Below are 56,435 nucleotides of genomic sequence, written 5' to 3' on the forward strand. Positions count from 1 at the left end.
AAATCACGGAGGCATTTCCTTGGGATGAGGCTCCGCACTACCTCATCCGCGATCGCGACCGGATCTATGGCAGCGTCATCACGCGCCGATTGCGCGCCATGGGCATCCGGGACAAGCCTACCGCACCAGCCTCGCCTTGGCAGAATGGGTTTGCCGAACGGCTGATCGGATCGATCCGGCGTGAGTGTTTGGACCACGTCATTGTTTTGCGCGAGGCGCATCTGCGTCGGGTTCTGCAATCCTACGCCGACTATTACAATAACGTCAGAACGCATCGATCCTTGGACAAGGACGCGCCGATTTCTCGCCCGGTTCAGCGAACCGGTGCGATCAGTTCACGCCCCATCCTGGGCGGACTTCATCACCACTACGCCCGAGCTCAAGTTTTCGGTACACACAGCGCCTGGCGACATTTGGTATTCCCATCCAACAGCGCCGTCTCTCCGAGATCCCGCGACATGTTCTGCGCGTTAATTGCCAGCGCTGCGAACGAGTGGTCGAGATTCAGAAAGCAGACGCGGTCCGGCTCTTCGGTCAACATTCCGTTTGGAAAGACGTCGGACAGAAGCTCCTCGATCAAACGTGCCAGAATCGCAGCGGTCGCCACGAAGAGGACGGCTGCTGGCCTTCATTCGCAACGAATTGATGCTTCGCCTGCAGTGGCATTTGAGAACCTGTGATGGCTCCCAAGCATCATCCCACGCCCTTGTCAGGAGGCGACCGCAAGGCGCTCGCCAAGGAATTGGGGAAAGCTCGCGCGATGACCACAATTCTCGCCGCGCAGTCGGAGGCGACCCGCCACAAAGGCAACGCACTTATCCGTCAAGCGGACAAACTACTCTGCGAGAGCTGGAACGAACGGATGTGGGCCGACGGTGAGCCCATCGACCCGTCGCCGACCATCGATCAAGCGGTCAACGGCGGCTTCACTTGGCTTGAAATTGAATGCTCTCGCTGCAAGACCCGACGCGACGTCGATCTCGCCGCCCTTCCCCACCCGCCGACCACCTTCGTGCACGACCTGGCTAGACGAGCTTGCCGTCTTCATGGCGGCCCACATACATCGAGGCGATCTTCCGCGGGCTGGCCCCGAGCTTCTCGACGAACGCGATGATGGGGAACGTCTCTGTTTTCTTACACTTCAGCTTAATCCAGCTTTCTTGCCGCCCGGAACGGTAAGGAGCATCGACACGCCTCGCAACGAGACCTTCGAGCCCCATTTTACAGCCGTTGCGGAATATCTCGTCGCCGTCGGCCTCAATATGCTCGACAAAAATGAACGTCTCGGGCGCTTCGCTCAGCAACTCCTGCAAAAGCCGTTTGCGATGGGAATAGGCTGCGTTCCGCAGGTCGTACCCGTCCAGATACAACAGATCAAACGCATGATAACGAATCCGTGCTCTTCTGCGGCCCAAGCTCTCGGCGCAGTTGTTGGAAATCGGGAAGCCTTGGTTTCCGCAGGCCCCGTCTGCTGCCCGGTTCGCTCCCTCATAAAAAAGCGGCCCGCCGGGATGACCGGGCGGGGCCGCTTCGCGATCGAGTCGTTGCTCGATCAGTGCATGTGAACCAACAAATATTCGGCGCCGCCGATCACGATGACGGCGGGAACGGCCCATAGCAGCAATACAGGCATCGTTCGTCCTCCTTTTTCCGACCGGCCCGAACGAGGGCCGCCGGATTCAATCACTGTTCGGTGCAGACCTTGGTGGTCTTCACGGCGGATTCGGCTTCCGTCTTGGTCTTGTAGACGCCGTCGCCCACGACCGTCGTGGTGGTCGTCGTCGGCTTGGTGTCGACCACGGTGCACTTCTTGGTCGTGGCATCGCGCACGATGTAGAACTCGGCGGCGCTCGCAGCCTGCGCACCGAGGACGAAAGCGGCGAGAGCGCCGCAGACGATCAGCCTATTCATCTCAGTCTCCTCCATTCTGGCCCCAATTACGAACGGAGGCGCCAAGACAAAGTTCCGGTTATTCCCGGCCTCCTGTCGTTGCAGAGCTACGGCTCGGTTCTCGCGCTGCCGCAAAATCACGGGGGTGGAAAAGCACCTTCCGCAGCTTTTCCCGGATCGAAGCGGAACAAGCTATGGCGCCCCCTCTTGAGTTTGCCGGTCGACCATGTCCCAATGCGACCGCCTTGCGGAGACCTCGGTATGCGGTTCGATTGAACATGGCCATTAAATGCCGGGCGCTGGCCATCCTCGTTGCAGGGCTCCTCGCAAGCGCTCACGCTTTCGCGCAGGAGGACAAGAAGACCGACGAAGACAAGCCCGCCGATCCGGACACCGGCGAGAGCACCGTCGAGGAAAAGACCCTTCAACTTCTGCCGAACCCGTTCCAAAAATATGGGATCAAGTTCGCCGCGACCTACATCGGCGAGACGCTCGGAAATGTCTCCGGCGGGCTGAAGCAGAGAGCGATCTACGAAGGCCGGCTGAACCTCGCGGTCGATGTCGACCTGCAGAAGCTCGCCGGCATCGACAAGCTGACCTTCCACGCCAACATGTTTCAGATTCACGGCGAGGGACTGTCGCGCAACTATCTCGACAATCTCTTCGTCATCAGCGGCATCGAAGCGTTGCCGTCGACGCGGCTTTACGAAGCCTATTTCGAGAAGCAGTGGGGCGACAAAAAGGTCTCTCTGAAGTTCGGGCAGCTCGCCGCCGACAGCGAGTTCTTCAACACGAAATACACCGATGTCTTCACCAACGCCTCCATGGGTTGGCCGGCGATCACATCGCTCGACCTGCCCAGCGGCGGTCCGTCGCCGCCGTTGGCAGCAATGGGCACCCGGCTGCTGGTCAACATCACGGATCGGCTATCCGTCCTTGGAGGCATCTTCGACGGCAACCAGGCAGGTCCGGGGCCGGGCGACCCACAAGAACGCAACCGATATGGCGTCAACTTCCGGATCAACGATCCGCCTCTGCTGCTCGGGCAAATCCAATACGCCTGGAACAACAAGAAGGGCGATCCCAATCTGACGGGCCAGATCAAGTTCGGCGGTTGGCGTCACTTCGGGCCATTCTCCGATCTTCAACTCGCCAGCAACGGCGTTTCGCTTGCGTCGTCGACCAGCAGCGGTACTCCCCTCGTGTTGGCAGGAGATATCGGAGGATGGGCAGTCTTCGAGCAGCAGATCTATCGCGTGCCCAAGAGCGATGACCGGGGAATTGGCGTGTTCGTTCGCGTCTCGGGTGCTCCCGCCGACCGCAATCTGATCGATCTCTATGCCGACGCCGGAATCGAATTCATCGGCCTTAGCGACAAACGGCCGGACGACAAGTTCGGCATCGCGGCTGGTTACGCGCACGTCTCGAAGCGGGCTCAGGCCCTCGACGCCGACTACCGCGCACTTTTCGGTCCGGCGTGGCCCGTGCGCAGCTTCGAAGGATTGTTGACGGCGGTGTATCAGTATCAGCTAAGGGACGGCTGGACTCTCCAGCCCAATTTCCAATACATCATTCATCCGGGCGGCGGAGCGACGGACCCAGCGGGCCCGATGCCGGGCCGAGCGCTCAAGAACGCGGCAGTCTTCGGCCTGCGCACGACGCTCAAATTCTAGGCGGATCCCGACCGTTTGAGCCGGAACACGGACGACATCGCCAGGCTGCTCGCGGCCTTAGCGCACGTTTCTGCCGACGACAGCCTCGCTCCGGAGCCGCTCGGAGCGTCCCAGATCAAGCCGTCCTGCCGGGACTACCGGGCAGCCGCGTCGCGGGACTCGCGTCCGCCGCCTCTGGGCTCGCTGGTTATCTCCGCCGCAACCATCTTCGCGCGCTCCTCGCAACGGGTACGCAACTCCTCAAGCTCGTCGGCCGAGAGATGAGGCGCTAAAGGCTTATTCATCCGTAGGCAACCAGTTCCAGTGAGGAACGTTCCTCAGGCTCTCTAGCAGGAGGTCGTCCCCGTCGGAGTTCAGCTTGCCAAGTCGGAACCTGCTGCGCCGTCATGAGCTACTTAGCTGGGCTGGGGAAAAAATCTTCTTCGCCCATTCCATATCTGGGGCCCAGCCGCGCGGGTTCGACCGCATGAGCGCCAGCGAGCTTGTCCGGCGCGATCAGTTAGATCGCCAAATCGCTTTGCTCAACGGGATCCCGGACCGGGTGAGCGCCGGCAGGTGCAGCCAGTCGATGTGCGCATGAACGCATCGAAGTCGCGGGCGCGACGCGAGACCACTTCGATCAAGTTCGATCAAGAGTATGCAGGCCGCGTTCGGGTCGACGCGCGGGCGCCCGAGGCGCGGGGCGCGCGGCCACAGCGCATGCAATTATCCGCGCGTCCTGGAATCGCCGCTCGCGAACAGGGTCACCTCATGCCTGAGATTGACCAGCTCGTCGACCAGCCAGGCCACGAGCCTTCCGTGCCGCCGTAAAGTTGGGCGATCCGCATCGGTCTCCGGCCTCAGCTCTCCGCGACGCTGCGCGAGGTGGTGCATACCAGCAGAAGGCCGGCGACAATCGCGATCAGGACCGTTCCGACCGATACTCGGCATGTCCCTACGCTCGCCCGCAACGCGCGAAAAACCGTTCTCATGTGGCCTCGCAACCGATCGCGACAACGGTGACGCGGCGGCTTCGTTCCTGTGCGCGACGTGCGTGTCGGACCGCCTCGCTAGGCGACCGGCACCCCATAGTAGTCGTCGACCGAGCGCCTCGTTTGCGCGTCCCAACCCCAACTGCTCTCGTCAGCGTATTTTGGGGCGCCGCGGAGCTGATCCTGGGTGACGCCGGTGACATATCCGCCGAGGTTCGTGTCGTACTTCAGCGTTTGCCACGGCAGCGGGTAGTGATCGTCCCCGATGCCGAACAGGCCGCCGAAGCTGAGCACCGCGTAGGACACCTTGCCACCGACCTTGTCGATCATGACGCGCTCGATGTGCCCGACTTTCTGCCCGTCGGACCCGTACACGTTCGTGCCTTCGACCTTATCGCTTCCGATGAGACTGACGGTCTCCCGATCTTCCATGGCCATGTCGACCTCCTGGAGGTTGCTGTCTTCGGAGTCAACGGAAGCGACAGCGCTCCGTTCCTGAAGCGCGACAAGGTGATCCCACGCCGCCATTGCACGGTTCGCACCGCGGGAGGACGGTGTTGTGCTGCGCTACTGTGATCTTTGTCTAAGCCCTTGAACGCTGGTTGTCCTCTGTGGCGCCAGAAACTCCCCTGGCGATGGCCTAACCCTGCCCCGGTCTGCGCAGCGGCAGTTCCTCTGCAACCTCCTCTGATGCATCGCGCGACCGACCGCGAGCGCTGACCGCATCTTAGAAGCAGCGTTTGCCTCCCGAGAGACTTCCGATGCTTAGACACCCCTTGCGAAAATCCGATTTCCTTTCGGAGAAGTCAGGGATTTGAATTGAGGTACAGGTGGCGCCCACGTGCCTACGCCCGCTCGCCCGCGACGGCCCCGTTGGCTGCCCGTTCGTTCGAATTCACCAAAAACTTGGCTCAAAGAGCTCGGCTGCGGAGCAACTCTCGGTTTGGCGAAAACCTGTTGGCGACTTTTAATGCGCTGGGCTCGTCCGTCTCCAAGGCAACCTTTTGGGCAAGAATGACATCCCCCGCCGGCAGGCGGCCAAGCGGCATGAAACACAAACCGGTCTTTAGACGGCCCGCATCGTCGATCTCATAAACGTTCGGCGGAATTGTACCATAATAGATGCGGTATCGTTTTCCGCTGTCGCAACCGACAACCTCGAAACAGCCTGAGTCATCGAATTGCTCTCGTTGGTCTGGCGATAGCCGGTCCCGCATAAGCCGCAAGCCCCGCGCTTCGCTCGTATCTTCGGCTAGAACTTTCCGGTACAGTTTGCGCAGAGACTTGATGCGCGACCAAGCCTCCACTGGAGGGGACACGTGAAACAGCCCGATCCTCTTTGCGTGCGACTGGTTGAACATCCGGATCGCCTCGGCTGTGGGCTTCAACAAGACCTCGCAGCTCTTCCGTTCGAAATAGGCTTCGGCCTCCGGTGATAGGTGGACGACGTTGCCCATCTGACCCGAGCCAATGACGACCTGGTCGCATCCTTTCTCAAAGAGAAATTTCGCCTCGACCTTTGAAAGTACGTGCGAGGTACCATAAAACTTCTTTGATAACTTCTTTTTCCGCTTCACAACCTTGCCGGAAAGGCGAATGACCACGTCGTGCTCATACGTCTTTCCATTAATCGTAATCGCGCCAAATCTGGTGCTCTCAATCCTCATCGCGACCTCCTTCTAATCGGCTCCTCCCCCAACGCGCAGCGGTGAGGCGCCATAAAGTCTTTCCTCGAACCAAGTTTATGAAGCTTCTGACTACGTCCGCAACGGCCCTTGGATCGCGGTAGGGATGCCCGTTGCTGGGCACACCCCGCACAGATCCGGACAAGCCCGATTCGCGCATCCGGCTCTTACCTCGAGTGTTTCATGGCGAAGCCGCTGGTCGGGCCAGGGATGAAGGATGCGCGGCGCGGGAAGCCAGCTGGCGACCAGCTTCGTCATCCGGTCCCAGGTAAAGCCGTCTTTCTGGCCGCGCCGCCGAAGCGTGCGGTGCCAGACGTCGGCCACGTAATGCCCGAACGCTGAGGGCGCCCGACTATTTGTGGGCACGGCATAATAGGCGAAGTGGCCTGTAACGACTTGCCTCAACCAGTGTCCCTGAGACGGGATAGACTGGTGCATTCTTTGCCGCAGCTCCGCCTTGATTTCCCGCAGCTTCGCCCGCATGCGGTCGCGCCGGGTCTTCCGCTGTAATTGGAAGGCGCCCCGTCGAGATTTGCCGCAGATGAAGGTGAAGCCCAAGAACGCGAAGGTCTCCGGTCTGCCGACGCCGCGCTTCTTGCGCTCGGCTGCCGCGTGGTGGCCGAACTCAATCAAGCGGGTCTTGCCCGATGGAGCGACAGCAAGAATGCCCCGATCCTCAAAATTGCGCTCCAGTCCTGCCAGGTCCCCCGTCGACTCCCGCGGCTGTGTCGGCTGGCCCAGCTCGACGTCGCGATATGCGCCCACGATCTGCATGCGGCGCATTGTCGACCGCGGCATGCGAATGCGGTGGGTGTTCTGGCGGACGAAGTTCGCGAGCCGCTGAACGTTTTCCACAAACAACGCCCGCCATTCGGCCGGGTCAATCGACAGGGTCGCTGGTTTGTCAGTCATGCTGCCTCCTCCTCACTGGAATTGATGCGTGGGCCGCCCTGCTTTAACGGCTATGCGAGTGTCCAGACGACGATCCGAAGGACGGAAGGAAGCCCCGTCCCACGTGGGCCAACCGAAGTACTCGTCCCCGAGTGGTGCGGTGTCGGAGTTAAGTCGACGGCCTTAGCATTTGGGGGCGATGAGCTCACGGCGCTGCACGGCACCCCTGCGGTAATTTGAGTGGCCCCGCTGAGCATCGCGCAAGGAGCGGGCTTCACCGTCCGGCTCAAGTAGGAACGAAAATGGTCGGCGATTGTCGACTATGGCTTCCGGTCGCAACCCCTCAGAGCCCGGCCGGAGGAAAACCTGCCCCAACCAGGTTGACGGCCCCAGTGGCGAACTGGGGCCGTTTGAGCCAGCACATTTGCCCGCTCGACCTGAATGCGACTCGTGGACGGCTCGGAATTTGGAATGGAAAAGCAGCTGCCTTTGTTAGCTGGACGAAGCAGTAATCTCGCAAGCGTAGGAACATCGTTGAAAAGAGGAGGTTACGGACCCAAGTTCTTTTTTAGAAGGCACTCCAAATGGCCTATTCCCCGGAAGTGGGTCGTCCAAGCGACCACCGAAATCCTCCCCAGGCGAGTGCAGTCGCTCCCGCCGACGAGGTCCGCACCATCATGCTGAATGAGATCTCTTGGGGCGCCGTCTTCGCCGGTGCCACGATTGCTCTTGTAGTGCAGATAATCCTGAACATGGTTGGCGTCGGCGTAGGCCTATCGACCATCGACGTCGCGGCCGGAGATACGCCGAGCGCCGGGTCACTTTCCATCGCGGCCGGTATCTGGTGGGTTCTATCCGGAATAATTGCGGCTGCAGTTGGAGGCTACATCGCTGGGCGGCTTTCAGGAAAGGCATCGCGATCGACAACTGCCTATCACGGGCTTATTGCATGGGCGGTTTCGACCCTCGTTGTCGTGTACCTGCTCTCATCGGCCGCCTCGGGTCTGATCGGCGGCGCCCTGAGCACGGCATCGTCGGCACTCGGAGGAGCTGGCAAAGCGGTCGGCGGGTCCGTTCAAACTGCGGTCCAGACCGCGGCGCCTTCCTTGAACAACGTGAGCGATCCCATGGCGACCATCGAGAACAAGGTTCGCAGCGCCTCGGGCGGCCAGGATCCCGCAGCGCTCCGAGAAGCCGCAGCAACAGCCGTTCGTGCGGCGCTGTCGGGAGACCCCGCACAACAGGCCGCTGCGACGGATAAGGCTGCTGATGCTCTGGCCAAGGCGCAGAATATTTCTCGCGATGAGGCGAAGGCTCAGGTTGCACAGTACCAACAGCAATACCGAGAAGCGATTGCCAAAGCCAAACTACAAGCAAAGCAGGCGGCGGATACAACAGCGAAGACGGTGTCGCGCGGTGCTCTGTTCGGTGCTTTGGCTCTTCTGCTTGGTGCTCTGGCCGCGTTTTTTGCAGGCCAAGTTAGTGCAGTAACGCCGACAGTGACGCGTGGATCAGCTCGGTCATTGACTTGAACTGGAATGTTTGCCGCTCCGCGCGTTAAAAGTCGGGAGCGGAGTATTTAGAAGGGATCGCTGCCTATGCGAGCAACTGTTTTGATCATAGTCGCCCTGGCAAGCGGCGCGGCGCTGCCTGCCTCGGCGCAACAGCAAACCGTGCCGAACCCCCAGATGCAGGAGGAGGCGGACAAGGGCGCTAAGACACGGCAATCGGGTGAGTCAGGTTACGTCGGCGAGCAGGAAAAGCCGGGAGGCTCTGCCCATGCTCCTGGACGATCTGGCGAAAGCAAAGCGCCTCCCACCACGAGCGGGGGAACGGGCGGCACTGCGAGCGAAAGACCCCCTAAGTAAAGGTGGGCAAAGACACCTGCGTTTGGTCAGACGTCGTAGAGCGCATTTGGCTCCGGCGGAGCTCCATCGCGTGGCCTTACTGCTCGGGACGACGACGAAGCTTCCTGATAATTTCCCGTAGATCGTCCGCGTACTCTTTGATGGCGCGCCTCATCCAAGCGCGACCGCTTGGGCTCCGGCGCTTCCTGATCCGGTCGAAGCTCTTCTGGAGGCTGCTTCATGGCCTGACGGTCGGAGAAATCAAGTTGCGCCTTTTGATCCAGATCAAGGTAGCCGGTGTCTGCCAGGCCAGGCATCGTACAGCGGCTTTTACTTCGAGCGATCCGCAGCGGCGGGCACTCTTCCGCGACGATATGTGACAGCTTCGTCCATCGTCTCTCATCTCCATCACTCGCGCGGCAAAGTCGTTGGAGCGAGGAACGTTTGCTTGCATTTGTGGTTGCGGGGCAAATGGGGCCTCCGCTTCGGAGTCTTGCGATGACCAATTTCGATGACGTCCTCGTCCAATGTCCGCGCTGTGGCGCCTGGCCAATGGTCGTGACCGGCTCGCAGGGGCCATGGACCAGTTCTGGCCTGACCTATAGATGCCCGCGTTGCCATGCTGAACGGAACTCGTCTCCAGACGACAGCCGGGTCCGGACCATAACTCCGCCGGAGTCGAAGCCCGTTCACCCGTGAGCCCGGTTGGACGTTCGCCGTCAATACGCATGTAATCTCGTGGCCGGTATAACGATGGCGCCACTTCCGAATACGTATCGGCCGAACTTCCGGCATCACCTGAAGGTTCACTCCTTTCGCATCTTCACGGTCATCGTCGCATGGCTGCTCATTGTCGCAGCCTTCTATGAGAAGCCAGAGTTGCTCACCAGCGCCCAGCGCTTCCTGCAACGTGGCATAGAAGCCATCGGCGACGCGATCCCGCCGCCGTGGGGACCACGGATTGAGTTCGTCTTCCGAGAGATCGGCGGTTTGATCTGGCTTCAGATCACGATGTTTGTGCTTGTACTTCGAGTGGTGCTGTCGATTATCGCTGCGATGTGGCGATTTGGATTACGCCGAGAGCGCGGCCTCTAATCTCGGGAAATGCAGTAGCTGTCGCAAGTGGAGCTCACGCGTTGGTCGCGACCATAGTCCTTCCCGCCGGGCGAGCGGGTCGCCTGTCCAGGAGATGGGGGACTGTTTCTTGCGGCGGCCGCGGCCCGCCCAACGTACCGCGCTTCGAGGAGGCGAAGTCCGCCCCTCCAACTCATATTCTGAAGTCGTCCATCCGCCGCGTGATTCCAACTGTTTGCCAGCCAACGCGGGCACTTGCCCCGACCGGCAGGGGTCCCAGCCGGATCATCGGGATTTCGATATTTGGGAGCGACTTGGGGATACGGTCGCCGCGGAAATAGGCCGTTTTGTTCCATTCAATCTGACGCACGATCCGTCGTCCAACATGCCTGTCGTGAGGCATCAGCCGAACCCACAATCTGGGGGACAGGCCTCCTACGCAGCCATTGGCCATTTTCTTCGAGATGGGCAGCCGGGCCCGAGCACCGCCCTCTCCTCGAGTTGATCGGCGCGTTGATCCAAATTAATCGCACGCCGCTGCCGGTCGACTGATGCACGACAATCAGACCGACCACTTCTCTTGTACGCGGCGGGCTTCGTCCTCATTGAGGCGCTCGGCCACGTCATCAGCGATAGGTGAATCTTCTCTACAAACGACCTAGCGAGGGCAGCCACGGGAATGCACCCTGCTGCTTCCCGGAACGAGTTTAGACCAGGCGTCATCAGTTCCCGCCCATATCAGCTTGGAGTATTTGCGCCGATGGCACGAAACGAGGAATCTCCACTAAATCGCCGATGATCGGCGGATTTATCTGGCGATCGCTCTCGCCCCAGACCGAAGCCAACCTCATCGCAAGTCGGGAGGCCACACAGCATATGGCCTCAGCTCCGAGCAGGAGCCGAGGCTAGACGCTAGGCCGGAACTACTTCTTCATGACTCCTCCTGGCGATGCGGCATCGCCCTTACGATCGGGAGCCCCGGCCGGGCCGGCCCCTTGGGTGCTTGGCTCTTTGGCGGATGGAGCCGAGCTTTGCGCGGCGGGTCCGGTCCCGCTGTTCTTCATGTTCGCGCCGCCACCGGTCGTCGAGCCACTCATGGATTCTCCCGTGGTGGTTTTGCTCGCAGCCGGCCCGCCAGCTTGCGAGCTACCACCGGCGCTGCTGCCGGATTGAGCCATCGCCACGGTGGACGACAATGCAAATATTGCGGCTAAGCTGATCGTCTTGATCTTCATCGTTTCCTCACAGAGCTGCTGCACCCGCTGCGCCAACCGACACCACGATGATCCGTTCCTCTCGCCAATTGCAGTTGGCACGAAAGATCGCACCTCCAATTGAACAGCCTTTCCTTGTGGAGCTATTGAGCAACGTTCCAGCGTAGAAAGCCGGCGGCGATCGGCGCCAAAGCGCCATGTTCGGGATTTATCGACCCGCAACTTGCAGTCCCGGTCGATCGAGTCCCTGCCGAAACACGCTGGATCCATTAGCTCAAATTCGACGGTTATCGCGTACAATTGCACCTCAGCCTTGACGACGCGTCCTTCCCACGTAGATCTTTCCATATCACTCATTGTCCGGCGCGATTGCGCCGCTCGTTGTCGGTGTCACTTGAAGGCGACGAGCGCTGCGCGCGACTGGAGCGACGGTTGGGCGTTTCACCCTCCAGCGTTCCGCCGCCGCTCAGGAATTCGACCATGATGATCGAAGGACGATCGTTAGTGCTGGCGCGGCCGGCTGAGCCTTTGCGTCGCTGCGGTCATGTTATTGCCGGTGACCAATGCCGTGACCGGCGGCGGCTGCACGGTCGGAAGGCCGGTCGCGGAGCCCTGCACGTGGCGATATTCGCGGCATTGATGAGATTGACGTTGCCAGACACGCGAATGCCGGCTTCGCCCGCATCAATGATCCCGGGCGGCGCGATCAGGTCGATATCGCCCGGCGGTGCCTCGGGAATCGCCTTCAGGGCGGTGATACCCGCGCCCGAGCTCGGCACGTTCGGCGACAGCGTCACGGCCGGAGATGGACCCAGCCGTGACAACACAAAAGCCCCAGCAGCAAAAGCTGGCGACGCGCTGCTTTAGTATACCAAACAGACCTTCAGAAGCTGACCCTGATCTGCGCTGATCCGCCGATGCGGTTGGCGCTGGCGGAAAGTTCTCCGTCGAGGTTGAGGCCGAGCGTGATGCATTCGCTGAGGCGGGCACTGGTGCCGGCGGCGATAAGCGCGCTGTTGCGATCGGCTGCCGCGCCCGTGGCCCTGAAGGCGGCGGAGGACAGCCCCACCAGGCTCGCCGTTAGGTCGCTCTCGCGCTGGAAGTGATGTGCCCAGGCCGCGCGGACATAGCCGGTGGCGGGAACGCCGCCGAAGAGGCCGTCGGCGTCGAGCTGTAGGCCGAACTCGCTGCGCGAGGTGGTCTCGCTACGCCTGCTCAAGGCGAGCGCCCCCGCGCTGGCACCCGCCCAGTTCGCCTCGACGACCGCCGGATTGCGGACGTGCGTCGCCTGCAGTGCGGCCAGGGGCGAGAGGCTGAGTCCGTTCCAGGTGACGGCGGCCGCGCTCGCCTGCAGGCGACCGCTCCAGGCCGTGGTCTCGTAGGATGAGGACAGGCTCGAGCCCAGCGCCGGGATGCTGCGGCTGACGTCGTTTTCGAGCCTTGCGTACCCCGCTGCGGCGCCGAGCTTGACCGGGCCGAGTTGGGTCGTGCCGTAGAGTCCGGCCTGGAAGACATCGGCATCGACCTTGCCGACGAGCCCGGACAGCGAGGCGCGGGCCTTGCCGCCGGCGACGGCGAGGCCGGCGATCGTGCCCGGCGTCAGTCGCATATCGATGCCGGTGGCGAGATGGGTATCGTCGATGGTGCGTCGGGCCGAACCGATCGCGGCGTCGCCGTCGGTGCGGCCATGCGAACCGAAGGCCGAGCCCCAGACCGAATAACCGGACGCATCGAGCTGCGACGCGACGCCCGTTTTCTCGTTGCCTTTGTGGACCAGCCCGGACAGGGTCGCAGATCCCGTGCCTGCTGCACTGGCACCAAGTCGCCCTGCCGCCATCGGATCGAGCATCGCGCGTAGGAATTGGTCGGCTGCTACCTTGGCCATAGCCGGGGCGGCGGTGTGTATCTCTCCGGAAAGCTGGTTGATCGCAGCTGGGATCACCGCAGCCGGCAGGTTGTAGATCGCGAACAGCAGGGAGGGATCGCCCCCAGCCGCGACGGCCGTGTCGATCGCCGTTGCCACCGAATAGGCATTGGCTGGCGCGACGGCCGCGGGATTGAGAGCACCAACGGTCGGCGCCAGCTGCTGGGGCGTGAGCGTCAGTTGGACGTCGGTCGGAGTATAGCCCATCGCCATCGCGACTCCGACGCCGAACGTGCCGGTCACATCGACGGGGCTGAACGTGCCGGTGCGGCCGCCAGCCGCCGAAAGCAGCGTATAGGGCGTGTTGAAAACATAGGGGCCGCCGAGCGGAATGATCTTGAGCGTGCCGGCGAGCGCGGCCGTGCCGGTGACGTTGATCCGATCCGAGACCGCGCCCTGTATCTCCGCCTCGTAAACTGAGCCTGCACCGAGCGTCAGATTGCCGTTCACGGTCAACGTTCCCGGCGAATTGCCTGGAGCCAGGATGCCGCCATTGACGACTGTCGTAGGGAGCGCGCCGGAGCCGCCAAGCCGTGCCCCCGCTGCCACCGTCACGCCTGACGACGACGCGATCGACCCGTTCACGACCAGCTTCCCCTCATTGACGAGGGTCGAGCCGGTATAGGCGCTATTGCCTTCCAATGTCAGGGTGCCCGAAGTCTCCTTGACCAGAGACAGACGGCCAACCCCATCCTCTAGATATCCCTTGAAAGAGCCGGACCCCACACTGAGCGTTGCGGAACCGGCTACATTGTTGCTGATACGGCCTGCGCTCCCCTGCAGATAAGGCAACCGCAAGTCGAACCCGCCGACATTCAGTGTTCCGCCGGCCATGGTCAGGCCGCCCGTGCCGAGCGCATCTGCGGCCGCTAGCGTGACCGAACCGTCTGCGATAGTCGTGCCGCCCGAATAGGAGTTCGCCGCGCTCAACAGCAGCGATCCCGGGCCCGCCTTGGTGAGCGCGCCGGTCCCGCTGATCACGCCGGATTGCAGCAATGTGTGGGTCGAATCCGCGACATCGATCGTGCCGCCTCCCGGACCCAGAGTGATCGTGCGGGCAAGAACCGGAAATCCCGTTCCGGTCACGCGGAGGGCTCCACCGTCGAAGCTCAGGCCCGCGGCACCGGCGCCCAGACTGCCATTCGATGCAACCGACAATGTACCGCCGTTAATGGACCATGGCGTGGCATTCGAGGTGGTGCCAATCAGGGTCCAGGTTGCGGCCCCCAGCTTTTCGAACGACGCGAAGCCGCGATATTGCCCGGATGCGCCGACCTCCGAGATGTCGAATGAAGCGTCATTCGTCCCGCCAAGGGCGAGCGTTCCGCTGGCGCCCGCACCGGTATCGACCACAACATTGCCGGTGATCGCGGAATAGGTCCCGCGAGCATTCGCGGCTTGCAGTTCAAGCCGGTTCACACCGCCGCTGAACAATATCGCATTGGCTCGCGGGCCGGCGCCCCCATCCGCCAAACCGCCACTGATCGACCCGGCATTGGTGATCGACAGATCCGAACCTGAAATGCCGATCCCGCCCAAGCCAGCGGCGCCCGTCGTCGTAGTGTTATAGATGGATCCGCCTGCACCGCCGTTGCCGCCCAAAATAGTCCCGCTGTTGAAGATGGTGTTGCCCGATCCGTGGATGGCATCTCCACCCGCCCCTCCGGAACTGGCGGGCGCGTCGTATGAGCTGCCGCCTCTTCCGCCCGCACCGCCAATGATCGTGCCGGCCGAATTGATGACCTGGCCGGAGCCCAGCACCCCGGCTCCCCCTGCTCCTCCATCCCCTCCGGCGATCGTGGACCCCTGTAGAGCCCCTCCCCAACCACCGCCGATCCCTCCCGCTCCACCCGCGAGGGTGCCAGACAACAGATCGAGACGAGAGCCCGCGGCGGTGAAGCCGACGCCTGCGCCTCCGCCGCCTCCAAACCCGCCGCCGATATTCGTAACTGCGTTGAGAGAGGCCGGACCATACCCATTACCGCCGGCCCCGCCGCTGATTGCACCCGATGTTCTGACATCGACCACGATCGCGCCTGCTCCGGTGGCGAGAATGCCGTAACCGCCGGCGCCGCCACCGCCACCGCCACCCTCTAATGCCAATCCGCCGCGGCCACCGGCACCTCCGGCGAAGGAGCTGTTGACATTCACAGGCCCGCCGGCAGCGACCAGGCCGCTTCCGCCGCCGCCACCGCCGCTGCCGCTCTGGCCCGGGCCCGCGGAACCGTTGCCGTCTCCCCCTTTGCCACCGTTGCTGAAGTGCCCGTCCACGCCAGCTGCACCGCCGGCTGAGCCGGAGGATGAGATGCCGCCAGCTTGACCGGCCCCGCCTCCTCCTCCGCCGCCGCCTCCGGTGCCGCCGCTGCCTGGACTTCCAGCCATAAAGGGCCCGCCGCCTGCACCGCCCGGCTGGGCGCCGCTGCCAAATCCGCCATTGCCTCCGGACTGGGCAGCAGCAAGGTGAGGCGCAAATAGGACAAGGATAACAACGGCGTGAGCAATTCCGCGCAGCTGCGAACGTCGCACGTTCCTTGTAATGAAACGGGAGCTCTGCACGAACCGAGATTTGTCAACGATCTTCATCGGGCACCATTTTTACCCGGCGCCAGACGAGGAGGCGGTCATGTTGATTAAGTCAACGTTCATGGGGCCTGGTGAAAGTCGGGAGCATAGAAAAGCGTGAGGAGTACGACCCGCGTAAACCGAGGGAAGCCGCGTTGGATTAACCGCTTCTCGTACAGATGCCGGAAACGGCGAAGTCCAAACTTTGCAGGTATCTCACGATGAACAACGGTTTCGAGCCAGCTTGTAACTCCGGGCGCCTTCATCCCGTGGTGGCTGCTTATGCGGAATGGCCGGTTTGGCGCCGAGCGGGAGACCTGCTCCGCTTGGCATCATTCCGCCCCGCTTTGCATGCCCACTGCAAGGCGATGATGCAGCCGCCGGAGAGGGCTTGGCCGGCGGATAAGTTCTTCGGGCAGAAGCTGCGCTATCTCGTTTCCTATGCCTTGATCGGTCAAGATGCCCGTTGGCGGAGGAGCGGAGGAGAGCTGCCGACGCTCTCCTCACTTCAACGGGCGGCGCATGCGAGCGCCCGGCAGGTATCTAATCTCGTCGCATCGTTGAAGCTGGGCGGGTATGTCGTCGCAATCCGCTCTTCTGACGATCGGCGCGTTGTGCGGCTGCAGCCTACGATGACGCTAAGCCTGGAAATTGCTCGCTCCCCACTGGCGTTTCTGGAAGCCTCCGAGCTCATTGATCCCCCGCCAAGACCACTCGCCACACAACTGCGCGCCGAAGGCGACACGCTGGGCGACTGGCTCGGCTATTCCTACGATCTGTTCGTCCAGCAAGACCTCTACTTTACGCCTTTCGTGAACATTGTTCGGCTGACTGAACAGGATTGCGGCTACCCGGTTCTCTCGGCCGTGCTGAGTGCGCATTATGGCGGCGGCATCAGTAAGGCTGAACCTGTGCTACTCTCCTACGGCGCACTGGCAGAGCGCTTCCGTCTCTCACGCCAGCATATCGGCAATATCTTCAATGAGGCTGAGAGACGCGGCTGCTTTGCAGTTGATCCCGGCGGCCGCACAGTAACGGTCATGCCCGACTTTCTGTGGGAGTTCGAAACCTGGGCCGCAGGTCAGATCGCCTTGTATCGCTTAATCGCAGAGCAAGTCAGCCAAGATCGATACGGTCAGGCGATTGATGCTTTGTCAGCGGATGAAGAGCTCGAGCGGCGGAGTCTTATTTACCACCTGTGACATCAAGGAACGTGCCCGTTACAAACGATGCTTCCGGCCCCGCCAGCCACAAAATGGCACGCGCCACTCCTACCGTGCGATCGGCCGTGGAATCCGACGTCAAGGAACGCGACGCTCGAGAAAGACGCCGAACAGGTCGCGACTCCGATCCGATCCCGGTACCAAGCTGCGGCGCTACGTTCTTGGTCAAGAAAAGCGTGGCAATCCGGAAGCTGCGGAAGTTGCTCCTCTCGCATCGGTGCATCTGCATGCCTTGAAAGAAGACGACTTGATAAGCTGGCGTGAGGGTCTGCCGGAGGACTTAAACGTCACGACCAAGCAGCGATTCGTTAATGACCTCAAGGCCGCACTAAATGCGGCGTGGCCGCGGCTTTCCGCAGATCGGAAGAAACTAAACCCGACGTTCCTCGCCATTGTGAAGGCCGGCTTCAAAGCCGAGCGGATCGATGATGATGATGTGTCGGTTGCTCGGAATAACCAGATTCTCAGGGATGAGAAGGTTGGCGCTATCCTTCAAGCTGCGTGTGAAGTCGATCAGGAGCAAGGATTTGATGGCGATCTATATCGGATCGTCGTATGTCTGGCCCCGACCGGCGCGCGGTATGCCCAGGTCAGGCGAATGCGCGTGGCCGACGTACAGGTTTCTGCACGGCGTCCGATGGTTCCGGGCTCCTACAAGGGGCGCGGCGGCAATAGCGGCTCAGACCCGGTCCCAGTGGGCGACGATGTGATCGAGGTGCTTTTGCCCGCAATCGCCGGGCGAGCAAGCGATGCACCTCTTTTCGAGCGATGGATCCATGAACAGGAGCCGAGGGGTATCGCATGGAAGAAGTCTGAACGCGGTCCGTGGAAAAGAAGCGAACTTGCACGCCCCTGGAAAGCCATTCGCGAGCGCGCCGGATGCCGGAGTTGATTCCCTATGCTTTGCGGCACTCGAGCATCGTACGCGGTCTTCGAAAGGGCTTGCCCATCCAACAGGTCGCCAAACTGCACAACACCTCGGTCAAAATGATCGAGCGGCACTACGCGAAATACAATGCGAGCGCCTTGGAAGACCTCGCAACGGCGGCAGTCGTGTCCCTGCTGCCGCGGAGTGGTGGAAACGTGGTGTCGATCGGAAAACGCGCGTAAGGGATCATCCTGCGGTCTTAATCGAATTCATTAATCGGCACCCGGTACCCCACGCGTTGGATGCGCTTGCGCCTTCTCGAATACGGCAATGGCTCGAGCTCTGCGTGCCGCGTGTTCTTCATCGCGAAATCCTTCCTCCGACCCCACGCTCCGAAGCCACGGTTTGCGCGGAGACTTGGGGGTAGCATCGCGGAACTACCCCGCATCAGCCTTTGTCGCGCAACGCGCTGTTTTGCTGTCGGTTCGAACGATCGGATACAAAGGAGAACAGTGCAGCGGCGGAGAGGAAGTGAGTCAATCCCCATTGAAATATACGGCATTTTCGAACTTCTTGGGCTAAACCACTATTTGAACCACGGTCGTATAATGGGGTTAGCCGATCGACAGAAGCCGCTTCCCCCCATGGCCCTTGATCGATAAAAATGCCATTAGGCGACTGGCGAGAGGTAAATTGCCCGGCACCACTCAGATTGAGCGCCACCAAGTCTTTTGCGGAGTCCGCCAATGCACATTCCGCAACGTGATGAGTTCGGCTGGCGAAGAGATCAGCCGCACAATGCCGTCGATTGATAGGTTCAAATCGGGGAGGCGCAACCACCGATACCGACATTCGGTTCAGGTTGCGATCTGACCGAGTGCGCCCCCTGCCTCTCGAACGCAGTGACCACCTTCTAAATTATTGATTTTACTGATAGCGACAGGCGTTTCCGTCACGCTTGGTTCACGATCGTTTCACCCAATTCGTTGCGACGTTCTTAACGAGATCGTGCCCGGTGGGGAGCGCCTGCCTCATTCGAAAAAGATATCGGTGCGCTGTGAGGTTAGCGCCCGTTGTCCGGAGCCCAGCTCGAGATCGCACGATGCGTCCACCTGCACGAAACGTGGCCGCTGCTTCACGAGGGTCAATCGCCCGTAACAGGAACGCAGCGCCGGGCCATACCGGATGGCGAAACCGAACCACGCGTAGAGCCGCGGCACGACTTTGCACGGCACCGGTGACCACATACGCCTCCTGCAAGAGAGCTGGAACGAGCGTTAGGAGCAATTGGCGTCGTACCTCCGTCCAGTTCGCGCTTGGCGCGCTCCGCATCAGTGTGAACCAGTTTCGATCACCCGTCAGCGCGACGAAACGATCGACCTCCCCCCGCGTCACCGATTGCCAGCCTCCGGGAGCAACCAAGGGCTTCCACCGCGTCCGCCACTATCGGCTCTTTGCCAACGCTAACCGCGCCGTGAACATCGCGACAACCCGCGCACTCCTCAACCTCGCAACGCCGGCCGCTACCGATCCGCAATAGCAACCCGATATCGCCATCGACACACCGCGGATACTGCCTTGCCCATGCCCGCGTTGCGGCGCCCGCATCATCGTGATCGAGGTGTTCGCGCGCGGCTGCGAGCCGAGATGGCGCCCGATGCCGAGCAGGATCGACACATCATGAGCCAGACCTCCCGTCGGCCTCGCAGCTTCCCGCTCCGATGGCGATGGCTCCATGCCGGCAGCGATCCCTCTCGATCCAATCACGGTCATCAATACGGTGAGAACCTGTTGATACACTCCGAGCATGCGCCGAGATGCCTATTGCATGCCCCCGATCTCGTCTGCGACTCTATCCGCAGATCACATCCTGCCTGCGTCGCGTCCACCATCGAGGTTGACGCCGGCATCGAATCCCCATAGCGCCCGCTGCTCAGCCGGTGCCAGACTTCCCGCGACTTCGTGTCTTGGCGCTTTTTGGACGCCGGTCAGTTAAGCGTGCGGAACCACCTTGTTGCCGGCGTCCAAAAAACCTGCACAGCAGCGGAATCAGTGAGCCGGCTTCAGCCTGGAAAGCGATCAAAAACGGGAGTCTCGTGCAAAGATGCCATCCACCCGACACGTTCGGCAACCTGCACCTGGACTTTAGGTTGAATGGCATTCGGATCGTCGAGCGACGCAATCCTGACCTGCATCATACCCATTTGATCGCGAGGCGCGTTGGTGAAGAACAAGCCCGTGCCGCACTTTGCACAAAATGAACGCTTGCCGCTCGCGGAGGACGAATAGACACTTGGTTCACCTTGGATCGATATCGCGGTCTTCTGGACCATCGCCCACGCCAAGATCGGCGCCCCTGACTGCATCCGGCAGTCGTGACAATGACAGACTGTACTGAAGACTACTTGATCAGAAAGCTCGAACTGAATCTCACCGCAATGGCATCTGCCATGAAGCATGCCCAAAACCTGCACTCCTAAAGCTGCATAGACCGTTGCACACCTGTCGAGCTTTAGGCCGGGTTTGTCAAAGATTATCTCGCGCCATTCGGAAGCCGAGAGGTGCCGCTACTTGGATGGTCCGGCCGTGCTCCAGCCGCTGCCAGCGCGAGAAGCTGGCAAGGGGCGCCCAAGACAAGGCACGCCATGTCTCAGAAACCCAACGCAGCGATGGCCGTGATCGGCATCGATACCGGCAAGAACTCGCGGCCCTGCTGACGGGCACGAACGGAGGTGCTGTCGATCATCTGGATGTTGCCATCATGCGTGGCGGTGATAGCGTCCGCCCTCCGCCATCGCACAAAGTGGTTGCAACGGGTGGTGCACGGTCCATAGCGTTCTGGCAGGTCGCGCCATGGTGCTTCGATCCCGGGCAGGTCTCTGCCCGGGAGCGGTTCCGCTTTTTTGATGGTGCTATTTCATAAATGAGGGTCGGTTAACTGGTGCAGGCTCTTGCTCCGGCGCCCATACACGGAAACTCAGGGTGCCAGCCACCGTAAAGCCGTTCGGGATCGAAGAGAGATCGACTCGTCCTCCAGAGGTGTTGCCAGAAGCTGATGTATAAACATTCTGCGCCCCCCACAGCGTGACTGATGCGGGCCCGAAATCGTAGCCGAGCAGCGCTCCGACCGCGATACGGCTGTAGCGGTTGGCGTTCAATATTTTGTCTCCGTAGAATGCGCTCGACTTGTCGTCCGACACCTGCGCCGCATAGTATCCGACCGGTCCGAAAGTCCACTTGCCGATGCGCTTCGTCGCAGTGAAGTCCGCATGCAAGACATTGCCTGACGTGTAACCAGTGAGAGCCGCAGCAGGGACAGCTTTCCGGTGCTGCGACCACGACCCGCTCGCGCGGCAGATGATCGGGGAACGGTTTGCGCGACGGGCGCTTACGCTGGAAGGACTTGACGGCCTGTGTCTGAGCCGCCGCCCTCTCAGCCGCCAGTTCGTCTTCGGTTGCGGTTGCTTCCAACTCTTCAAGCTGAAGCTCCATCTGCTCCAGCAACCTTGCCTTGCGCTCCGAGCCGCTGCCGTAAATCTGTCGACGCAACTTCTCGATCTCGAGCTTGAGGTAACTGATCAGTGCCTCGGCCGCCTTTGCGTTGGCAGCTTCCGCTTTGGCGCTCGCCGCGACTGCTTCCGCGTGAAGGCGCGCGGCGCGCTCCGCGAGGATCATCGCATGCGCGGCGGCAAGATCGGTGGGAAGCGATTCAGATGTGGTCACGTCGATGATGGAATCACATCCATCACGATCCGCAAGCTCAAAGCCTCATCCGACCGATGTCGGCCGCCACGTCTCTTGTGGGTGCCTCCAATCAATCCCGGACAGCAGATAACCGAGCTGCGCCGACGAGATCGTCACCACGCCCTCGGGCGGGCTCGGCCAGATGAAGCGACCCCGCTCCAGGCGTTTTGTGAACAGGCAGGCGCCCTGGCCATCATGCCAGATCACCTTCAGCAGGTTGCCGCGGCGACCGCGAAAGCAAAACAGGTGGCCGCCCAGCGGATCGCGATGCAAGATCTCCTGAACCTGCAACGCCAGCGACGGAAAGCCCCTCCGCATGTCGGTATAGCCGGTCGCGAGCCATACCCGCACACCGGCCGGCAACGGGATCATCGTGGCCGTCCATCAGTCAGCGCCGCCACGACTGCGGTCAGCGTCGCCGCGTCAACCGCGCCCGTGATCCGCATCCGAGCCCCGGCCGCGAACTCGATCTCGATTGCGCCGCACGTCCCGGAGGGCGCCGTCAAGGGTTGCCGGTCTGGCGCAACACAGACCGCCGCAAAACAGACCCCGTCATTCTGCTGCTGCATCGGCTCAGGCCCGCAAGCGAGGACGCCTGCGCGCGCCTGCCGCCGCCAAACCGTGAGCAGATTAGGGTGAATGTTATGTCGGCGCGCAACCTCGACGACACTGGCTGCGGGCGCCAAGCTCTCCTCGACGATCCGGAGCTTCTCGGTAGTGGTCCACCGCCGTCGCCGCTCCGGACCGGACAGAACCGTAACAGTCGTCACGTTTGCTCATTTGCTTGCAAATTAATGAGCAAACCATCTCACGCTCCAGCATAGTGCGGGAAGGCGGCCCTCGCCGGAGCCTTACCGCTGGAGCGCCGAGTTCGGTCGAGTAAGTCACTCTGTACAAGGCTCGCAAGTCCGCTTTGCACCAGAAATGCCCTCCCCGCTTTGTTGTCGTTTGCCCCTGAGCGGACGTGCCGAAATCGCGCCGATCGCGATCACAAGCCCTAAGGTCGCGTCGATATTGCGCTATCGGAAGGGCGGTGCAGCCCATGTATCTCAGGCCCGGCAATCTCGACCGAGCCCAGATACGCGGAACCGCCACCATTTCAGTAGGCGCGCGCGAAGTCACCCTCCTGCTTAATATCGGTGAACACAGGAAAGCGCGCCTTCCACGGCGTTCCTTTGGCCGTAGTCAACTTGTTGAGCCGCTCCAGCACCCCGAGACCCTCCTTGCGCAGGCTCGCCGAAACCGCCGCAGGGTCCGGGAAATTCTTCAGGACGGCATCGAGCCAGATCGTGCGGCCCGCCAAGAAGCCGCCCGCGCCCGCGGCATAGGCGAAGTCGAGGACGCGCTCGAACTTTTCGGACGCAGCGCCGCCCGACAGCAGCACCCAGGGAATGCTTCGCTCGCGGCAGATATTGCCGATCGCATCGAATTCCTTCTGCGCCGCCTTGGCTTCCGCGCTGCCGTCGCGGGCCGGCAGGCTGTCGGCCGCAAGAGGGCTCTCAAGCTTCAAGAGATCGACGCCGTATTCGGGCCTGGCAAACTCGCGCACGCTGTCGATGACGAGGCTTGGGAGCTTGCCCGGCGATTCCACGTAGTCAGCAGTGTGATTGGCGCTGCCGAGGAAAGGATAGACCAGCAACTCGAGGACATAGGGAATGTCGTGGCGGGCGCAGTCCTCGCCGATCTCGCGCACGAAGCGCTTCTGGTGCTCGTTCACCGCGGCATCGGCGTCCGGCCGGTACCAGGCAAGCACCTTGACGGCATCGCCGCCCATGGCGCGGATCTTCTCCACGCTCCAGTTCGTGATCACGCGCGACTTGCGGCCACCCGCGGTCTCCTCGACGCGGTGCTCTTCCAGCGTCATGATCAAGCCGCAGCGCGGCGGCAGCAGATCGATCGCAGCTGGCACGGCAAAGTTCGGGTCGAACAGCATCGAGCTGCAATGCGGCGCGAGGTTCTCGACGAGGAGACGCTTCGCCGCCGTGACGTCGGAATATTCGACCTGGTCGTGTGTGATGCCCTTCGCCTTCGCGATGGCGTCGAACAGTGGCGGCCGCTGATCCAGTGCGACCATGCGAAAGTGGCCATCCGCGTCAGCAAGCCGTGCCAGGCCGCGGTTCTTTCCAATGGTTCTCATAAATTCGTCCTCATGAATGCAAGACACTCGTTGATGGTAGGGATTCCGTTGCGGCCACCGGCGTGGCCGCATTTCATGGCAGCTGTGGCTGCCGAAAACCCCATGGCGGCGCGCACATCCAGGCCGACGCCGACCGCCAGCGCATAGGCGCCGTGGAAGACGTCGCCGGCGCCGGTGGTGTCGACGACATCGACGGCGTAGGCCGCCTGCCGGTGCTGCTGGCCGCTCTCGTACCAGCTCACGCCTCCCTCGCCGCGCGTGACGGCAATGACGCGGCAGCCGAACCGCGCGAGCGCGGTCAGAGATTCGTCTTCGGCCGAACCGGCAAAGGATGTGAGCGCGGGTTCGGAGAAGATCGCATGATCGGTCAGCGGCAGCACTCGCTCGAACACCTCCGCATCGGCCATGTCACCGTCGAGCACCGTCGGAATGCCGCGCGCCCGCGCTTCCCGGAACAACGTCGCGGCGCCCTCGACCCAGCGCGGATCAGCCAGCACGGAGGACGCGCGCGCAACTGCTTCGAGCGGAAGCCAGTCCGCAGCTTCCTCATAAAGGCCGCGGAAATTGACGATCTGCCGCTCGCCGGAACTATCGACAATGATTCCGGAGACGGACGAGCGCCCATCGGGAAACAGCCGGAAATTCGCAACATCGACACCCTCAGCGGCGAAGGCCGATCGCATCTCGTGGCCGGCGGCATCATTCCCTGCCCGCCCCCAGAACGCGACCGACGCACCGAGCCGCGCGACTGCGACCGAGGCATTAGCGGCCATGCCGCCGCCAAGCGTGCCATATCCGACGGCCTTGATCTTCTCACTTTGGCCGACGAAGAGCCGATCGACGCGCCAGACCTGGTCGAGCGCAGACAGGCCGAGGCAGATCACGTGCGCGGGCCTCGCCTTAGACGCCACGTCCGCCAGCGCCGACAGATCACCAATGTTCGCCAACGCACTCACCGCAGGACCTGTCCGTTGGCCGCATCGAACAAATGCATCTTGCCCGGTTGCGGACGCAGGCCGAGACGATCGCCGACCTTCGGGCGCAGCGACGGATCGACCCGCGCGATGGCGGAGACGCCGGCGAGGTCGAAATGGATCAGCGTATCCGAGCCCAGTGGTTCGACCAGTTTGACGTTGATGACGACGCCATCGGCCGTGTCGGTCGCCGCGACGAAATGCTCGGGACGGACGCCGAGGATCGCACTGCCGGCCCGCTGCAGGCGGCTTGCGGTCTCGCCGTCCAGCGGCACCGCCGTTGCGCCTTGCAAAAGGATTGCCCGCTCCTCACGCCATTCGACAGGGAAGAAGTTCATGGCGGGCGAGCCGATGAAGCCGGCGACGAACTGGTTGGCCGGCCGCTCGTATACCGTCTCCGGCGTGTCGTATTGCTGGATCGTACCGCTCTGGAGCACCACGATCCGGTCGGCCATCGTCATGGCCTCGATCTGGTCATGGGTCACGAAGACCATGGTGGTCTTGAGCTCCTGCGACAGCGCCTTGATCTCGGCGCGCACCTGCCCGCGCAGTTTTGCGTCGAGGTTGGACAGCGGCTCGTCGAACAGGAACGCCTTGGGATTGCGCACGATCGCACGGCCCATGGCGACGCGCTGGCGCTGCCCGCCGGAGAGCTCCTTCGGCTTGCGGTCGAGATAGGGTTCGATGTGCAGGAGCGCGGCGGCGCGCTTCACGCGCGCGTCGATCTCCGCCTTCGGCGTTCCCCGCAGCTCCAATGCAAACGACATATTGTCGTAGACCCGCATGTGCGGATAGAGCGCGTAGTCCTGGAACACCATCGCGATGTCGCGCTGTGCGGCTTGCACGCCGTTGACGCGCTTGTCGCCGATATAAAGGTCACCGGACGTGATCGGCTCGAGACCCGCGATGATTCGCAGCAGTGTCGACTTGCCGCATCCGGACGGCCCCACGAAGACGACGAATTCGTGGTCTGCGATCTCCAGATCGAGATCGGGGATCACGGTGAAATTGCCGTAGCGCTTGACGAGGTTGCGGATCGAGATCGAGGCCATGATCGCTTAATCCAGCGCCAGTACCGGCTTGATCAGCTCGCCCCTCGCAAAGCGCGCGAAATTCTCGGGCAGGGCCGACAGGCCGAACTCGCCGTCGACGAGGACGCGGTATTCGTCCTTGTACTTGCGCAGCAGCTCGATGTTCGGCTCGAAATCCGAGACCGGGAAGTAGAAGGTCCGGATCATGTAGAAGTCCTTGCGGCGGAACACCTTGCCCTCTTCGATGGTCCAGGGCGCGGCGTTCTCGCCGACCAGCACCAGAGCGCCACGCGGCAGGACAAGCTCGATGCCGAGGTTGCGCGCCGCATGCGCGCCGGAGCATTCCATGATGAGAGCGAAGCGCTTCGAGGTGTCCCCGACCGGATGCGCCTTCGCGCCAAACGATTGTGCGATCTTCAGACGCGCCGCGTTCGGATCGGCCACGTGGATGTCGTTATAGCCGAGCGCGCGCAGCGCCAGCACGACACCGAGGCCGACCGGCCCTGCGCCCATCACGAGGACCGGGCCGGCCTCACTCGCCGGCACCACGTGGCTGACGAAGCGCACGGCATGGCCGGACGTGCCGATGGTGTCGAGCAGCAATGGCCCGAGGCTGTCCTCGACGTCATCGGGCACCGGCAGCAGGCAGTTTTCCGGCACCGGCACGTATTCGGCATAGCCGCCCGGTCGGTTCCAGCCAATCAGGCTCGAAACCTCCAGGCACATCTGGGTATCGCCGCGCTGGCAGGCCGCGCAGTGGTCGCAATGGAGGGGAATATAGACGGCGCAGCGACGACCATGCAGGCGGTGGCCGGGCTGCTCGACGACGCCGAAGATCTCATGACCGGCGGTGAACTCGGCGCCGTTGTGCCAGAGCTTAAAGTCTGAGCCGCACAGCGCGGTGCGCGAGACGCGCACCAGCACCTCACCAGTGCCGACATCGGGCATTGCCACGCGCTCGATGGTGATGCGGTCGCCACCATGGAAGACCGCAGCGTGCATGATTGAATTCGGTCGGGGTGATACGTTCATCAGATACCTAGCCTTTCACCGCCCCGAGCGTCAGCCCGGACACCAGCCAACGCTGAACCAGGGCCGCCAGCACCAGCGGCGGCAATGCGATCAGCGTCGCCGCGGCCATGAGAGCGCCCCATTGCGTTGAGCCTTCGCCGATGAAGTTGAAGGCCGCCGCGATCAGCGTCTTGGTGTCGCCGTTGGAGAGCACAAGCGCAAACAGGAAGTAGTTCCACGAAAAGACGAAGGCGAGGATCGCTGACACCGCGACGCCGGACGCCACCAGCGGCAAGGCGATGCGCCAGAGAATGCGCGTGACGCTGCATCCGTCCACCTGCGCGGCCTCGAAGACGCTGCGTGGGATGCCGTCGAAGGACGGCAGCAGCACCCAGATCACGATCGGCAGCGTGATGACCGCGTGGCTCAGTATCAGCGCCGTGTAGGAACCGATCATGCCGACCTGCCGGAACATGACGTACCAGGGCAGCAGGAACAGCGTGCCGGGCGCCATCCGCGCCGCGAGCGTCAGGATCGCCGGCCACGAAATCCGCGTCCAGGAGACGGCGAAAGCGGCAGGAATTCCGAACAGCAGCCCGAGCGCGGTCGAGCCGACGGTGACAATGAGGCTGTTCAGCGCATAGCTGAGGAACGGCGTGGTCTTCGTCAGCTCGACGTAGTTGTCGAGCGTCGGCGTGAATATCAGCGTCGGCGGATAGGCCGTGACCTCAAAGGACGGCTTGAACGAGGACAGCACCATCCAGACCGTCGGCGCCATGATGAGCACGCCGGCCAGCACGAGCTGCAGGGTGTTGAGCCAACGGATCCAGCGGTCGGTAGTGGCTGCGTCGGTCATGAGGTCACCAGGCAACTGCGCCGCGCAGGCGGTTGAAGGCGAGCACGGCACCGAACACGATCGCCGTCAGCGTCAGCATCAGGGCACTGGCATACCCGATGTTGAAGAACTCAAAGCCGACCCGGAACCCGTAGATGTTGAGTGTGTTCGAGGCGTTGCCCGGGCCACCCTGGGTGGTGATGTAGATGATGTCGAAGAAGCGCAGGAGGTCGACACTGCGCAGGATGGCTGCGGTGACGATCGTCGGCAGGAGCAGCGGCAGGGTGATGCGCTGGAAGGTCTTGAACGGGGAAGCACCGTCGATCTGCGCCGCTTCGTAGACGCTCGGTGGCAGGGATTGCAGACCGCCCAGCACGATCAAGGCGACATAGGGTGTCCACTGCCAGCTGTCGATCAGCGCCACCGTCGGGATGACCCATGTCGGTGAGGCCAGCCAGTCCGACGGCGGCAGGCCGAACAATTGCAGGATATAATTGGCCGCGCCCAGCGATGGATCGAGGATCACGAGCCACATCATGCCCGCCACCACCGGCGGCATCATGAAGGGGGAGATAAATAACGAGCGCACGATTCCCGGCAGGCGCCTGGCGTGAAACAGCGCCAGCGCGAGCCAGACGCCAAAGACGAGCTGGAGCACAAGCGACAGCACATAAAGCGCAATCGTGACCCAAAGCCCGTGCCAGAACTCGTGATCGGAGATCAGCTTCGAATAGTTGGCGAGGCCGGCAAAGGACTGCTTGCCGGTCGAGGAGAAATTCAGGAAACTGAGCCAGATCGTGTAGACGACCGGAAACGCGATCATCGCGACGGTGAAGATCACGGCTGGCGCCGAGAGCGCCGACACCTCCAGCCTCTGCCGATCCTGCGTCAATGTCGCAGCCGTATCCGACATGCGTCCGTATCCTTGATCGAGCGAGATGCCGACCGACGCGAAGCCGGCCGGCATTGGACCGTTACTTCTGCGCGATCAGCGCATCGAGCGCCTTGTCTGCGTCGGCACAGGCCTGATCGACGCTCTTCTGCTTCAGGATCAGATCCTGAACCGCCTGACCGATGAACTCGCGCGATTGTGGATTGGCAATGATAGGGTAGCCGACTTCCGATGAACCTTTGGTGGCGAGCACGTCGAGTGCGTCCTGCCATTCCTTGCGCACCGGCTCCTCGTCGATCCACTTCCGATACTCGGGATCCTTGGCAACCGACGGCCGCGGCGGGGCAATGCCCTGGAGCGCCATCTTCTTCTGCACCTCGGGGCTGGTCGCCCACTGCACGAAGTACCAGGCCGCTTCCGGCTGCTTGCTGCGCGAGGACACCGCCATGCCCCAGCCGATCGTGGTCGGCACCTGGCCGGCATCGCCTGCCGGGAACGGCAACAGGCCGGTATCCTTCAGGCGTGCGCCGCCCTCCATCACAGTGCGCAATTCGTTCGAGGATTCGAACGCCATTGCGGCGCGGCCGCTGCGATAGAGCGCCGAAATCTGCTGGAAGCTGTAGTTGACCACGCCGGGCGGACCGAAATCGCGCAGCAGCCGGCTATAGGTGTCGAGCGCTTCCTTGCCCTTGGCCGAGCAGAGGTTCGACTTGCCACCTGCGATGTAGCTGCCGCCGACGTTGTGCAGCATGTTGCTGAAGGTGTAGGCGACCGCGGGCTTGAGGCCACGCGAGACAAAGGGCGTGACAGCGCTGTCGCAGGTCTTGATCTTCTCGGCGGCGGCTTCGACGTCCTTGATGGTCTTCGGCGCCTCGATGCCGCACTTCTTGAAGATGTCGGTGCGGTAATAGAAGATCGGACCTTCGATGTTCATCGGCATGCTGGTCAGCTTGCCGCCGAAGGTCGCGGCCTTGAGCAGGGCCTGGCTTAGCCCGGCCAGGTCGTATTCCTTGGCCACTTCGTTCTTGGCCATCGCAGTGAGATCGCCGTACCAGCCGGCCGCGGCGAACTGCTCGCCTTCGCGCGAAGGCAGCGTCATGAACACGTCGACCTCGTCGCTGTTCGCATTCATGACGGTGACCAGACGCTGGCGCATCTGCTGTTCCTGATAGCCGTCGACCTTCAGGGTCATGCCGGTCAGCTTCTCGAAATCGGCCTTGTAGGTCAGCAGTGCCTGCGCGACCGGATTGTTATTGGCGAGAAAGGTGACGGTCTTGCCCTTGAACTTCATCCAGTCGAAATCGGCCGCACAAGCCTGCGCGCTGACGGCGACAATCGCGAGAACGGGCAACGCGACGTGCGTCGCGAGCATCCTGGCCTTCATCGAATTCTCCTCCCGGCTGGCCGCCTTAAGCTGGCAGACCATTTGAGCACGACTTGAAAACGGTTACAATCTAGAGCTCACATCCGTTGTGTCAAGCGATGGACAAGCTGCACAATCTACGGCAGATTTACGGCGGTACCGCTACCGCGCGGTTTGCTCTGTGGGATGTAACGTTACATTCATGAGACTGACCCACGCCAAGTCTGTGAAACAGGGCATCCGCGCCGTGGCGGCCCGCGCCGGTGTTTCGACGGCCTCGGTCTCTCGCGCGCTCAACAATCCCGATAGGGTGAGCCCTTCCTTGCGTGCGCGCATCGAACAGGCGATCGACGCGCTCGGCTACATCCCGCACGCGCCGGCGCGCATCCTGTCGTCACGCCGCTCGCGCACCCTTGGCGCGATCGTGCCGACAATCGACAACACGATGTTTGCGCGCGGCATCGCCTCGCTCCAGCAGTATCTCTCCACGGTCGGATACATGCTGTTTCTCACCACGAGCGGCTACGATCTCGACGTCGAATTGCAGCAGGCGCGCAATTTGATCAGCCGCGGCGTCGATGGTCTTGTGCTGCGCGGCGATTGCCATCACGAGGGATTGCGCAAGCTGCTCGCGGACAATGCGGTGCCTTTCATCAATGTCGGCATCTACCAGCCTGATAGACCCTACCCTTGCGTCGGAACCAACAACGAAGCGGCCGCCCATCGCGCCGCCGCGCACGTCATCGAACTCGGCCACCGCCGCATCGGGATCGTCTCAGCGCTCCAGCGCAACAACGACCGCGCCAGCGCTCGCGTCGCCGGCTTTCGCCGCGCGCTCACCGAGAACGGCCTGGAGCTTCGCCCGCAATGGCATGTCGAGGTGCCCTATACGCTGGACGACGCGCGCGAAGCAGCCCGCTATCTCCTCAACCTGAAGGATCGTCCCACCGCCGTAGTCTGCGGCAACGATGTCATCGCGTACGGCGTGTTGCTCGAGGCGGAGCGCGACGGATTTTCCGTGCCGCGCGACCTGTCGGTGGTCGGCTTCGACGATCTCGACTGGAGCCGCCATTTGCGGCCGAGCCTGACCACGATCCACGTTCCAACCGGAGAAACCTGGCAGCGCGCCGGGGAATATCTGGTGCGCAGCCTCGCCGGTGAGCAGACCATCATGCATCGCGAGATCGACTTCTCGCTGGTGGTCCGCGAATCGACCGCTCCCCCTCTCAAATCCTGAAGTGAGACCGTACCGATGCGCTCAAATTTTTCTCTTGCGCCCGACTTCCATGCCGTGGTGATCGGCGGCGCCGGCGACATTGGCGCCGCAATCAGCAACCAGTTTTGCGACCTCGGCGCGACGGTGACCGCAACAGCGGCCAACGCGGTCGATCTGGCGCGCACCCTGCTGAAATCGCGCGCCGGACTCACACTCGCGACGCTCGACGTCACGAACGACGACGCTGTCGCCTCCTTTGCCCGACAGCAAAAGCGCGTGGATGCGCTGATCAACTGCGCCGGAATTCTCGCCCGCGACAAGGAGTACGAGATCAAGACCTTCATGAAGGTGCTTGACGTCAATCTCACGGGCACTTTTCGAACCTGCATGGCGTTCCACCCACTTCTCGCCGAGAGAAAGGGCTCGATCGTCAATATTGCCTCAATGAACGCGACATTGGCGCTGCCGCGAATCCCGGCCTATTGCGCCAGCAAGGGCGGCGTCGTGATGCTGACCAAGGCGCTCGCCTTGGCATGGGCCGAGCAAGGCATCCGGGTCAATGCGGTTGCCCCCGGCTATATCGAAACGGCGATCAACGCAGCTGGCCGCACCGATCGCGCGCATTATCAGCGCATCGCCGATCGCACCGCGTTCAAGCGCTGGGGTCAGCCGGAGGACATTGCGGGGGCGGTCGCGTTCCTCTGCATGCCGGCATCACAATACGCTACCGGCGCCGTGGTCGCGGTGGATGGCGGGTTTCTTGCCGGATGAGCCAGGAGAGCAAAGCAATCCGTGGCTTAACGGCACTTCGATTTGACGGGGACCGGCAGCGTCCCGTCAGCTTGGACGCGCTGAAATCCCATAGTAACACGATGGACGATGGCCATTTCGCCACCGCGCCCGTTCATGCTTTCGCGCCGAACGGATACGGCCTGCATAATGTCGCCGGAAATGTTTGGAAATGGTGCGAGGCCCCCCTCACACCGTCACGGGACCCCTTGAATCGCGAGCCTGCCCCGAACCGCTCGACGCGCGGCGGATCCTTCCTCTGCCACGAGTCCTACTGCAATCGCTACCGCGTAGCGGCACGAGGCTCCAACACGCCCGATAGCTCGTCGAGCAACATGGGCTTCCGTGTCGTGCGCACCGAGCCGCTGCGGGATCCGGCATAGGATGGCGTTGGCGCAAAATGCCGCGAAGCCGGCGCCTGCTCCCGGCATCAGTCTGCTGCCGCAGTTCTTGCGCAATTTCGTGCGCAGTCGCGAGACTGGTCTCGTCCTGGTCGCCATTGTCGTCGGGTTGCTGAGCGGTGTCCTCGTCGCCGCGATCTCGGGCCTCAGCCAGATTTCGCACTCGCTGCTGTTCGACATTCCCATCGACGCGCATCTCAGCGCCACGGGCGTGATTTCCTGGCAGCGCACGCTGCTGATCCCGACACTCGGCGGTCTAATCCTGGCGCTGATCGGGCTATACTTTTCGCGGCGCGTGAAGGGACAGCAACTCGCTGACGCCATCGAAGCCAACGCGCTCTATGGCGGCCGGGTTTCCTTTCGCGGCAGCCTGCTGATCTCGATCCAGACTCTGCTGTCCAACGGGTTCGGTGGATCGGTCGGACTGGAAGCGGGATACACCCAGATCTGCTCGATGTTTGGCTCGCATGTCGGCCAGCGCCTCGCCGCCCGCCGCAACGACATGCGGCTATTGGTAGCCTGCGGCGCGGCGGGGGCAATCAGCGCAGCGTTTTCGGCCCCGCTAGCTGGCGCCTTCTATGCCTTCGAGGTCGTGCTGGGGGCCTACACTTCCGCCGGTCTCGTGCCCGTCATCGCTAGCGCCGTCACGGCGTGGCTGGTGGCGCGGCAGTTGACGCATCAGTCCTTTCTGATGGTGCCCGGATTCCCAACGCCCGCGTCCGTCGAGATGATCGGGCAGACCGTGCTGATCGGCATCATCTGCGCGTTCGTCGGTATCCTCGTCATGCTCGCGGTCGCATTTTCCGAGCGTTGCTTCCAGCGGGTCACTCTTTTCAGCGGCTTCATGCGGCCGATCCTCGGAGGCCTGCTCCTCGGCGGCCTCGCGCTGTTGACGCCGACCGTGCTCGGCGCCGGCCATGGCGCGATGCAGATCCTGCTGGTCAGCAATCCGAGCTGGCTCCTGCTCACGACCACCATCGTGCTCAAGATACTGGCATCGGCCATCTCGCTGGGCTCCGGCTTTCGCGGCGGCCTGTTCTTCGCCTCGCTGCTGCTCGGCGCGCTGATCGGTCAGCTCTACAGCATCGTGCTGACCGGCCCCCTCCCCACGTTCGCGCTTCAGCCTGGCACCGCCGCCATCGCGGCTCTCGCGGCGCTCGGGACCGGCGTGCTCGGCGCACCGTTCAGCATGATCTGTCTCGCACTCGAGATTACCGGCGATTTCTCCGTGACAGTCGGGGCTGTGGTTGCATCATCGGTCTGCGCGCTGATCGTCCGCGAGTTGTTCGGCTACAGCTTTGCGACATGGCGCTTCCATCTGCGCGGCGAGGTGATCCGCGGTCCGCAGGACGTCGGCTGGGTCCGTCAGATGAGCGCGGCCTCCCTGATGCGCACCGACTTCGAGAATGCACTGACCACGATGCCGATCGGCGAGGCGCAAAGGCTGTTTTCGCCGGCGCAGGTCCGACAGGTCGTGCTGCGCGATCCGAATGGCCGCTATGCCGGCATCGTCGCGGCGGCGACGCTGCATTCCGTCTCCAATCGGGATGACGAGCCGCTCGGGTCGCTCGCTCAGCAGCAGGATGAGTGCCTGCTGCCTACCACGTCGGTTCGCGATATCCTGAAGGCGTTTGAACGGAGCGAAGCCGACGTGCTCGCGGTCGTTGACCGCGCCGACCATCGCGCCGCAATCGGCACCCTGAGCGAATCCCATGTGCTGCGCACCTACGGGGAAGAGCTCGAACGGCGGAACCAGGAGCTGTTTTCGCGATGAACCTTGCGCGCTATGGTCTTAGATCTATGTCGATCCGAACAAAATCGCCGCGATAGGTCACTTCGCCGAGATAGATCACGGTGCGGTCCTCGGTCGTGAAGACACGGCGGACTTCGGCAACCGGAGAGTTGAGAGGAACGCGCAGCAGCCGCGCCGCCTCGATGTCTGCGGTTCCAATCGTCAACGTCTGACGGGCGCTGGCGATCGCGGGATCTCTGAGATCGTTGAGGATCGGGATCACGGTCTCTTTGCGAAAGCGCTTTGGAGACCTGCGGAAGATTTTCTCATCGAGATAGATGGAGATGACGCAGTAAGGCTGTTTCTGGCGCGAGTGCAGACGGCGCATGAAGACATATTTCTCGGCCGGCTTGCCGTCTCCGGGAAGCAGCGGCGCATCGCTCCGGCTTTCCGAGATGTTGATGATCTCCGGCGAAGTGTCGCGGTACATGTCCGCGAGATCGGACAGGGTGGTCTCGACCTTGAGCCAGCGGTCCTGTCGCACAGTCCCGGTGACGAAGGTACCGCGGCCCTGCTGCGCCTCGATGACACCATCGCGGGCGAGCAGCTCGACTGCTTGCCTGATGGTGACGCGCGAGACGCCGAACTCGGCCGCCAGTTCCTCGTTGGCCGGCAGGCGAAAACCTTGGGTCCAGACTCCGCGCGCGATCCGCTGGCGAAAAATATCGGCAATCTGCGCGTATTTGGGGACGTGACTGTCGGAACTCAATTCCACCTCGCCCTCCAAGAATCAAGCGTCCCAATCAGAACATGACAAGGGCCGCACCCCGTTCGCCAATCATCAGGCTGGTCGCATTGGTGTTGGCCGAGGTGATCTGCGGCATCACCGAGGCGTCGATCACGCGCAGCCGCTCGACGCCGCGCACACGCAGCTGCGGATCGAGCACTGCGCGCTCGTCCCTGCCCATACGGCAGGTCCCGACGCAGTGAAACACCGTGCCTCCGGTGTTGCGCGCGAAATCCCACAGCCCGGCATCATCGCTTGCGGCTTTACCCGGAACCATTTCGACGTCCCAGAGTGGGCGAAACGCCTTTTGCTGATAGATCTCGCGCAAGATCTTCAGGCCCGCAACGATGGTCTTGCGGTCGATCTCTTCGGCAAAATAGTTGGGCGCGATCCGCGGCTGCTCGAATGGATCGGCCGAGCGGATCGCAAGCTGTCCGCGCGATCGGCCGTGGCATTGCCAGACCGAGGCCGTGAAGCCGGAATATCGGTGGAGGGGTTCGCCGGGCTTATCGACAGAAAGCGGCATCACGTTGAACTGCACGTCCGGACGGCCGCCAACCGCATATTCGGTGCAGGCCGCTCCGCCCACCTGCCCCGCCCCCACCGTCAAAGGCCCCCGCCCCGCCAGCATCCATTGCAACCCCATCTTCGCGAGCTCGACGGGATGTCGGACCTGGTCATTGAGCGAGATCCGCTCCTTCAGGCGCACGATCAGCCGGGCTTGGTAATGGTCCTGCAGATTGGAGCCGACTTCGGGCGAGTCGGCAACGACAGGAATGCCGTGCTTGCGGAGCAGGTCGGCCGGACCGACACCGGAGAGCTGGAGGATTTGCGGCGATTGCAGCGCGCCGCTGGACAGGATGACCTCGCGATCAGCTGTCGCGTTGTGGACCTGCCCTTTGCTGATCCACTCGACGCCGGTCGCGACGCGGCCGCTGAAAGTAATCTTGCTCACCTGTGCATGCGTGATGATGGTGAGGTTGCGACGGTCGGCAATGGGTCGAAGAAAGGCGGATGCCGAGCTGGTCCGCCAATGCCGCCCGATGCCAAGCTGATAGGTGCCGACGCCAAGCGTCGTCGCGCCGTTGAAGTCGGGATTGAGCGGCAGGCCGAACTGCACGCCCGCCTCTACCCAGGCCCTCGATGCCGCGTTGTCGTTCCGGAGATCGGAAACCTCGAACTCACCGAGGCCGCCGTGAAACTGGCTCTCGCCGCCGCGGTACCGCTCATAGCGCCGGAAATAGGGCAGCACGTCGCGATAGCTCCAGCCGTCAGCGCCGAGACGTTCCCAGTCGTCAAAATCCTCGTGCTGGCCGCGGATGAAGATCAGGCCGTTGATCGACGATGACCCGCCCAGCACCTGGCCGCGCGGCCAGACGATGGCGCGGCCGCCGCTCCCTTCCGACGGCTCAGTCTTGAACAGGCGCGAGAAGCGCTCGTTGTAGATAGTCCGGTAGTACCCGACCGGTAGCTTGAGCCAGAAATTCCGATCCGAACCACCGGCTTCGAGCAGCAGCACGCGGCAGGCAGGATCGGCCGACAACCTGTTTGCGATCACGCAACCGGCCGAACCCGCGCCGACGATGATGTAGTCGTAGCCGAGCCCCGACATCAGGCGCTCCGGTATTGTTCGATTGAGGCAAGATCGGGCTCGATGCCGAGACCCGCCTCGTCGCCGAGCTCGATCATTCCATCGCTGACGTCAAGCACGCAGCCGCAGAATTGGTCGCGCAGCGGGTTCTCGTTGCTGTCGACCTCCAGCAGTCCCTCGCCGCCGACGCCGGCCAGAAGATGCGCCGACGCCAAGAGGCCGATGCCAGCGCCGAGATAATGCGGACAGAACATCTTACCTGAGGTCAGGATGTCGCGGGCGATGCCTGCGCAAGCCGAAAGCCCGCCCCACTTGGCGATGTCGGGCTGTACGACACCGAGAACCGGCTCGCTCAGCACCTCGGCAAAGCCAGCGTGGCTCGCGATGTTCTCACCGGCCGCGAGCGGAAAGCGGATCGTCTTGTGAAGCTGCTTCCATTCCTGGCGCGGGCGGTCCGCGCGGATGGGCTCCTCGAGCCAGGCAAGGCCGAACGGCGCGAGCTGCGGCGCAAGCTCGAGCGCCTGCGCGATGGTCCAACCCTGGTTGACGTCGGCTGCGAGCATGCCGTCGCCGACGAGGCGCCGCAGCGCGGCGAGATTGGCTCGGTCACCTGCCGGATCGAAGCCGATCTTCAGCTTCAAGGCGTGGTAGCCGCGGCCGAGGGCTGCTTCCGCCGTTCGTTCCGATCCGACTGGATTGATGCCGCTGGCATAGACCTTGATTCGGTTCCGCGATCCGCCGAGCAGTTTCCACAACGCAACGTTCTGGCGGCGCGCATGGAGATCCCAGACGGCGAGATCGATGCCGGCGATCGATTGCGCGAATGGGCCCGCTTCGCCGGATTGCAACGCGAGCACCGAAGTTCCTCGCGTCAATCGCTCGAATGCGGCAGCAGGTTCGCTTGTCCTGAATCCGATAAGCGCCGGTGCCAATACCTCGTTGACCAGCCGAACGCGATGCTCGGCGCCCGGCGCGGGAAAATTGCACCAGACCTCGCCCCAGCCCACGTGACCATCCGCGTCCTCGACCCGAACGAACACGGCCGGCCGGTCCACCATCCGCCCGAACGAGGTGATGACTGGTGTCGTCAGCGGATAGCGGAAGCCAAAGGCCTGGACGCTCCGGATAGTGAAAGGCGGCGATGTCATGCGCGGAAAAGCCTTCGGCGCCTACGACGAAAGCGCCCCTTGTATGGTCCTCCTATTTATAATATGACTTGCCAAACATCAAATGCAATCCGGGTGGACGCGTCGAATGGACGGAGCTGGCGTGAGACGCTTTGGTCTCGGGTTGATACCGTGGATCGGTGCGATCCTGCTCTGGTATGCCGTTCGCTGGAGCGGCTTCGTCAACGCATCGCTGATCCCCGCCCCGCACCAGGTCGCCGCGAAGTTCGTCGAGCTTCTCACCAAGGAAGGCCTTCTGATCGACATCTTCGCCTCGACTAGGCGCGTCTTTTTCGGCGTCTCGCTCGGGATCCTCGTCGCGGTGCCCGTCGGCTTCCTGCTCGGATGGTATCGCCCGGCCCGCACCTTCGCCGACCCCATGATCAACTTCTTCCGTGCGCTGCCGCCGATCGCGTTGATCCCGCTCGTGATCGTCTATTTCGGCGTGGACGAGCTCGCAAAGCTCGTCATCCTGTTCTACGCTTCATTCTTCTCCGGCGTGATCGTGATGTACGAGGGTGTCTCGCAGATCACGCCGCTCTACATCCGCGTCGCGCAGACGCTCGGCGCCAATCAGGCCGAGATTTTTCGCAAGGTCATCATTCCCCTCACCGTTCCGCACATCCTCACCGCGCTGCGCGTCGCGTTGGGAGTCGCTTGGGCAACGCTGGTGGCATCCGAGCTGATCGCGGCCCAACGCGGGCTCGGCGCCATGATACAGAATGGCTCGACCTACTTCCTGCTCGACGTCATCTATGTCGGCATTATCTGCATCGGCCTGATCGCGCTGATCATGGACATGATCCTGCGCAAGATCACGGCCCGATTGCTGGTCTGGCAGGATCGGGCCATCGCATGACCACGCGTGCACAGTTCAACAAGGTTTCGCTTGCCTTCGAGACCCCGAAGGGACGCCTCAACGTCGTCGAGGATGTCAGCTACGACGTCAACGATGGCGATTTCATCGCGGTTATCGGCCCCTCAGGCTGCGGCAAGACCACGATGATGAGCATGCTCGCCGGCTTCCAGAAGCCGACGACGGGAAGCGTGCTGTTCGATGGACGTCCGGTGGCAAGACCCGGTCCCGAGCGCGGCGTCATCTTCCAGGAATATGGCGTGTTCCCGTGGCTGACGGTGAAGCAGAACATCGGCTTCGGCCTGACGCTCCGGGCCAATCACGTTCCGGCCGGCGAACGTGAGGCGATCTGCGATCATTATCTCGGCCTGATGGGGCTGTCGGACTTCGCCAACTCCTATCCAAAGCATTTGTCCGGCGGCATGCGTCAGCGGCTCGCGATCGCGCGCGCTTACGCCGTCAAGCCGCAGTTCCTGCTGATGGACGAGCCGTTCGGTGCGCTCGACGCCCAGACCCGCTCCAACATGCAGAATCTGCTGCTCAAGGTGCTCCAGACCGAAGGCAAGACGGTCATGCTGATCACCCACTCCGTGGAGGAGGCGATCTACCTCGCCTCCCGCATCGTGGTGGTGACCGCGCGGCCAGCGCGGATCAGGCAGATCATCGACGTGCCGTTCGCCTATCCGCGCGATGAATCGATCCAGGAGCGGCCCGAATTCGGCGAGCTGCGCAGCTACATCAGGCAGCTCGTGATGGACGAGTATCGCGCCCAGCAGGCGCAGATGCGCCCGGTCTCATTCTCGGAATAAGAACGCAGCGGAGGACGACCTATGGATCGGCGACAATTTCTGACCACGACGGCCGGGCTTGTCGTGGGAAGCTTCACGGCCGCAGCGCCGGCGATCGCGCAGGCCAAGACCAAGGTCCGTGTCGGCTATCTCCACACCGTTGCTGTCGACGGGCAGATCTGGACCGGCATGGACCGCGGCTCCTTTGAAAAGCAGGGGCTGGATCTCGAGCTGCGGCAGTTCAACACCGGCCTCGAAATCTTCCAGGCGCTGATCGGCGGCAGCCTCGATGTCCTGGCGACAGGCGCCGTCGTCTCGAACTTCCCGGCCCGCGGCCAGGGCAAGGTCTTCCTGATCAACGACATCGAGGTCGCGACCGCGCAGCTCTGGGTGCGCGGCGACCAGGGCATCAAGTCGTTCGAGGACCTGAAGGGCAAGCGCATCGCGACCGCGACCGGCACCACTGCCCATGTGTTCCTGGATCGCGCCTTGCGCGCCAACAAGATCGACCCCAAGGAGGTCGAGCTCGTCAACCAGACCATGCCGGCGGCCGTGACCGCATTCGTCTCCGGCGCGGTGCCTGCCGTCGCGCTCTGGGTGCCATTCAACGTGACGGTTCGCGACAAGATGCCGGGCGCGGTCAAGCTCGCCGATGCTTCCGCCTATTATCCGCAAGCCGCGATCATCGGCGGCTGGGCCGCGGCCAATGACTATTACGAACCCAACAAGGAAACGCTGGCGAAGCTGATCCGTGGCTGGTCCGATGCCAATGACTACATCATCGCGAACAGCACCGAAGCGATGGAAAAGCTGCAGAAGGGCCATTACAGCCAGACGCCGATGGCCGATATTAACGAGTCGTTCAAGGCGCAGAAGATGTTCTCATCGCGGGACTGGAAGCGGATGTATTCCGACGGCACGGTCACCAACTGGCTGCAGCAATCGACCGACTTCTTCATGGCCAATGCCGGCATCAAGGACTTTACGCCGGCAAGCAAATATTTCGATCCAAGCCTCTATTTGAAAACGATTGCGTGAACGGACTGGGAGACTGAGTACGTGTGTCAGCGCCGGAAGCCAGTGGTCCGGCCGCGCTCCGCATTTCCCGGCTCGGTTCAAGATCCATTGCCATACCCGGCGCGCGTCGAGCCCGCCCCGTTGAACGGAAGCTGGCCAAGAGACCCAAACAGCTTAGTCAAGGAGCATGGCCTGGAGGCGCTCAGCGACCGCTCCAGGCGGGCGGTTCGCTACGCCAACCAGCTGCCGGCCCCGATCGAGATCCTGATTGTCCAGCTCAAGGCCGAGAAGCCGCACTGGGGCGCGCGCAAGCTCCGCGAGCTGCTGATGCGGCGGCTCGACGGCGACGTCCGGGTGCCGGCCAAAAGCACCATCCATGCGGTCCTCGACCGCCACAGCCTCGTCAAGCGCGGTGGTGGGCTGCAGCACCGCGCGCGCGGCACGCCGTTGTCCCAGGGACTGGCTCCCAACGATCTCTGGTGCGTCGACGTCAAAGACGAGTTCAAGCTCTGCAATGGCCGCTACTGCTTCCCGTTGACCGTCAGCGATCATGCCGCGCGCTTGCTGCTGATGTGCGAGGCGCTCGACTCGACGCGCGAAGACCCCGCAATTACGGCTTTCGAACGACTGTTCCACGAGCGCGGCTTGCCGCTCGCCATCCGCTCCGACAATGGTGTGCCCTTTGCCAGTCCCAATGCCCTGTTCAACCTCTCCAGGCTCTCGGTGTGGTGGCTCCGGCTCGGTATCGCGATCGAGCGCATCAAACCAGGCCATCCGCAGCAGAACGGCCGGCATGAGCGCATGCACCTCACCCTCAAGAAGGAAGCGACCCGGCCGCCAGGCTTCAATAGCCTGCAGCAGCAGGAACGCTTCGATGCCTTCGTGCACGAGTTCAACACCGAGCGTCCCCACGAGGCTCGGCATGAAGTGCCCTGCCGAGCTCTATACCGCCTCGGCACGCACCTATGCCGGCCCGCCGGACTTGAGCTATCCCTTTCACGACCGCGACGTCGTTGTCACCGCCTGCGGCCGCCGGTGCCTGCATCGCAAGAAGATCAACGTCTCAACCGTCCTGGCCGGCCAAAAGCTCGGCATCAAGGAAGTCGATGAGGGAATCTGGCTCGTCAGCTTCATGCACTATGATCTCGGCTATTTCGATCTCGAGCAGAAGACCCTGCAACCTCTCGACAACCCATTCGGCCCGAAGCCCGCAACCGATATCTCAGCCGCGACCGCCATGCCTGATCGAGACGCGCTCTTGTGCATTCTTGGCATGACAGGCCGCTTGCTTGGCTCCTCCGTCGCGGAAAATCGGAGGCGAGCATTTTCGGTCCCGCCATGCCGTTAGGGCGTCGTGCCCTTCGTCGGAATTCCACCCGGCTATTGCAGTGCGGCGGAGAGAGTGACAGTCAACCTCCAATGAAAGATAAAGCATTTTCGATCTTCCTCGACCAAAACCGACCAATTGAGCTACGGGGCGAAACCACCCGACGAAAGAGTGCCCATTCATCGACAACGCCAACAAAGGCAGGGCGGAACCTGCCAGGACGATACTCGGACGGCCGGGCGCCGGCCAAAGCCGCACTGACCAGCGTGTCCAGGTCGTTCACAACCATGTATGATAATATCATGGGCGACACCCGTGGTTCGGCTCCTTGTGGAGATAAGCTCGATGGATAATGGAGTGGCTAGCGGCCTTCCGTCCCCTATCAAAGGTCTTCGTGTAACGCCTGCTGTTGCTTTGCCTTTTCAGTCCGGCGTTGTTGTCCGATCGTTCGTTCTTGAACGCGAGCAGGGAAATGTCATCATCTACAATTCTACAGGCCTATCAGTTGCTGCCAAAAAGCTTCTGGGGGCGCCGTCTCACCTCCCCATCAATCATTGGCACGAAGGAATTATGGAGCTATCTCAAACAAGCAAATCCTTAACATACTATTCGAGCCATTAATGCGGATAGCGCCAACTATTGTTGTGCTAATGCCGCAGGATCTCAACGGCCCCATTTGCCGGATCGGATTGCCAGAGAGTTAAGGAGGCCCCTCATAAGCCCGCCCCTCGCCCCCCACACGACGCTCCAACGCACGGTTAGTATCTGGCAAGTCCGACGAATGTTGCAAGGCGCTATCCGGCGGCAAGCCGACATTAGCGCGCTTTTACGTCGCGCCGGTATTCCCAAGGAGCTGGTGGGAGCCCCGATGGCCCGTGTGTCGCAAGCGCAGTTTGCGGCGCTCATTCGAATAGTTACGTGGAATTTGCGCGACGAGTTCTGGGGTCTGTGTAGCCATCCTGTTCGTATTGGAACCTTCGCCAGCGCCTGCCGGCTGATGGTCGAGCAGCCGACTTTGGGCGAGGCATTGAACGTTGCGCTGCGCTTCTACCGTCAAATGATCGACGATTTCGCGCCACGGCTACAGATCGCCGACGGCGTGGCGAAAGTGGATCTAGTGGAGCGTGTGGCGTGGAGCGAACCGTTGGGATTTGCCGAAAGTAGCTTCCTGTATTGTGGCTCGGGCGTATTTTCTTGGCTGGTGGCGCGTAACCTGCCGCTGGCGCAGGTCCGGCTGCGAAATGCTCGCTCGGCCTACAACGCCGAAACAGACTGGCTTTTTGGAGCCGAGGTCCGTTTTAGCCAGCCTCGCGCGGGACTGTGTTTCGATGCCAGGTGGCTTAAACTGCCCGTGATGCAAACCAGCCAGACGTTATCGACCTTTCTTGCCAAGGCGCCTGCGAACGTCGCGGTAAAATATCGCGATCAGACCAATCCCGTTGAACGCACACGCCGCTTGTTACGTCGGCATATGGGAAAGCGCACGCTCACGCTTGAGGAGGTGTCCAGAATGTTGGCTATGACGCCGCAGACGCTTCGGCGGCGGCTCCAGGAGGAGGGGCAGGGTTTCCAGCAAATCAAAGACGATCTTCGCCGCGATTTGTCCATTGAATACCTCGAGCGTCCCGAGTTGACATTACAGGAGATCGCGCGGTTGGTCGGCTTCTCCGAAACCAGTACGTTCCATCGCGCTTTCAAGTGTTGGACTGGCTTAGCACCGGGCGTGTATCGGCTACGTACCCTCGACGAGCTGAATACTTCGGCGCGGCGATCAGAAGATATCTAGCCAGCGCAGCCGAACGCCACCATCCTCTCGAAGCCATTAGCTTCGCGGATTCCTTGCGGGATCGTGCGGACGGGGCGCTGGTGGTTTCTGCCAAGACATTTGTAAGACTCGGCAATTGCTCATTTTTGGTAACGCTTCTAGCATTTTGTACAGAAGTGGAACCGGATTCCGCCGGATTTTCTAACGTACATATGAGATCATGGGAGGAGCGGTGACCATGCTGATCAAGGCAGCGTCGGAGCCATTCTGCCTTCATGCGCCGCAGGCTGGCGTCCGCGTGCTTTCCGCTTATGCGGAAGATTTTTTGCGTCCGATGTTCTGATGAATTTGCCTTGGGCCAAAGGCGGGCCCTCCTCCTTTCAATGCCCCGATAAAGAGTCAGCGGTGCTGGAGACGCAGCGCCTGACTGTACGGTTTGGCGGTCACGTAGCGGTCAACAATGTATCTTGCCGTTTTGAGCCTGGCACGCTGACCGCCATTGTCGGTCCCAACGGTGCCGGCAAGACGACTTACTTCAACCTTATATCGGGACAGATTCCGGCTTCCGACGGAAGGGTGTTGCTCGGGGGTGTGGATCTCTCGCGCAAGACTCCGTCCTCGCGCGCGCGAGCCGGTCTTGGGCGCGCTTTCCAGCTCACCAACCTTTTTCCCAAACTGACGGTGTTGGAAAACGTGCGCCTCGCCGTGCAGGCGACGCAGGCCGGCCCGCATCGCCACGGTCTCAACTTGTGGAGCATCTGGAGCGACCACCGAGCGTTGATCACGCGGGCCGATGTTTTGCTGTCCGAGACGAACCTCAAGGCGCGTGAGAACGACATCGTCTCGAATTTGCCTCACGGCGATCAACGCAAGCTGGAGGTGGCGCTGCTTATGGCGCTCGAACCGCGGGTGTTTATGTTCGATGAGCCTACGGCGGGCATGAGCACGGCGGAGGCACCAGTTGTTCTCGATCTGATCCGCAGGCTTAAGCGGGATCGGACCAAGACCATCTTGCTGGTGGAGCACAAGATGGATGTCGTGCGTGAACTCGCCGATCGCATTATTGTGCTGCAAAACGGCACCTTGGTGGCCGACGGCGAGCCGGCGAAGGTGATTGCTTCGCCGGTCGTGCAGGAAGCCTACTTGGGCGTCACGGGGGCGACTGAGGCATGAGCTTGTTGGAGTTGCGCGGGGTACACACCCACATCGGAGTCTACCACATTCTCCATGGTGTGGATCTGGTGGTGCCGAAAGGACAGCTCACCATGCTGGTGGGTCGCAACGGTGCGGGCAAGACGACTACGTTGCGGACCATCATGGGCCTCTGGAAGGTGAAGCAGGGACGCATCAGCTTTGGCGGCGAGGATATCAGCAATTTATCTACGCCGCAGATTGCCGGTCTCGGCATCGCTTATGTGCCAGAGACGATGGGCATCTTTGCGGATCTGACAGTCCGGGAAAATATGCTGCTCGCGGCGCGTCGTGCGCGCCGGACGCAGGATATCGATGGATCGCGCCTGGCCTGGATTTTTCGGCTTTTCCCCGCGGTGGAAAAGTTCTGGGATTATCCCGCTGGCAAGCTCTCCGGCGGGCAGAAGCAGATGCTGGCGGTCGCGCGCGCTATCGTCGAACCGCGGGACCTGCTCATCGTCGATGAGCCGAGCAAGGGGCTGGCGCCTGCCATCATCAACAACATGATCGATGCGTTCGCCGAGCTGAAAGCCAGCGGCGCCACGATCCTGCTGGTGGAGCAGAACATCCACTTCGCGCAACGCCTCGGCGATAGCGTAGCTGTGATGGATGATGGTCGGGTCGTGCATTCCGGCTCCATGGCTGAGTTCTCGGCCGACACGCACCTTCAGCAACGTTTACTGGGGCTGGAGTTGTGAAAGGAATGGATCGGAACGCCTACAGCGTCGTCGCCTTCGCACGGATGGCTGGAATATGATACGCCGCGACTTCGATTGGAAACCGCTGCTACTGGTGCCTGCGCTGGCGCTGCTCGCGCTGCCAGCGGTCGGCTCGCTGCCCACCTGGTTCACTCTGACCATCGCCGGTCTGGCGATGGGTATGATTGTGTTCATTATCGCTTCGGGCCTAACGCTGATTTTCGGTCTGATGGATGTGCTGAATTTCGGCCATGGCGTGTTCATCGCGCTGGGCGCCTACGTTGCCACCGTTGTTCTTGGCACCATGGGCGACTGGACGCAGTCGCAATCCGTCATTGCCAATCTTGTCGCCGTGTTGCCGGCGACGATAGTGGCGATGCTGATAGCCGGAGCTGTGGGCCTCGCCTTCGAACGTTTGATCGTGCGACCGGTTTATGGTCAGCATCTCAAGCAGATACTGATCACCATGGGCGGCATGATCATCGGCGAGGAACTAATCAAGGTGATCTGGGGGCCTGACCAGATTGGATTGCCGTTGCCTGCGGGTCTGCGTGGTTCATGGCAATGGGGTGATGCGGCGATTGAGAAATATCGCATCATGGCCCTCGCGGTGGGAGCACTTGTCTTTGGTCTTCTGGCGTGGACGCTGGCTCGCACCAAGATCGGCCTGCTGATCCGCGCCGGTGTGCAGGATCGCGAGATGGTCGAGTCCCTCGGCTACCGCATCCGCGTGCTGTTTATCGGTGTTTTCGTGGCTGGGAGCGCGCTGGCGGGCCTGGGTGGTGTGATGTGGGGTCTGTACCAGGAGAACGTGATCCCGCAGATGGGCAATCAGGTCAATGTGCTCATCTTTATTGTGATTATTATCGGCGGTCTGGGTTCGACTACCGGGGCGCTCATCGGCGCGCTGTTGGTGGGATTGACGGCCAATTACACCGGCTTTCTCGTGCCCAAGGTGGCGCTGGTTTCCAACATCGCGCTGATGGTCGCGGTTCTGCTGTGGCGGCCAGAGGGTATCTGCCCTGTCGCGGGGAGCCGTTGATGCTGCGCCGGATCCTCTCGAACGACCTTCCGCGAAGCGGCATGTTGGCCATGCTGCTACTGGCGATTTTTCTGGGCTTGGCTTTGGCGCCTTTCGTTTTCCCGGGTATCAAGTCCCTCAATGTGGCGGCGAAGATACTGGTCTTCATTGTATTGGTGGCCAGCTTTGATCTGCTGTTGGGTTATACCGGCATCATCAGTTTCGCCCATACGATGTTCTTTGGCATTGGTGCATACGGTATTGCAATTGCGGTAACACGCTTAAGCCCAAGCTGAAGCGCGATCGTCGTCGGACTGGCCTGCGCGCTGGCTTTGTCGCTCGTGCTCGCACTAGCCATCAGTCTCTTTTCATTGCGGGTGCGGGCTCTCTTTTTCGCTATGATTACGCTGGCGGTGGCCTCGGCCTTCCAGACGCTGGCCTCACAACTGTCCGAGATCACGGGCGGCGACGATGGCTTGACCTTCAGGTTGCCGGAGTTGCTCTCTCCCGGCTTCAAGCTCAGCCGAGAGCCGCTTCTTGGCGTTTCATTGAACGGACGGCTGGTGTGCTACTATTTATTGTTCATACTTACCGTGGTGCTCGTCTTGGCGCTGCTGCGTATCGTTAACTCGCCCTTTGGCCGCGTCCTCCAGGCGATCCGCGAGAACGAGTTCCGGGCCGAAGCCATCGGTTATCGCGTAGTGGTGTATCGCACACTGTCGGCGGTTATCTCGGCATTGTTCGCGACGCTGGCCGGTGCTATGCTGGCGCTTTGGCTGCGCTACAACGGCCCGGACACCTCATTGTCTTTCGAGGTGATGCTCGATGTGCTGCTGATCGTCGTCATCGGCGGCATGGGCACGATCTACGGCGCCGTCGTCGGTGCGGTGCTCTTCGTGATCGCGCAAAGCTACCTTCAGGACTTGCTGCGTCTCGGGGGCGAGGTCGCGGCCGGGCTGCCTTGGCTGGCCCCGCTGCTTTCACCAGATCGCTGGCTGCTCTGGCTTGGTCTGTTGTTTGTATTGTCGGTCTATTATTTCCCGAGCGGCGTGGTTGGCCGCTTGCGCGTCCCGCCTTCGAATGAGGGCGCCTGATGAACCGTATCGTGAAGCCCGATTCCGTTCGCGCTATTGCGTCTGCGGGATACGCGAGCGGTCGGGTGTCGCCCGCCACGCGTCTGCGTGGTGGCACGAAACGACAATCTTGTAGTGAGGCTGTGCGGAGGCGATCCACCGTGTGGTCGCGCGCTGTCGGCGGGAAGCCAATAGCGCGCGGGTTACATGGCAGCCCTTTCAGGTTTGCTTTAAAGTTTGTTGCCGATCGGGATCTTTATTTCGGTCGGACCTATTTCCTTCACCAGCGTCGGAATCGCCCAGGCCGCATTAGGGTCGACACGGATTTTATAGTGATACATGGTCTGCAAGGCTTGATGATCTTCCTTACGGAAAGTCATTTCGCCTTTGGGCGTGTCGAAGCTCATGCCCTCCATGGCAGCGATCAATTTTTCGCTGCTAGCATCACCGTTGGTTTTTTCCAGCGCGGTCACCAGCGCCATTGCGGCGGCGAAGCCATACACTTGGAAGATATCGGGCGGTGCGCCGGAGCGTTTGAGGCTTTCACGCACCAGCCAGTCGTTCATTGGATTCTTGGGCAATTCGTAGTAGTACGTGATGCCGCCCTCCATGCCCGGGAAGCGCTTGTATTGCGGCAGAACCGTCAGAACGTTGCCGCCTGCGCCAACTTCGATTCCGTAACGCTCCAAGCCGACATCACCGATCTTGAACGGGTCATTTGGGCCGAACCAAGTGTTGACGTAGATCAACTTACGGCCAGGCAAGCCGCGGAGTTTTTCAATCAGGCGTTGACCGACGGCTGTGAAGTCGGTGGTATTCTGCGGTACATATTCCTCAGCGACGATCTTCGCCTTTGTCAGGCCGGCCTTGAACGCGGCAATGCCCTCCTTGCCGTATGCGGTGTCCTGCGACAGCGTGACGATGGAGGTGTCGGCGTTGTCGAAGGTCGCGGCCGAGGCGGCCGAGTCCTGGGTGCTGTTCTGCTTCACCCGGAAGATATACTTGTTCCACTTTTCGCCCGTGATGGAGTCGGAGATCGCCGAGTCCACCACCAATACCTTTTTGAATTCCTCAGCGACGGGCATGATGCTCAGTGTCGCTGGCGTCGAGCTGGCGCCCACGGCGACATCGGCATTTTCGTCGGCGAAAGCCTCGAGCAGCAGGGATTTCGCCATGTCGGGCTTGCTCTGGTCGTCCTTTTGCAGGACGACAATGTCTTGGCCAGCCACCTTCATGGTGCCTTTGGTCGCGTATTCCAGGCCCAACATGAACCCCAAGGCGCTCTGCTTGCCGTAAGCTTCTATCAAACCGGTCTTGCTTACGATGTGCGCGATACGAATTTCCTTGGAGTGAGCAAGGGCGACAGGCATCAGCGAAAATGCCAGGCCCATTGCACCCAAAACCAGGTAGCGACGTGTGACAAGAGGTCTGTTGAGTTGCTTCATATAAAACGCCTCCGGTTTGAAATCCGAGAAACATGCTCCTGTCTAGGGTGTGCCGGGCATCGCCGCGCAGATCAAGCCAGGGCAGTCAATACGTTAGATCGTTTCATCGAAGAAAGGATGGCAAATTTGCTCAATTTGCTTGGCGGCTTCTGCCGGCGTAGCCCGCATATGTCACGCGTAGGCCAATAACAGGGAGTTTCTGATGGGAGAGAATGCATCACAGACCTTACACCCAATCTCGCCGCTGGGCCGCATCAAGTTGGCGATCACCATGGATGATCTGCTTCTGTTTCGTGGCGTACCTTTTTCGCCCGGCTATTCCCCCTTGAGCAACACTCGCACCTTTGTCGATGTATTCCGTCGCCACGGCGTACAGGGGGTCTATCAGTTTTCCAATACAGCGCCGGCAGAGGACCGGCCCGAGTTGCTCAAGGTCTTCGACCATTGGGTGGAAAATGGCCATCACGTAGCCAACCACACGCATCATCATCCGAGCTTGAACTGGCTCAGCGCGAGCGATTATGCCCGCGATATCGAGAAAGCCGAAACTTATCTGGATCCCTGGCTCACGGTTGCGCCGCGACGCTGTTTTCGTTTCTGCATGGATATGTGGGGCGACACGCCGTGCAAGTGCCAGGAGATTCTGCAACACCTCGACAAAATGGATTATCGCCCGATCCCGGTAAGTATCGGTTTTCACGATTTCCGCTGGCACGCCGCGCATTACCGCGTGTCGCGCCGCGGAACGGGGGAGGAAATGGAAGCGTTTCGCACTCGCTACGTGCAGAGCGCTGTGCGCGAATTGCGCGTCCATGCGGCCAATGCGCGGGCCGTGTTTGGGCGCGACCCCGTGCATATCTGGCTGATTCACGGTACGCCGGCCGCCGCCGACTGCTTGGGCAGAATCTTGCAAGCCTTCAGCGAGGCTGGCGTGGAGTTTGTTTCGCTTGATGAGGCGATGGCCGATCCGATGAACGCGAACGTGCCGCCGCGCGTCAGCCCGGAATTCATCTTCCAGGTGGAGAAGTGGGCGCTGGCATTGGGGGTTCCGGTGAATGATTTACACCCGCGCGTCCTTGCGGAGATCGAGACCCTGCGTCCCGCGCCCGGCGAAAGCGCCATGGACATTACCGAGGTTATGCGTCGCACCATTGCGGAAGGTTCCGGCGCCTTGGTTCAGCCAATTCCTCTATCTCCCGATCAGCATTATTAGCAGGTCGATCGGGAGAACTCATCGCGTGTCATCCGAGTATATCTCTCATCGCCGCGTCCGTTCCGGCTCTCGAGCCTCGCGACCCGACGAGCGCGACACGCCCAGCTGTCTCAACCCCATCGCGCGTTGTCTCGCCTTGCGGGGCAACCATGCTCTCCATTGAAAGATTCTGCCATGGCGCTGTATTCCAATCCCACCTTCTTCTCCTTCACTATTCGCGCGCTCCGTAAGTATCCCGATCGCGTGGCCTTTCGCCAGCACGATGCATCGCTGACCTATCGCGAGTTGATCGAATTCATCGCGCGGGTTCAGCAGGTGTTTCGCGCAAAGGGCTTGCAGCGCGGCGACACGGTCGCCTTCCTGTCGGAAAACCGGGCTGACAGTTGGTGTGCCTGGATCGCCGCCCACGGCCTAGGCCTGTCCACGACCTGGCTGCATCCGTTAGGTTCGCTGGAGTCACAGCTTTTTCAGGTGCGCGACGTCGATGCGCGCGCCTTGGTGATCGATGCCGATGCTTTTCCCCAGCGTCTGGCGGATCTCGTCGCCGGCCAGGCGAGCGCTATCGCTTTCGGCGTCGGTCGCGCGCCAGCGACCGGATTGGATTTGCTCGCGCTCACGGCGCGGGCTGATGATGTCGAACCCTTGGATCTGTCACAGCCTGACGATGTCGCGACGTTGAACTATACCGGCGGTACCACGGGTAGACAGAAAGGCGTGGTGCGCCTCAGTGCGCAAGTGACGCAGATGTCGATTTCGATGGCGGGCGCTCTTCAGATCCCGCCGGAACCGCAATACCTAGCCATTGCGGCCATTAGCCACGTATCAGGCCAGTTGATCCTGCCGACGTTCATGCTTGGCGGTACCGTACATCTTCTGAAGAAATTTGACGCCGTGGAGGTGTTGGAAACCTTGGCCCGCGAAAAGATCGACATGACGCTCATGGTGCCGACCATGATCTATAAGGTGCTCGAAGCGAAACCCGAGGCCTATGATCTGTCGAGTCTGAAGCTGGTTGTGTATGCGGGCTCTGTGATCGCACCTGAGCGATTGGCCGAGGCCTTGCGCCGCATTGGGCCAGTCTTCTCGCAGATCTACGCACAGACCGAGTGCACGCCGATTACGGTAATGCGCAAGGAGGAGCATGACATGAATGATCCGCGAACGCTGGAATCATGCGGCTATCCCGTGGCGAATGCCGACGTGCGCGTACTCGACGATGAAGGCCGTGAAGTGCCGACAGGTGAGCGCGGCGAATTGTGCGTGCGCAGCCCTTCGGTGATGCAGGGCTACTTCAAGCAGGATGAGGCGACTCGCGAGACGCTAGCCGGTGGCTGGCTGCGTACCGGCGATATCGCCTGCGCCGATGCCAGCGGACGCCTCTTTATCGTTGATCGCAAGAAGGATATGATAGTCAGCGGCGGCTTTAATATTTATCCGCGTGAAGTGGAGGATACGCTGGCGACGCATCCAGCGATTAATTCGGCGGCCGTTATTGGTGTTCCGCATCCGCAATGGGGCGAGTCTGTCACGGCCATCGTTGTGCTGCGGGCAGGTGCCAGCGCAACAGCCGAGGAACTTATCAATCACGTCAAGCGGCACAAAGGATCGCTGCTCGCGCCGAAGCAGATCCGCTTCGCGGAAAGTCTACCTGTTACGCCTTTTGGGAAGGTGGACAAGAAAGCTCTGCGCGCCCCATTTTGGTTGGAGCACTCCCGCGCTGTCGGTTGATCGACATAGGTCCCTGAGGACGCCCGATCAGGTCTCAGCGAAGGTCTGTCCGATATGATCGATTTTGCCAATTGGATTTCCCCTTTTCGTCATTGGGGCGTCCGAGTGGGTAGCTTACAGTATCTTCCTTGAAATTCGCCCGATGGCTCGCGCGGCCGAGCTTATCCGCAGAGATTGATTTGTAGCGCAATGCGGGCCGCTCCGCTTTAGGAACAATCGACTATGGTCACCGAGAAATTTGATCCCGCCGCCTATGAAGGTATCCGCTACGAACATCTCAGAGACGAAATCGTGAATATTGCGATGTCACGTCCGCAGGTGCGGAACGCTCAGGACATGGCGATGACTTACGCTCTGAACGCGGCCTTGGATCGGGCAGCGCGCGATGACAGCGTTAAGGTCATTATCTTGAGTGGCGACGGCCCCCATTTCTCAGCCGGCCACGATATGGGTGGCGACCGCGGCATGACTTGGCGCAACTTTCAGACTGTCGGTACCTGGGCCGGCTTCGATGGCAAGGGCGTAGAGGGTCTATACGGCCGCGAAAAGGAAATCTATCTAGAGATGTGCGAGCGCTGGCGCAATCTGCCTAAACCCACCATCGCGGCTGTTCAGGGTACTTGCGTCGCCGGCGGCCTGATGCTGGCCTGGACATGCGACATCATCATCGCGACGGAAACTGCGCGATTTAAAGACCCGACGCTGGAATTCGGCGTGGCCGGTGTCGAATACTTCATGCACCCTTGGGAGCTCGGTACACGCAAGGCTAAGGAATGGCTGCTCACCTCGGACTGGCTCAGCGCCGCAGAAGCGCATTTATGCGGCATGGTGAACCAGGTGGTGGCAGAGGCGGAACTGATGAATGCAGCTCTGATCATGGCGCGCAAGATCGCCGCGAAGAGCACATTCGTGGCAAAGGCCGCGAAGGAAGCGATCAACCACGCGCAAGATGTAATGGGGCGGCGTAACGCGATGATGCACGCCTTCAGTCTGCACCAACTCTCGCACAGCCATAATAAGCAGCACTGGGGTATTTTTGTCGATCCGCGCGGCGTAGCGCCGACGGTGCGTGAGAAGATTCGCGCACGCTTCAACCTTCCGCCGTTTGATATTCCCTTGGAGCAAGACGAGACAACCTGAACGTCGGTTTCTGCACGACGCAGCTATCTAGACAGCGAGTCATTGTCAATTTGGGTCTCGCAGGACTTGTCATTGGCGTAGATGTGACCAATCGACGCTCGAACCACCGCGGCTCATTGCGGCCACGCTGTATTGAAGGAAGTATTTGCATCCCCGGTGAGATGCACAGGTGCGAGTTCTGAAATCTACCACTTATTTCTGCATCGAAATGCAGAGATCTGCAGAAGGCAAGACGACTTGCTATCTTTTGCTGGTGGACGAGGGAATTAGGATGGTCGACAAGCGCTTGAATCCGGTCTGAGGGCGATGGCAGTGGACTTCCATCTTCCGGTTGGAGAACGCAAGAAGCTTTCGCAGCTGGTCGCTGGACATCTGGACTGGTCCGACGCCGCCGAGCGCCGCGGTATGGGCTCGCTGGATCAAAATCAGTTTAACTATTTAATGATTTCAACGTGCTTTTGGAAAAAATGCCGAAAGTGGCCTCTTATGATATCAATAGCTTGGCAGCCGTTTCCGAACGAAAAAGCTCGCCACCCGGTGCAAGTGTGGCGCTTGACGAGGGTCGGTCCGTTTGCGGGCACATCCACAAGCGTAAGTTCGCGGCAAGGGAGTGCATTCGGAGCGGCGCATGATTCTGGGGACGGCGCTTGATGCGCGCGACGTGAAAGGAAGCTCCGAGGATTTCATCCTGATGGATACGTCCGGATGGACCGCCGAGGATCTGGCCAGAGCCGAAGCTATACGGCAAGAAGGCCAATTCTTCGTCGGACAGCAGTCACGGATTGATGAGAAGGAATATCCGGACGCGGCGGCCGATCCCGGCGCTTGAGGCACAACCGCCGCCTGTCCTCATTCCTCTGGCGTCTTCTTACGCTCCTCAAGCTGTTCCATCATCCACAAAGCCGCAAGCTCGTTTGCACCCGTGACGATTGTCTGGCCGGAAGGCATGAATGCCGTGAACAGTGCGTCATAACGCGGACGTGGTGTTCATCGAAGCGCGTTGGCGACCGAAGCACTCTCCATTACAGCGAATCCCGGATGGTGACTTATTCGCTCATCCGGAAGCCCACCGTCGCGATCCCTCGACGCCCTTGCAATGGCGATGCCATTGTTGAAGCCAACTAACCTGCCTGCCGCTGAGGTCCGGACACTTTCGGAGAGAACTCTGCACTGAGCCATCCAATCACATTCACAAATCCGCAGGAATCACTTTCGGGGCTCCCGTAGCCCTATGGGAGAGGTAAACCGAGTTCGCGGCCGGACCACTGCCACGCTAGCGGCGTTTTTACCGCACCGCCGTGCCACCTAAATTCCAGCCGCGGCCGCCTTCGCCGAAGATTTCGTGCCCGGTTGCGGTCACGGCCACCGTGTCCTCGAGCTTGATGAAGCCGCGCTTCGGATGCTTCATCGTGGTTTCCACCGAGATCACCATGCCAGCCTCGAGCGGCCGCTCCGCATCATAGGCGTCGTAGCGAACCGGGCCGGTCGCGGTCAGCCGGGGCGCCTCGTGGCTGACGAGGCCCATGCCGTGGGCGAGGAACTCGGTGTGGTCGCGCTGGCTCGTCTCCTTCAGCGCGCGTTCGGCGGCGGTGTAGATCGCCCCACCCATGGCGCCGGGCTTGATCACGGCAAAGGCCGCGCGCTGCACGGCTTCGATCTCGGCAAGCAGATCCTTCAGTTCCTGATCGGGATCGCCAAGCACGGCCATGCGGGCGAGATCACCGATGTAGCCGTGATAATTGCCGCCGGAATCGAGCGAGAGCACGTCGCCCTGCTCCCAGCGCTGCGCCGACGGCGCTCGGTTGTGGCTCGTGCTTGCCGCCAGCAGGCAATATTCGAACGTCAAGCCGCGCTTGACCTCCGCGACCTTCAGCGCATCGAACAGCTGCCGCTTGGTGGTGCCGGGGCCGTGGTGGGCGATGACGTCGAGCATGGACGCGATCACGAGATCGGAAGCCGTGCGCAGCTTGGCCAGCTCCGCCGGCGTCTTCACCGCGCGCAGCCGCTCCAGCACGAACAGCGCATCCTTGATCTCGCTGTCCGGAAACGCGTCGCGCAGCGCGTTGCCGGCATCCATCGGCAGGAAAGCCATCTCGACGCCGATGCGCTTGGCGGGAACGCCGCTCTTGCGGATCATCTCCACCGCGTTTGCGATAGCATCGACGGAGCCGTTGCCGGAGATGCGCACCTCCTTAAGCCATGGCTGCTCCAGCTGGCGCTGATAGGTCTCCATCGGATGGGCGACATAGCCGGCCTTGTCCCGCGCGCCCTTGGCATAGATGACCACGGGTAGATAGCGGCTGACGCCGAGCGCATCCATGTAGTCGAAGAAGATCGCGCGCTCGATATCGAGCATGTATTGCACATTGTGCTTGGAGGTGACGAGCAGCAGGTCGAGGCCTGCCTCCTCCATCAGCCGGTCAAGCTTGCCGGTGTCGAAGGGGATGGCACGGGAGGCCGTTCGGGTATGGACGCTCTCTTGCATCATGCGTTTCCTTGTTTGTTATGATGGAGCCTCAAGCGAAAGCTAAGTCGGCGTCGGCCGCGCCGCAACGCCCTCCGGCTCGCCGCCAAGGCTAACGACCACGGTTCCCGCGGTCTCACCGCCTTGCGGCGCATCCAAAGCCAACGGCCGGCCATGGGTTTCGATGCCGAGCAGCGTGAAGGCAAGCCCGATCGCAAGACCGCAGGCGGCCAGAAACAGGAACGCCGGCGTCACCGCGTCGATGGTGGCCTTCGGCGTGATCAGGTTCGAGGTGCCCGCGATAAGTGCCAGACACAACGGACCTGCGATCTTGCCGACGCCGTTGGCCGCCTGCGCGAGGCCGACGCCGCGCGCGCTCAGGCGAACCGGGAAGATCTCGGCGGAGTAGGGCGCGATGTTGGAGAAGCCGCCGTCGAAGAACAACGCAGCCGGGATCAGCAGCACGACGAAGACGGGATAACCGATCAGGGTGCGATCGAAAAATACGCCCGCAGCGCCGAGCGACACCGCAATGCCGTAGCCCATGATCGCGCCGCAACGCCGCCGCCCGATCCATTGCGGCAGCACCGAGAAGATGGCCCGCCCGACCATGCCGGTGAGCGACACGATCACGAACAAATGAGCGGCCTCGATCGGCGACACGCCCGTCAACAGCGCAACGATGGTCGGCCCCCACAGGAACACGCCGTAATTGGCGGTGCTGGCGCCGAACCAGACGATCACCGTCAGCCAGAATCGCCGGGGCTCCGCGAGCAACTCGGAGAAGCCCGCGCCCTGCGGGCGGCTGACGCTTTCGACCGCCGGCGGCGGCAGCGCCTCGGGCGCTACGCGCAAAGCGCGCGCGACGATGCGGCGTGCGTCCGCATCGCGGCCGCGCGACACCAGCCAGCGCACGGATTCCGGCATGATCAGCGCGATCAGGAGCGCCGGCACGAGCGGCAGGAAACCCAGCGCGGCCAGTCCGCGCCACCCGATCTGGTGCAGCAGTGTCGCGGCCGAGAGCGAGGCTGCGAGGATGCCGAGCGAGACCGGAATCACGGTGGCGCTGGTGATCACCGTGCGATGCCGGGTCGGTGTATATTCGACAATCAGGGGCACCGCGACGGAGGCGGCGGCACCGACGCCGAAACCGACGAAGAAGCGGAGCACGGCGAAGACGACCCAGGCGCCATCGGGGATGAAAGAGACCGAGCCCGC

General features: G+C 61.7%; 49 protein-coding genes and 7 pseudogenes (1 of these 56 running past the window's edge). 26 read left to right on the plus strand and 30 right to left on the minus strand.

All coding sequences use genetic code 11. The features are described from left to right. Nucleotides 1-98 precede the first annotated feature (98 nt). From AC5ZG1_RS33450 to AC5ZG1_RS33460, 3 genes and pseudogenes are all read left to right on the plus strand, one after another. Nucleotides 99-239: pseudogene (locus tag AC5ZG1_RS33450) on the plus strand (integrase core domain-containing protein); the annotation flags it as partial. Nucleotides 240-424: 185 nt separating this feature from the next. Further along, a pseudogene (locus tag AC5ZG1_RS33455) lies at nt 425-646 on the plus strand (hypothetical protein); the annotation flags it as partial. 33 nt (nt 647-679) lie between these two features. Beyond that, nucleotides 680-1,114, plus strand: coding sequence for a hypothetical protein (locus AC5ZG1_RS33460; RefSeq protein ID WP_130229801.1), 435 nt, complete (start codon nt 680-682; stop codon nt 1,112-1,114). Here the strand turns inward: AC5ZG1_RS33460 and AC5ZG1_RS33465 are convergent. Beyond that, nucleotides 1,026-1,616: an ATP-dependent DNA ligase gene (locus AC5ZG1_RS33465; RefSeq protein WP_496135365.1), complete on the minus strand. Its 591-nt coding sequence runs from the start codon at nt 1,614-1,616 to the stop codon at nt 1,026-1,028. The two genes, AC5ZG1_RS33460 and AC5ZG1_RS33465, sit on opposite strands and share 89 nt — an antisense overlap. Nucleotides 1,617-1,683: 67 nt before the next feature. Then, nucleotides 1,684-1,911, minus strand: a complete 228-nt coding sequence (locus tag AC5ZG1_RS33470) for a hypothetical protein (protein ID WP_130229800.1) — start codon at nt 1,909-1,911, stop codon at nt 1,684-1,686. A gap of 257 nt (nt 1,912-2,168) precedes the next feature. Between AC5ZG1_RS33470 and AC5ZG1_RS33475 the strand changes: the two genes are divergently transcribed. Continuing rightward, entirely contained in the window at nt 2,169-3,563 is a 1,395-nt protein-coding gene (locus tag AC5ZG1_RS33475) for a carbohydrate porin (RefSeq protein WP_496135366.1), read from the plus strand. A gap of 1,049 nt (nt 3,564-4,612) precedes the next feature. Here the strand turns inward: AC5ZG1_RS33475 and AC5ZG1_RS33480 are convergent. The 4 genes and pseudogenes from AC5ZG1_RS33480 to AC5ZG1_RS33495 all read right to left on the minus strand — a co-directional run bounded on the left by AC5ZG1_RS33480 (nt 4,613) and on the right by AC5ZG1_RS33495 (nt 7,131). Beyond that, complete coding sequence (locus AC5ZG1_RS33480; protein ID WP_130229797.1) at nt 4,613-4,972, minus strand: PRC-barrel domain-containing protein; 360 nt, start codon at nt 4,970-4,972, stop codon at nt 4,613-4,615. Nucleotides 4,973-5,445: 473 nt separating this feature from the next. Then, nucleotides 5,446-5,895 carry a hypothetical protein gene (locus AC5ZG1_RS33485; protein ID WP_456646563.1) on the minus strand — a complete coding sequence of 150 codons (450 nt, stop codon included), beginning with the start codon at nt 5,893-5,895 and terminating at the stop codon, nt 5,446-5,448. Further along, nucleotides 5,887-6,201: pseudogene (locus AC5ZG1_RS33490) on the minus strand (MTH938/NDUFAF3 family protein); the annotation flags it as partial. The pseudogene AC5ZG1_RS33490 and the gene AC5ZG1_RS33485, both read right to left, overlap by 9 nt. A 90-nt stretch (nt 6,202-6,291) precedes the next feature. After that, a complete protein-coding gene (locus AC5ZG1_RS33495) occupies nt 6,292-7,131 on the minus strand; it encodes a hypothetical protein (RefSeq protein ID WP_496135367.1) in 840 nt (279 codons plus the stop codon). A 563-nt stretch (nt 7,132-7,694) separates the two neighbouring features. Between AC5ZG1_RS33495 and AC5ZG1_RS33500 the strand changes: the two genes are divergently transcribed. Together AC5ZG1_RS33500 and AC5ZG1_RS33505 are read left to right on the plus strand one after the other, a co-directional pair. Next, nucleotides 7,695-8,642: a PhnA-like protein gene (locus AC5ZG1_RS33500; protein WP_496135368.1), complete on the plus strand. Its 948-nt coding sequence runs from the start codon at nt 7,695-7,697 to the stop codon at nt 8,640-8,642. A gap of 1,068 nt (nt 8,643-9,710) precedes the next feature. Then, a complete protein-coding gene (locus AC5ZG1_RS33505) occupies nt 9,711-10,052 on the plus strand; it encodes a hypothetical protein (RefSeq protein ID WP_456646554.1) in 342 nt (113 codons plus the stop codon). Here AC5ZG1_RS33505 and AC5ZG1_RS33510 read toward each other — a convergent pair. The 4 genes from AC5ZG1_RS33510 to AC5ZG1_RS33525 all read right to left on the minus strand — a co-directional run bounded on the left by AC5ZG1_RS33510 (nt 10,049) and on the right by AC5ZG1_RS33525 (nt 15,551). After that, complete coding sequence (locus tag AC5ZG1_RS33510) at nt 10,049-10,387, minus strand: H-NS family nucleoid-associated regulatory protein (RefSeq protein WP_496135369.1); 339 nt, start codon at nt 10,385-10,387, stop codon at nt 10,049-10,051. The two genes, AC5ZG1_RS33505 and AC5ZG1_RS33510, sit on opposite strands and share 4 nt — an antisense overlap. A 567-nt stretch (nt 10,388-10,954) precedes the next feature. Next, nucleotides 10,955-11,602, minus strand: a complete 648-nt coding sequence (locus AC5ZG1_RS33515) for a hypothetical protein (protein ID WP_496135370.1) — start codon at nt 11,600-11,602, stop codon at nt 10,955-10,957. Nucleotides 11,603-11,787: 185 nt separating this feature from the next. Then, entirely contained in the window at nt 11,788-12,042 is a 255-nt protein-coding gene (locus AC5ZG1_RS33520) for a filamentous hemagglutinin family protein (RefSeq protein ID WP_496135371.1), read from the minus strand. An 86-nt stretch (nt 12,043-12,128) separates the two neighbouring features. Next, on the minus strand, nt 12,129-15,551 hold the full coding sequence (locus tag AC5ZG1_RS33525; protein WP_496135372.1) for an autotransporter outer membrane beta-barrel domain-containing protein: 3,423 nt from the start codon (nt 15,549-15,551) through the stop codon (nt 12,129-12,131). 401 nt (nt 15,552-15,952) lie between these two features. Here AC5ZG1_RS33525 and AC5ZG1_RS33530 point away from each other — a divergent pair, with 401 nt between their 5' ends. The 3 genes from AC5ZG1_RS33530 (at nt 15,953) to AC5ZG1_RS33540 (ending at nt 18,064) form a co-directional block, all read left to right on the plus strand. Then, entirely contained in the window at nt 15,953-16,933 is a 981-nt protein-coding gene (locus AC5ZG1_RS33530) for a MarR family transcriptional regulator (RefSeq protein WP_496135373.1), read from the plus strand. A gap of 253 nt (nt 16,934-17,186) precedes the next feature. Next, a complete protein-coding gene (locus AC5ZG1_RS33535; RefSeq protein WP_496135374.1) occupies nt 17,187-17,846 on the plus strand; it encodes a site-specific integrase in 660 nt (219 codons plus the stop codon). Between the two features lie 50 nt (nt 17,847-17,896). Beyond that, nucleotides 17,897-18,064, plus strand: coding sequence for a hypothetical protein (locus tag AC5ZG1_RS33540; protein WP_496135375.1), 168 nt, complete (start codon nt 17,897-17,899; stop codon nt 18,062-18,064). 205 nt (nt 18,065-18,269) lie between these two features. On the opposite strand, the gene AC5ZG1_RS33545 is transcribed toward AC5ZG1_RS33540, so the two are convergent. The 14 genes and pseudogenes from AC5ZG1_RS33545 to AC5ZG1_RS33610 all read right to left on the minus strand — a co-directional run bounded on the left by AC5ZG1_RS33545 (nt 18,270) and on the right by AC5ZG1_RS33610 (nt 29,830). Continuing rightward, entirely contained in the window at nt 18,270-18,569 is a 300-nt protein-coding gene (locus tag AC5ZG1_RS33545) for a hypothetical protein (protein ID WP_496135376.1), read from the minus strand. Between the two features lie 1,316 nt (nt 18,570-19,885). Then, nucleotides 19,886-20,281, minus strand: coding sequence for a GFA family protein (locus AC5ZG1_RS33550; protein ID WP_496135427.1), 396 nt, complete (start codon nt 20,279-20,281; stop codon nt 19,886-19,888). A 251-nt stretch (nt 20,282-20,532) separates the two neighbouring features. Then, a pseudogene (locus tag AC5ZG1_RS33555) lies at nt 20,533-20,682 on the minus strand (IS5/IS1182 family transposase); the annotation flags it as partial. Nucleotides 20,683-20,734: 52 nt separating this feature from the next. After that, entirely contained in the window at nt 20,735-21,184 is a 450-nt protein-coding gene (locus tag AC5ZG1_RS33560) for a transporter (protein WP_496135428.1), read from the minus strand. Next, a pseudogene (locus tag AC5ZG1_RS33565) lies at nt 21,123-21,497 on the minus strand (transposase domain-containing protein); the annotation flags it as partial. The gene AC5ZG1_RS33560 and the pseudogene AC5ZG1_RS33565, both read right to left, overlap by 62 nt. A 93-nt stretch (nt 21,498-21,590) precedes the next feature. After that, nucleotides 21,591-21,938, minus strand: coding sequence for an IS66 family insertion sequence element accessory protein TnpB (gene tnpB / locus AC5ZG1_RS33570; protein WP_496135377.1), 348 nt, complete (start codon nt 21,936-21,938; stop codon nt 21,591-21,593). Continuing rightward, a complete protein-coding gene (tnpA, locus tag AC5ZG1_RS33575; protein WP_496135378.1) occupies nt 21,935-22,336 on the minus strand; it encodes an IS66-like element accessory protein TnpA in 402 nt (133 codons plus the stop codon). The genes tnpB and tnpA overlap by 4 nt, the downstream gene beginning before the upstream one ends. A gap of 329 nt (nt 22,337-22,665) precedes the next feature. Continuing rightward, on the minus strand, nt 22,666-23,703 hold the full coding sequence (locus tag AC5ZG1_RS33580) for a tagatose 1,6-diphosphate aldolase (protein ID WP_496135379.1): 1,038 nt from the start codon (nt 23,701-23,703) through the stop codon (nt 22,666-22,668). Further along, on the minus strand, nt 23,700-24,659 hold the full coding sequence (locus AC5ZG1_RS33585) for a sugar kinase (RefSeq protein WP_496135380.1): 960 nt from the start codon (nt 24,657-24,659) through the stop codon (nt 23,700-23,702). The genes AC5ZG1_RS33580 and AC5ZG1_RS33585 overlap by 4 nt, the downstream gene beginning before the upstream one ends. Continuing rightward, nucleotides 24,656-25,729: an ABC transporter ATP-binding protein gene (locus AC5ZG1_RS33590; protein WP_496135381.1), complete on the minus strand. Its 1,074-nt coding sequence runs from the start codon at nt 25,727-25,729 to the stop codon at nt 24,656-24,658. The genes AC5ZG1_RS33585 and AC5ZG1_RS33590 overlap by 4 nt, the downstream gene beginning before the upstream one ends. A gap of 6 nt (nt 25,730-25,735) precedes the next feature. Then, entirely contained in the window at nt 25,736-26,740 is a 1,005-nt protein-coding gene (locus AC5ZG1_RS33595) for an alcohol dehydrogenase catalytic domain-containing protein (protein WP_496135382.1), read from the minus strand. Between the two features lie 7 nt (nt 26,741-26,747). Next, entirely contained in the window at nt 26,748-27,575 is an 828-nt protein-coding gene (locus AC5ZG1_RS33600) for a carbohydrate ABC transporter permease (RefSeq protein ID WP_496135383.1), read from the minus strand. 4 nt (nt 27,576-27,579) lie between these two features. Next, nucleotides 27,580-28,467: a carbohydrate ABC transporter permease gene (locus AC5ZG1_RS33605; RefSeq protein ID WP_496135384.1), complete on the minus strand. Its 888-nt coding sequence runs from the start codon at nt 28,465-28,467 to the stop codon at nt 27,580-27,582. A gap of 61 nt (nt 28,468-28,528) precedes the next feature. Then, nucleotides 28,529-29,830, minus strand: a complete 1,302-nt coding sequence (locus AC5ZG1_RS33610) for an ABC transporter substrate-binding protein (RefSeq protein WP_496135385.1) — start codon at nt 29,828-29,830, stop codon at nt 28,529-28,531. Between the two features lie 181 nt (nt 29,831-30,011). Between AC5ZG1_RS33610 and AC5ZG1_RS33615 the strand changes: the two genes are divergently transcribed. Genes AC5ZG1_RS33615 through AC5ZG1_RS33630 form a run of 4 tightly spaced genes read left to right on the plus strand, consistent with a single transcriptional unit; the run spans nt 30,012 to nt 33,989 of the window. Beyond that, the gene (locus AC5ZG1_RS33615; RefSeq protein WP_496135386.1) at nt 30,012-31,046 is read left to right on the plus strand and encodes a LacI family DNA-binding transcriptional regulator; all 1,035 of its coding nucleotides are present in this window, start codon (nt 30,012-30,014) and stop codon (nt 31,044-31,046) included. 15 nt (nt 31,047-31,061) lie between these two features. After that, the gene (locus tag AC5ZG1_RS33620; protein WP_496135387.1) at nt 31,062-31,796 is read left to right on the plus strand and encodes an SDR family NAD(P)-dependent oxidoreductase; all 735 of its coding nucleotides are present in this window, start codon (nt 31,062-31,064) and stop codon (nt 31,794-31,796) included. Beyond that, nucleotides 31,793-32,197: a formylglycine-generating enzyme family protein gene (locus tag AC5ZG1_RS33625; RefSeq protein ID WP_496135388.1), complete on the plus strand. Its 405-nt coding sequence runs from the start codon at nt 31,793-31,795 to the stop codon at nt 32,195-32,197. The genes AC5ZG1_RS33620 and AC5ZG1_RS33625 overlap by 4 nt, the downstream gene beginning before the upstream one ends. 1 nt (nt 32,198) lies before the next feature. After that, a complete protein-coding gene (locus AC5ZG1_RS33630) occupies nt 32,199-33,989 on the plus strand; it encodes a chloride channel protein (RefSeq protein WP_496135389.1) in 1,791 nt (596 codons plus the stop codon). Nucleotides 33,990-33,999: 10 nt separating this feature from the next. On the opposite strand, the gene AC5ZG1_RS33635 is transcribed toward AC5ZG1_RS33630, so the two are convergent. From AC5ZG1_RS33635 to AC5ZG1_RS33645, 3 genes are read right to left on the minus strand one after another with little or no spacing between them, the layout of a single operon-like run. After that, nucleotides 34,000-34,722, minus strand: a complete 723-nt coding sequence (locus AC5ZG1_RS33635) for a GntR family transcriptional regulator (protein ID WP_496135390.1) — start codon at nt 34,720-34,722, stop codon at nt 34,000-34,002. 28 nt (nt 34,723-34,750) lie between these two features. Further along, nucleotides 34,751-36,346: a GMC family oxidoreductase gene (locus AC5ZG1_RS33640; protein ID WP_496135391.1), complete on the minus strand. Its 1,596-nt coding sequence runs from the start codon at nt 36,344-36,346 to the stop codon at nt 34,751-34,753. Continuing rightward, nucleotides 36,346-37,473 carry a mandelate racemase/muconate lactonizing enzyme family protein gene (locus AC5ZG1_RS33645; protein WP_496135392.1) on the minus strand — a complete coding sequence of 376 codons (1,128 nt, stop codon included), beginning with the start codon at nt 37,471-37,473 and terminating at the stop codon, nt 36,346-36,348. The genes AC5ZG1_RS33640 and AC5ZG1_RS33645 overlap by 1 nt, the downstream gene beginning before the upstream one ends. Before the next feature lie 121 nt (nt 37,474-37,594). Here AC5ZG1_RS33645 and AC5ZG1_RS33650 point away from each other — a divergent pair, with 121 nt between their 5' ends. The 9 genes and pseudogenes from AC5ZG1_RS33650 (at nt 37,595) to AC5ZG1_RS33690 (ending at nt 47,248) form a co-directional block, all read left to right on the plus strand. After that, nucleotides 37,595-38,350 (plus strand): ABC transporter permease, encoded by a 756-nt coding sequence (locus tag AC5ZG1_RS33650; RefSeq protein ID WP_456645137.1) that lies wholly within the window; start codon nt 37,595-37,597, stop codon nt 38,348-38,350. Then, complete coding sequence (locus AC5ZG1_RS33655; RefSeq protein ID WP_496135393.1) at nt 38,347-39,156, plus strand: ABC transporter ATP-binding protein; 810 nt, start codon at nt 38,347-38,349, stop codon at nt 39,154-39,156. Before AC5ZG1_RS33650 ends, AC5ZG1_RS33655 begins: the two co-directional genes overlap by 4 nt. A 21-nt stretch (nt 39,157-39,177) precedes the next feature. Further along, nucleotides 39,178-40,173, plus strand: coding sequence for an ABC transporter substrate-binding protein (locus tag AC5ZG1_RS33660; RefSeq protein ID WP_496135394.1), 996 nt, complete (start codon nt 39,178-39,180; stop codon nt 40,171-40,173). A 159-nt stretch (nt 40,174-40,332) separates the two neighbouring features. Next, nucleotides 40,333-41,359 (plus strand): annotated as a pseudogene (locus tag AC5ZG1_RS33665) (integrase core domain-containing protein); the annotation flags it as partial. A gap of 901 nt (nt 41,360-42,260) precedes the next feature. After that, a complete protein-coding gene (locus AC5ZG1_RS33670; RefSeq protein ID WP_496135395.1) occupies nt 42,261-43,265 on the plus strand; it encodes an AraC family transcriptional regulator in 1,005 nt (334 codons plus the stop codon). 384 nt (nt 43,266-43,649) lie between these two features. Continuing rightward, the gene (locus tag AC5ZG1_RS33675; RefSeq protein WP_496135396.1) at nt 43,650-44,417 is read left to right on the plus strand and encodes an ABC transporter ATP-binding protein; all 768 of its coding nucleotides are present in this window, start codon (nt 43,650-43,652) and stop codon (nt 44,415-44,417) included. Next, nucleotides 44,414-45,133, plus strand: a complete 720-nt coding sequence (locus tag AC5ZG1_RS33680) for an ABC transporter ATP-binding protein (protein WP_496135397.1) — start codon at nt 44,414-44,416, stop codon at nt 45,131-45,133. Before AC5ZG1_RS33675 ends, AC5ZG1_RS33680 begins: the two co-directional genes overlap by 4 nt. 55 nt (nt 45,134-45,188) lie before the next feature. Beyond that, nucleotides 45,189-46,175, plus strand: coding sequence for a branched-chain amino acid ABC transporter permease (locus AC5ZG1_RS33685; protein WP_496135398.1), 987 nt, complete (start codon nt 45,189-45,191; stop codon nt 46,173-46,175). Then, nucleotides 46,175-47,248: pseudogene (locus AC5ZG1_RS33690) on the plus strand (branched-chain amino acid ABC transporter permease). Before AC5ZG1_RS33685 ends, AC5ZG1_RS33690 begins: the two are co-directional and overlap by 1 nt. 209 nt (nt 47,249-47,457) lie before the next feature. On the opposite strand, the gene AC5ZG1_RS33695 reads toward AC5ZG1_RS33690, so the two are convergent. Next, a complete protein-coding gene (locus tag AC5ZG1_RS33695) occupies nt 47,458-48,672 on the minus strand; it encodes a substrate-binding domain-containing protein (RefSeq protein WP_496135399.1) in 1,215 nt (404 codons plus the stop codon). Nucleotides 48,673-48,874: 202 nt separating this feature from the next. Between AC5ZG1_RS33695 and AC5ZG1_RS33700 the strand changes: the two genes are divergently transcribed. The 4 genes from AC5ZG1_RS33700 to AC5ZG1_RS33715 all read left to right on the plus strand — a co-directional run bounded on the left by AC5ZG1_RS33700 (nt 48,875) and on the right by AC5ZG1_RS33715 (nt 53,582). After that, nucleotides 48,875-49,885, plus strand: a complete 1,011-nt coding sequence (locus AC5ZG1_RS33700; RefSeq protein WP_496135400.1) for a polysaccharide deacetylase family protein — start codon at nt 48,875-48,877, stop codon at nt 49,883-49,885. A gap of 174 nt (nt 49,886-50,059) precedes the next feature. Next, nucleotides 50,060-51,613 carry an AMP-binding protein gene (locus AC5ZG1_RS33705; RefSeq protein WP_496135401.1) on the plus strand — a complete coding sequence of 518 codons (1,554 nt, stop codon included), beginning with the start codon at nt 50,060-50,062 and terminating at the stop codon, nt 51,611-51,613. A 222-nt stretch (nt 51,614-51,835) separates the two neighbouring features. Then, nucleotides 51,836-52,753, plus strand: coding sequence for an enoyl-CoA hydratase (locus AC5ZG1_RS33710; protein ID WP_496135402.1), 918 nt, complete (start codon nt 51,836-51,838; stop codon nt 52,751-52,753). 628 nt (nt 52,754-53,381) lie between these two features. Beyond that, complete coding sequence (locus tag AC5ZG1_RS33715; protein ID WP_496135403.1) at nt 53,382-53,582, plus strand: hypothetical protein; 201 nt, start codon at nt 53,382-53,384, stop codon at nt 53,580-53,582. 456 nt (nt 53,583-54,038) lie between these two features. Here the strand turns inward: AC5ZG1_RS33715 and AC5ZG1_RS33720 are convergent, their stop codons facing one another. Continuing rightward, nucleotides 54,039-55,238, minus strand: coding sequence for a M24 family metallopeptidase (locus AC5ZG1_RS33720; protein WP_496135404.1), 1,200 nt, complete (start codon nt 55,236-55,238; stop codon nt 54,039-54,041). Nucleotides 55,239-55,280: 42 nt separating this feature from the next. Further along, on the minus strand, nt 55,281-56,435 hold the 3' portion of the coding sequence (locus tag AC5ZG1_RS33725; protein ID WP_496135405.1) for an MFS transporter. The gene runs 303 nt beyond the window's last position; the window shows 1,155 of its 1,458 coding nt (coding positions 304-1,458); its start codon lies off the right edge, out of view — the gene reads right to left on this strand; it ends in the stop codon at nt 55,281-55,283.

This window comes from Bradyrhizobium sp. Leo78, assembly GCF_059512425.1.

What these genes read in the sequence shown, in the direction of transcription:
- AC5ZG1_RS33615 (WP_496135386.1), top strand. Translation starts at nt 30,012, where the DNA reads ATGAGACTGACCCACGCCAAGTCTGTGAAACAGGGCATCCGCGCCGTG.
- AC5ZG1_RS33685 (WP_496135398.1), top strand. Translation starts at nt 45,189, where the DNA reads ATGATACGCCGCGACTTCGATTGGAAACCGCTGCTACTGGTGCCTGCG.
- AC5ZG1_RS33700 (WP_496135400.1), top strand. Translation starts at nt 48,875, where the DNA reads ATGGGAGAGAATGCATCACAGACCTTACACCCAATCTCGCCGCTGGGC.
- tnpB (WP_496135377.1), bottom strand. Translation starts at nt 21,938, where the DNA reads ATGATCCCGTTGCCGGCCGGTGTGCGGGTATGGCTCGCGACCGGCTAT.
- AC5ZG1_RS33640 (WP_496135391.1), bottom strand. Translation starts at nt 36,346, where the DNA reads ATGTCGGGGCTCGGCTACGACTACATCATCGTCGGCGCGGGTTCGGCC.
- AC5ZG1_RS33460 (WP_130229801.1), top strand. Translation starts at nt 680, where the DNA reads ATGGCTCCCAAGCATCATCCCACGCCCTTGTCAGGAGGCGACCGCAAG.
- AC5ZG1_RS33530 (WP_496135373.1), top strand. Translation starts at nt 15,953, where the DNA reads ATGAACAACGGTTTCGAGCCAGCTTGTAACTCCGGGCGCCTTCATCCC.
- AC5ZG1_RS33480 (WP_130229797.1), bottom strand. Translation starts at nt 4,972, where the DNA reads ATGGCCATGGAAGATCGGGAGACCGTCAGTCTCATCGGAAGCGATAAG.
- AC5ZG1_RS33655 (WP_496135393.1), top strand. Translation starts at nt 38,347, where the DNA reads ATGACCACGCGTGCACAGTTCAACAAGGTTTCGCTTGCCTTCGAGACC.
- AC5ZG1_RS33600 (WP_496135383.1), bottom strand. Translation starts at nt 27,575, where the DNA reads ATGACCGACGCAGCCACTACCGACCGCTGGATCCGTTGGCTCAACACC.
- AC5ZG1_RS33670 (WP_496135395.1), top strand. Translation starts at nt 42,261, where the DNA reads ATGTTGCAAGGCGCTATCCGGCGGCAAGCCGACATTAGCGCGCTTTTA.
- AC5ZG1_RS33470 (WP_130229800.1), bottom strand. Translation starts at nt 1,911, where the DNA reads ATGAATAGGCTGATCGTCTGCGGCGCTCTCGCCGCTTTCGTCCTCGGT.
- AC5ZG1_RS33710 (WP_496135402.1), top strand. Translation starts at nt 51,836, where the DNA reads ATGGTCACCGAGAAATTTGATCCCGCCGCCTATGAAGGTATCCGCTAC.
- AC5ZG1_RS33505 (WP_456646554.1), top strand. Translation starts at nt 9,711, where the DNA reads ATGGCGCCACTTCCGAATACGTATCGGCCGAACTTCCGGCATCACCTG.
- AC5ZG1_RS33475 (WP_496135366.1), top strand. Translation starts at nt 2,169, where the DNA reads ATGGCCATTAAATGCCGGGCGCTGGCCATCCTCGTTGCAGGGCTCCTC.
- AC5ZG1_RS33485 (WP_456646563.1), bottom strand. Translation starts at nt 5,895, where the DNA reads ATGTTCAACCAGTCGCACGCAAAGAGGATCGGGCTGTTTCACGTGTCC.
- AC5ZG1_RS33595 (WP_496135382.1), bottom strand. Translation starts at nt 26,740, where the DNA reads ATGAACGTATCACCCCGACCGAATTCAATCATGCACGCTGCGGTCTTC.
- AC5ZG1_RS33625 (WP_496135388.1), top strand. Translation starts at nt 31,793, where the DNA reads ATGAGCCAGGAGAGCAAAGCAATCCGTGGCTTAACGGCACTTCGATTT.
- AC5ZG1_RS33465 (WP_496135365.1), bottom strand. Translation starts at nt 1,616, where the DNA reads ATGGGCCGTTCCCGCCGTCATCGTGATCGGCGGCGCCGAATATTTGTT.
- AC5ZG1_RS33620 (WP_496135387.1), top strand. Translation starts at nt 31,062, where the DNA reads ATGCGCTCAAATTTTTCTCTTGCGCCCGACTTCCATGCCGTGGTGATC.
- AC5ZG1_RS33680 (WP_496135397.1), top strand. Translation starts at nt 44,414, where the DNA reads ATGAGCTTGTTGGAGTTGCGCGGGGTACACACCCACATCGGAGTCTAC.
- AC5ZG1_RS33580 (WP_496135379.1), bottom strand. Translation starts at nt 23,703, where the DNA reads ATGAGAACCATTGGAAAGAACCGCGGCCTGGCACGGCTTGCTGACGCG.
- AC5ZG1_RS33525 (WP_496135372.1), bottom strand. Translation starts at nt 15,551, where the DNA reads ATGGCTGGAAGTCCAGGCAGCGGCGGCACCGGAGGCGGCGGCGGAGGA.
- AC5ZG1_RS33715 (WP_496135403.1), top strand. Translation starts at nt 53,382, where the DNA reads ATGATTCTGGGGACGGCGCTTGATGCGCGCGACGTGAAAGGAAGCTCC.
- AC5ZG1_RS33495 (WP_496135367.1), bottom strand. Translation starts at nt 7,131, where the DNA reads ATGACTGACAAACCAGCGACCCTGTCGATTGACCCGGCCGAATGGCGG.
- AC5ZG1_RS33695 (WP_496135399.1), bottom strand. Translation starts at nt 48,672, where the DNA reads ATGAAGCAACTCAACAGACCTCTTGTCACACGTCGCTACCTGGTTTTG.
- AC5ZG1_RS33510 (WP_496135369.1), bottom strand. Translation starts at nt 10,387, where the DNA reads ATGGAACAAAACGGCCTATTTCCGCGGCGACCGTATCCCCAAGTCGCT.
- AC5ZG1_RS33500 (WP_496135368.1), top strand. Translation starts at nt 7,695, where the DNA reads ATGGCCTATTCCCCGGAAGTGGGTCGTCCAAGCGACCACCGAAATCCT.
- AC5ZG1_RS33515 (WP_496135370.1), bottom strand. Translation starts at nt 11,602, where the DNA reads ATGAGTGATATGGAAAGATCTACGTGGGAAGGACGCGTCGTCAAGGCT.
- AC5ZG1_RS33590 (WP_496135381.1), bottom strand. Translation starts at nt 25,729, where the DNA reads ATGGCCTCGATCTCGATCCGCAACCTCGTCAAGCGCTACGGCAATTTC.
- AC5ZG1_RS33550 (WP_496135427.1), bottom strand. Translation starts at nt 20,281, where the DNA reads ATGCTTCATGGCAGATGCCATTGCGGTGAGATTCAGTTCGAGCTTTCT.
- AC5ZG1_RS33605 (WP_496135384.1), bottom strand. Translation starts at nt 28,467, where the DNA reads ATGTCGGATACGGCTGCGACATTGACGCAGGATCGGCAGAGGCTGGAG.
- AC5ZG1_RS33705 (WP_496135401.1), top strand. Translation starts at nt 50,060, where the DNA reads ATGGCGCTGTATTCCAATCCCACCTTCTTCTCCTTCACTATTCGCGCG.
- AC5ZG1_RS33610 (WP_496135385.1), bottom strand. Translation starts at nt 29,830, where the DNA reads ATGAAGGCCAGGATGCTCGCGACGCACGTCGCGTTGCCCGTTCTCGCG.
- AC5ZG1_RS33630 (WP_496135389.1), top strand. Translation starts at nt 32,199, where the DNA reads ATGGCGTTGGCGCAAAATGCCGCGAAGCCGGCGCCTGCTCCCGGCATC.
- AC5ZG1_RS33645 (WP_496135392.1), bottom strand. Translation starts at nt 37,473, where the DNA reads ATGACATCGCCGCCTTTCACTATCCGGAGCGTCCAGGCCTTTGGCTTC.
- AC5ZG1_RS33660 (WP_496135394.1), top strand. Translation starts at nt 39,178, where the DNA reads ATGGATCGGCGACAATTTCTGACCACGACGGCCGGGCTTGTCGTGGGA.
- AC5ZG1_RS33720 (WP_496135404.1), bottom strand. Translation starts at nt 55,238, where the DNA reads ATGCAAGAGAGCGTCCATACCCGAACGGCCTCCCGTGCCATCCCCTTC.